Annotated in this window: 50 protein-coding genes; 23 read left to right on the top strand and 27 right to left on the bottom strand. The window is 68.7% G+C overall.

Annotated features, from left to right (window positions below; translation table 11 throughout):
• The 5 genes from PGN37_RS24815 to PGN37_RS24835 all read left to right on the top strand — a co-directional run.
• Positions 1–1,349 (top strand): DUF7847 domain-containing protein (locus tag PGN37_RS24815; protein WP_335333639.1); only part of this gene is annotated, 1,349 nt, incomplete at its 5' end.
• Between the two features lies 1 nt (position 1,350).
• Positions 1,351–2,004 (top strand): DUF4129 domain-containing protein, encoded by a 654-nt coding sequence (locus PGN37_RS24820; protein WP_335333640.1) that lies wholly within the window; start codon positions 1,351–1,353, stop codon positions 2,002–2,004.
• Positions 2,001–3,140, top strand: coding sequence for a DUF4350 domain-containing protein (locus tag PGN37_RS24825; protein ID WP_335333641.1), 1,140 nt, complete (start codon positions 2,001–2,003; stop codon positions 3,138–3,140). Before PGN37_RS24820 ends, PGN37_RS24825 begins: the two co-directional genes overlap by 4 nt.
• Before the next feature lie 50 nt (positions 3,141–3,190).
• Complete coding sequence (locus PGN37_RS24830; RefSeq protein WP_335333682.1) at positions 3,191–4,114, top strand: AAA family ATPase; 924 nt, start codon at positions 3,191–3,193, stop codon at positions 4,112–4,114.
• Positions 4,111–5,433 carry a DUF58 domain-containing protein gene (locus PGN37_RS24835; RefSeq protein WP_335333642.1) on the top strand — a complete coding sequence of 441 codons (1,323 nt, stop codon included), beginning with the start codon at positions 4,111–4,113 and terminating at the stop codon, positions 5,431–5,433. Before PGN37_RS24830 ends, PGN37_RS24835 begins: the two co-directional genes overlap by 4 nt.
• 4 nt (positions 5,434–5,437) lie before the next feature.
• On the opposite strand, the gene PGN37_RS24840 is transcribed toward PGN37_RS24835, so the two are convergent.
• Positions 5,438–6,430: a stage II sporulation protein M gene (locus PGN37_RS24840; protein WP_335333643.1), complete on the bottom strand. Its 993-nt coding sequence runs from the start codon at positions 6,428–6,430 to the stop codon at positions 5,438–5,440.
• Between the two features lie 26 nt (positions 6,431–6,456).
• Here PGN37_RS24840 and PGN37_RS24845 point away from each other — a divergent pair, with 26 nt between their 5' ends.
• Entirely contained in the window at positions 6,457–7,218 is a 762-nt protein-coding gene (locus PGN37_RS24845; protein WP_335333644.1) for an RDD family protein, read from the top strand.
• Here PGN37_RS24845 and PGN37_RS24850 read toward each other — a convergent pair.
• Positions 7,212–7,682, bottom strand: coding sequence for an anthrone oxygenase family protein (locus PGN37_RS24850; protein ID WP_335333645.1), 471 nt, complete (start codon positions 7,680–7,682; stop codon positions 7,212–7,214). The genes PGN37_RS24845 and PGN37_RS24850 overlap by 7 nt on opposite strands.
• An 80-nt stretch (positions 7,683–7,762) precedes the next feature.
• Here PGN37_RS24850 and PGN37_RS24855 point away from each other — a divergent pair, with 80 nt between their 5' ends.
• Positions 7,763–8,683, top strand: coding sequence for an AraC family transcriptional regulator (locus PGN37_RS24855; protein ID WP_335333646.1), 921 nt, complete (start codon positions 7,763–7,765; stop codon positions 8,681–8,683).
• Here the strand turns inward: PGN37_RS24855 and PGN37_RS24860 are convergent, their stop codons facing one another.
• Complete coding sequence (locus tag PGN37_RS24860) at positions 8,684–10,009, bottom strand: carotenoid oxygenase family protein (protein ID WP_335333647.1); 1,326 nt, start codon at positions 10,007–10,009, stop codon at positions 8,684–8,686.
• Positions 10,010–10,126: 117 nt separating this feature from the next.
• Here PGN37_RS24860 and PGN37_RS24865 point away from each other — a divergent pair, with 117 nt between their 5' ends.
• The 3 genes from PGN37_RS24865 (at position 10,127) to PGN37_RS24875 (ending at position 13,476) form a co-directional block, all read left to right on the top strand.
• Positions 10,127–10,855 carry a PadR family transcriptional regulator gene (locus PGN37_RS24865; RefSeq protein WP_335333648.1) on the top strand — a complete coding sequence of 243 codons (729 nt, stop codon included), beginning with the start codon at positions 10,127–10,129 and terminating at the stop codon, positions 10,853–10,855.
• Between the two features lie 71 nt (positions 10,856–10,926).
• Positions 10,927–11,799 (top strand): oxidoreductase, encoded by an 873-nt coding sequence (locus PGN37_RS24870; RefSeq protein ID WP_335333649.1) that lies wholly within the window; start codon positions 10,927–10,929, stop codon positions 11,797–11,799.
• Positions 11,800–11,853: 54 nt separating this feature from the next.
• A complete protein-coding gene (locus tag PGN37_RS24875) occupies positions 11,854–13,476 on the top strand; it encodes a peptide chain release factor 3 (protein ID WP_335333650.1) in 1,623 nt (540 codons plus the stop codon).
• A 7-nt stretch (positions 13,477–13,483) separates the two neighbouring features.
• Here the strand turns inward: PGN37_RS24875 and glpK are convergent, their stop codons facing one another.
• Positions 13,484–15,016 (bottom strand): glycerol kinase GlpK, encoded by a 1,533-nt coding sequence (glpK, locus tag PGN37_RS24880; RefSeq protein ID WP_335333651.1) that lies wholly within the window; start codon positions 15,014–15,016, stop codon positions 13,484–13,486.
• An 84-nt stretch (positions 15,017–15,100) separates the two neighbouring features.
• On the opposite strand from glpK, the gene PGN37_RS24885 reads away from it, so the two are divergent.
• From PGN37_RS24885 to PGN37_RS24900, 4 genes are read left to right on the top strand one after another with little or no spacing between them, the layout of a single operon-like run.
• Positions 15,101–15,463, top strand: a complete 363-nt coding sequence (locus PGN37_RS24885) for a hypothetical protein (RefSeq protein ID WP_335333652.1) — start codon at positions 15,101–15,103, stop codon at positions 15,461–15,463.
• A gap of 32 nt (positions 15,464–15,495) precedes the next feature.
• On the top strand, positions 15,496–16,227 hold the full coding sequence (locus PGN37_RS24890; RefSeq protein WP_335333653.1) for a class I SAM-dependent methyltransferase: 732 nt from the start codon (positions 15,496–15,498) through the stop codon (positions 16,225–16,227).
• A 48-nt stretch (positions 16,228–16,275) separates the two neighbouring features.
• A complete protein-coding gene (locus tag PGN37_RS24895; RefSeq protein WP_442933017.1) occupies positions 16,276–17,763 on the top strand; it encodes a glutamate--cysteine ligase in 1,488 nt (495 codons plus the stop codon).
• Positions 17,760–18,164, top strand: coding sequence for a hypothetical protein (locus PGN37_RS24900; RefSeq protein WP_335333655.1), 405 nt, complete (start codon positions 17,760–17,762; stop codon positions 18,162–18,164). Before PGN37_RS24895 ends, PGN37_RS24900 begins: the two co-directional genes overlap by 4 nt.
• 6 nt (positions 18,165–18,170) lie before the next feature.
• On the opposite strand, the gene PGN37_RS24905 is transcribed toward PGN37_RS24900, so the two are convergent.
• On the bottom strand, positions 18,171–19,103 hold the full coding sequence (locus PGN37_RS24905; RefSeq protein WP_335333656.1) for an alpha/beta hydrolase: 933 nt from the start codon (positions 19,101–19,103) through the stop codon (positions 18,171–18,173).
• A gap of 87 nt (positions 19,104–19,190) precedes the next feature.
• Between PGN37_RS24905 and PGN37_RS24910 the strand changes: the two genes are divergently transcribed.
• Positions 19,191–19,862, top strand: coding sequence for a class I SAM-dependent methyltransferase (locus PGN37_RS24910; protein WP_335333657.1), 672 nt, complete (start codon positions 19,191–19,193; stop codon positions 19,860–19,862).
• Positions 19,863–19,881: 19 nt separating this feature from the next.
• Here PGN37_RS24910 and mftD read toward each other — a convergent pair whose 3' ends face one another.
• Positions 19,882–21,048, bottom strand: a complete 1,167-nt coding sequence (gene mftD / locus PGN37_RS24915) for a pre-mycofactocin synthase MftD (protein ID WP_335333658.1) — start codon at positions 21,046–21,048, stop codon at positions 19,882–19,884.
• 156 nt (positions 21,049–21,204) lie between these two features.
• On the opposite strand from mftD, the gene mftM reads away from it, so the two are divergent.
• Positions 21,205–22,077, top strand: coding sequence for a mycofactocin oligosaccharide methyltransferase MftM (gene mftM / locus PGN37_RS24920; RefSeq protein WP_335333659.1), 873 nt, complete (start codon positions 21,205–21,207; stop codon positions 22,075–22,077).
• Here mftM and PGN37_RS24925 read toward each other — a convergent pair.
• The 14 genes from PGN37_RS24925 to PGN37_RS24990 form a co-directional block, all read right to left on the bottom strand.
• Positions 22,074–22,712, bottom strand: a complete 639-nt coding sequence (locus PGN37_RS24925; RefSeq protein ID WP_335333660.1) for a MadR family response regulator transcription factor — start codon at positions 22,710–22,712, stop codon at positions 22,074–22,076. The two genes, mftM and PGN37_RS24925, sit on opposite strands and share 4 nt — an antisense overlap.
• Positions 22,709–24,058, bottom strand: a complete 1,350-nt coding sequence (locus PGN37_RS24930) for a MadS family sensor histidine kinase (protein ID WP_335333661.1) — start codon at positions 24,056–24,058, stop codon at positions 22,709–22,711. Before PGN37_RS24930 ends, PGN37_RS24925 begins: the two co-directional genes overlap by 4 nt.
• A gap of 1 nt (position 24,059) precedes the next feature.
• A complete protein-coding gene (locus PGN37_RS24935) occupies positions 24,060–25,271 on the bottom strand; it encodes an iron-containing alcohol dehydrogenase (RefSeq protein WP_442933018.1) in 1,212 nt (403 codons plus the stop codon).
• Between the two features lie 27 nt (positions 25,272–25,298).
• On the bottom strand, positions 25,299–26,822 hold the full coding sequence (locus PGN37_RS24940) for a VWA domain-containing protein (RefSeq protein ID WP_335333663.1): 1,524 nt from the start codon (positions 26,820–26,822) through the stop codon (positions 25,299–25,301).
• Positions 26,823–26,824: 2 nt separating this feature from the next.
• A complete protein-coding gene (locus tag PGN37_RS24945; RefSeq protein WP_335333664.1) occupies positions 26,825–27,949 on the bottom strand; it encodes an AAA family ATPase in 1,125 nt (374 codons plus the stop codon).
• A 1-nt stretch (position 27,950) separates the two neighbouring features.
• Positions 27,951–29,243, bottom strand: a complete 1,293-nt coding sequence (gene mdo, locus PGN37_RS24950; RefSeq protein ID WP_046364053.1) for an NDMA-dependent methanol dehydrogenase — start codon at positions 29,241–29,243, stop codon at positions 27,951–27,953.
• Between the two features lie 136 nt (positions 29,244–29,379).
• Positions 29,380–30,753, bottom strand: a complete 1,374-nt coding sequence (locus PGN37_RS24955) for a cation:dicarboxylate symporter family transporter (RefSeq protein WP_335333665.1) — start codon at positions 30,751–30,753, stop codon at positions 29,380–29,382.
• Between the two features lie 66 nt (positions 30,754–30,819).
• Positions 30,820–31,902 (bottom strand): ergothioneine biosynthesis PLP-dependent enzyme EgtE, encoded by a 1,083-nt coding sequence (egtE, locus tag PGN37_RS24960; protein WP_335333666.1) that lies wholly within the window; start codon positions 31,900–31,902, stop codon positions 30,820–30,822.
• Positions 31,899–32,864 carry an L-histidine N(alpha)-methyltransferase gene (egtD, locus tag PGN37_RS24965; protein WP_335333667.1) on the bottom strand — a complete coding sequence of 322 codons (966 nt, stop codon included), beginning with the start codon at positions 32,862–32,864 and terminating at the stop codon, positions 31,899–31,901. Before egtD ends, egtE begins: the two co-directional genes overlap by 4 nt.
• Positions 32,864–33,577 (bottom strand): ergothioneine biosynthesis protein EgtC, encoded by a 714-nt coding sequence (gene egtC, locus PGN37_RS24970; RefSeq protein ID WP_335333668.1) that lies wholly within the window; start codon positions 33,575–33,577, stop codon positions 32,864–32,866. The genes egtD and egtC overlap by 1 nt, the downstream gene beginning before the upstream one ends.
• 12 nt (positions 33,578–33,589) lie before the next feature.
• Positions 33,590–34,888 (bottom strand): ergothioneine biosynthesis protein EgtB, encoded by a 1,299-nt coding sequence (gene egtB, locus PGN37_RS24975; RefSeq protein WP_335333669.1) that lies wholly within the window; start codon positions 34,886–34,888, stop codon positions 33,590–33,592.
• Entirely contained in the window at positions 34,885–36,138 is a 1,254-nt protein-coding gene (egtA, locus tag PGN37_RS24980; protein ID WP_335333670.1) for an ergothioneine biosynthesis glutamate--cysteine ligase EgtA, read from the bottom strand. The genes egtB and egtA overlap by 4 nt, the downstream gene beginning before the upstream one ends.
• A 140-nt stretch (positions 36,139–36,278) precedes the next feature.
• Positions 36,279–36,920, bottom strand: a complete 642-nt coding sequence (locus PGN37_RS24985) for a sensor domain-containing protein (RefSeq protein WP_335333671.1) — start codon at positions 36,918–36,920, stop codon at positions 36,279–36,281.
• A gap of 8 nt (positions 36,921–36,928) precedes the next feature.
• Positions 36,929–37,876, bottom strand: a complete 948-nt coding sequence (locus PGN37_RS24990; RefSeq protein ID WP_442933019.1) for a helix-turn-helix transcriptional regulator — start codon at positions 37,874–37,876, stop codon at positions 36,929–36,931.
• On the opposite strand from PGN37_RS24990, the gene PGN37_RS24995 reads away from it, so the two are divergent.
• Positions 37,875–38,861 (top strand): aldo/keto reductase, encoded by a 987-nt coding sequence (locus PGN37_RS24995; protein ID WP_335333672.1) that lies wholly within the window; start codon positions 37,875–37,877, stop codon positions 38,859–38,861. The genes PGN37_RS24990 and PGN37_RS24995 overlap by 2 nt on opposite strands.
• A gap of 8 nt (positions 38,862–38,869) precedes the next feature.
• Here the strand turns inward: PGN37_RS24995 and mrf are convergent, their stop codons facing one another.
• On the bottom strand, positions 38,870–40,024 hold the full coding sequence (mrf, locus tag PGN37_RS25000; protein WP_335333673.1) for a ribosome hibernation factor-recruiting GTPase MRF: 1,155 nt from the start codon (positions 40,022–40,024) through the stop codon (positions 38,870–38,872).
• 98 nt (positions 40,025–40,122) lie between these two features.
• Here mrf and rpmB point away from each other — a divergent pair, with 98 nt between their 5' ends.
• Genes rpmB through rpsR form a run of 4 tightly spaced genes read left to right on the top strand, consistent with a single transcriptional unit; the run spans position 40,123 to position 41,061 of the window.
• Positions 40,123–40,359 carry a 50S ribosomal protein L28 gene (gene rpmB, locus PGN37_RS25005; protein WP_335333674.1) on the top strand — a complete coding sequence of 79 codons (237 nt, stop codon included), beginning with the start codon at positions 40,123–40,125 and terminating at the stop codon, positions 40,357–40,359.
• A complete protein-coding gene (gene rpmG / locus PGN37_RS25010) occupies positions 40,359–40,526 on the top strand; it encodes a 50S ribosomal protein L33 (RefSeq protein WP_335333675.1) in 168 nt (55 codons plus the stop codon). The genes rpmB and rpmG overlap by 1 nt, the downstream gene beginning before the upstream one ends.
• Positions 40,526–40,825 (top strand): 30S ribosomal protein S14, encoded by a 300-nt coding sequence (gene rpsN / locus PGN37_RS25015; protein ID WP_335333676.1) that lies wholly within the window; start codon positions 40,526–40,528, stop codon positions 40,823–40,825. Before rpmG ends, rpsN begins: the two co-directional genes overlap by 1 nt.
• Entirely contained in the window at positions 40,822–41,061 is a 240-nt protein-coding gene (rpsR, locus tag PGN37_RS25020; RefSeq protein ID WP_335329013.1) for a 30S ribosomal protein S18, read from the top strand. The genes rpsN and rpsR overlap by 4 nt, the downstream gene beginning before the upstream one ends.
• A gap of 62 nt (positions 41,062–41,123) precedes the next feature.
• On the opposite strand, the gene PGN37_RS25025 is transcribed toward rpsR, so the two are convergent.
• The 6 genes from PGN37_RS25025 to PGN37_RS25050 all read right to left on the bottom strand — a co-directional run bounded on the left by PGN37_RS25025 (position 41,124) and on the right by PGN37_RS25050 (position 47,314).
• Complete coding sequence (locus PGN37_RS25025; RefSeq protein WP_335333677.1) at positions 41,124–42,566, bottom strand: catalase; 1,443 nt, start codon at positions 42,564–42,566, stop codon at positions 41,124–41,126.
• A gap of 83 nt (positions 42,567–42,649) precedes the next feature.
• Complete coding sequence (locus PGN37_RS25030; protein ID WP_335329015.1) at positions 42,650–43,108, bottom strand: hypothetical protein; 459 nt, start codon at positions 43,106–43,108, stop codon at positions 42,650–42,652.
• Positions 43,109–43,163: 55 nt separating this feature from the next.
• Positions 43,164–43,850 (bottom strand): YoaK family protein, encoded by a 687-nt coding sequence (locus PGN37_RS25035; protein WP_442933020.1) that lies wholly within the window; start codon positions 43,848–43,850, stop codon positions 43,164–43,166.
• A complete protein-coding gene (locus PGN37_RS25040) occupies positions 43,850–44,917 on the bottom strand; it encodes a DUF4185 domain-containing protein (protein WP_335333684.1) in 1,068 nt (355 codons plus the stop codon). The genes PGN37_RS25035 and PGN37_RS25040 overlap by 1 nt, the downstream gene beginning before the upstream one ends.
• 65 nt (positions 44,918–44,982) lie before the next feature.
• The gene (locus PGN37_RS25045; RefSeq protein ID WP_442933021.1) at positions 44,983–46,017 is read right to left on the bottom strand and encodes an aspartate-semialdehyde dehydrogenase; all 1,035 of its coding nucleotides are present in this window, start codon (positions 46,015–46,017) and stop codon (positions 44,983–44,985) included.
• A 31-nt stretch (positions 46,018–46,048) separates the two neighbouring features.
• Positions 46,049–47,314: an aspartate kinase gene (locus PGN37_RS25050; RefSeq protein ID WP_335333679.1), complete on the bottom strand. Its 1,266-nt coding sequence runs from the start codon at positions 47,312–47,314 to the stop codon at positions 46,049–46,051.
• A gap of 98 nt (positions 47,315–47,412) precedes the next feature.
• Here PGN37_RS25050 and PGN37_RS25055 point away from each other — a divergent pair, with 98 nt between their 5' ends.
• Positions 47,413–47,994 carry a nitroreductase family protein gene (locus PGN37_RS25055; RefSeq protein WP_335333680.1) on the top strand — a complete coding sequence of 194 codons (582 nt, stop codon included), beginning with the start codon at positions 47,413–47,415 and terminating at the stop codon, positions 47,992–47,994.
• A gap of 210 nt (positions 47,995–48,204) precedes the next feature.
• Positions 48,205–49,458: an ammonium transporter gene (locus PGN37_RS25060; protein ID WP_335333681.1), complete on the top strand. Its 1,254-nt coding sequence runs from the start codon at positions 48,205–48,207 to the stop codon at positions 49,456–49,458.
• The last annotated feature ends 166 nt before the right edge of the window (positions 49,459–49,624 follow it).

The raw sequence follows: 49,624 nt of genomic DNA on the forward strand, positions 1-49,624 counted from the left end.
GGTCCACTCTGCTCAGTCATCAGGGTGTAGCCGAATCGGGTCATGCGGGCCGGATACCCGGGACGCCCCTGCCGAAACGGCCCGCCCCGGTGGGGGCCGCGTCGACAAGAGTCGACGCGCTCGACAAGATGGTGATCATGACCCACGACGCCGGTGGATACGGACCGGCCCCCGGCTGGGGCCCTCCCACCGGCCCGCCTCCTGGCTACGGACCACCCCCCGGGTTCGGTCCTCCCCCGGGCTACGGCCCACCTCCCGGCTACGGCCCACCCCCGGGATACGGGCCCCCACCTGGCTACGGACCGCCCCCCGGGTACGGCCCTCCCCCCGGTTTCGGGCCCCCGGGCTACGGTCACCCGCCGGTCCTGCGGCCTGGCATCGTGCCCCTGCGCCCGTTGTCGCTGTCGGACATGTTCAACGGCGCGTTCGCCTACATGAGGGCAAACCCCAAGGCCACCCTCGGGTTGACGACGATCGTCGTGGTCGCGGCGCAGGTGCTGGCCCTCATCCTGTCGCTGTGGCCGCTGGCGCTGAGCGGCGACGTGGACCAGGCGATCGACAGCGCCGCGACCGGCGCCACCATGTTCGAGACCGGCGCCGGCATCGCGTCGCTGCTGTCCAGCCTCACCGCGGGAATCGCCACCGCGCTGTCGACGATCCTGCTCAGCGGGCTGCTGACCGTCGTCATCGGACGCGCGATCTTCGGCGCCGGCATCACGATCGCCGAAGCATGGCAGCGGCTGAAGCCGCGCCTGTGGGCCTTGCTGGGCTTCACTGTCCTCGAAGCGATCGCCGCGATCGTGTTGATCGGTGTCGTCGTGGCGATCGTCGCCGTGGTCGCGGCACTGGGCAACGGATGGGCGGCCTTCGCGATCGCCGTACCGCTGGGACTGGGACTCATCGCCGCGCTGCTCTACGGCGCAACGGTGCTGGCCTTCACCCCGGCCGCGATCGTGCTGGAGCGCCGCGACATCGTGTCGTCCGTGCGCCGCTCCTTCCAACTGGTCCGCGGCGACTTCTGGCGCGTGCTGGGTATCCGGCTGCTCGCGATGCTCGTCGCCCAGCTGGTCGCCGGCGCCGTCGCGATCCCGTTCAGCTTCGGCGGACAGGTCCTACTGACCACCGGGGGCAGCGTGTCCGCCGCAATGGTCGCACTGGTCGTCATCGCCGTCGGCGGTGCGATCGGCCAGATCATCACAGGCCCGTTCAACGCGGGAATCGTGGTGCTGCAGTACACCGATCGCCGCATCCGTGCCGAAGCATTCGATCTGGTGCTGCAGACCGGCGCCGTGCAGACGCCGACCGCGCCGCACTCCACCGATGACCTGTGGCTGACCGGCCGGCGGTGACGTGGCGCCGATCGACATCGACCGCGACGCAGCCCGGGATGCGGCACAGAACGAACTGTCCAAGGCCATCTATCCGCGGCCGTCGCTGACCGACCAGTTCCTCGCCTGGCTCGACCGTCTCCTCTACCGCATCACCGCCGACGCGGCGTCGCTGCCGGGCGGCTGGGTCACCGTCACCGTGCTGGTGGTGCTCGCCATCGCGGTCGTCCTGATCGTCGTTCGGATCGCACGACGAGCCATGCGCAGCAGCAGAACTGGATCGGTCGACGAGCTGTTCGCCGGCCACCTCCTCAGCGCCGCCGAGCATCGGGCGGCCGCGCAACGCCATGCGGCGCAGGGGGACTGGACGCCGGCGATCCAGCACCGGCTGCGCGCCGTGGCCCGCCAACTCGAAGAAGACGAGGTGCTCGGCGCGGCGCCTGGCCGCACGGCGACCGAGCTGGCCGTTGACGCCGGCCGGACGATGCCCGAGCTCGCGTCTCACTTCGACTCTGCCGCAGCAGCGTTCAACGATGTCAGCTACGGCGGCGTGGACGGCACCGAAGAGCGGTACGAGATGGTGAGGGCCCTCGACGACGCCCTGGGCGGGCGAGCGCGGGCGGGTTCCGCCTCGGAAACCTCCTCGACTCAACTCCCGTGGGCCCCGGTGCGATGACCACCGCGATCGGCCCCACGTTGGGGCAGCGGTGGAAGACCTGGCGGTGGGTCCTGCTCGCGTTGGCCGCCATCGTCGCGATCGCGACGCTGAGCACCTGGCTCACCGCCCCCCGCCCCGGCGGGCCGCTGGAACCCGCGTCGACATCCCCCGACGGCACCCGCGCACTCGTCACCCTGTTGCGCGACAACGGAATCGACGTGGTTGTCGCCGACTCCGTCGCGGACGTCGAGCGCGCCGCCCGGCCGGACACCCTGCTGGTGGCCGGGCAGACCTTCTGGCTCTACGACGACGAGCAGCTACGACGGCTCGCGGCGCTGCCCGGCGACCGGTTGCTGCTCGCGCCGATCGGCAAGACGCGCGAGGCGCTGGCACCGGAACTGCGCAGCGGTGACGCCACCGAATTCGGCGGCCTGGCACCGGGATGCGATCTGCGGGAAGCGGAGCGGGCGGGGCCGGTGCAGTTCGGTGCCGCGGAAACATTCGAGGCGGCCGGCTCCGCCGCGGTGACCCGCTGTTACGGCGGTGTGCTGGCCCGCTACGACGACGGCGGCCGGACCGTCACCGTGGTGGGTGACTCCAGCTTCGTGACGAACTCCGCTCTGCCCGACGAGGGCAACGCCGCGTTGGCCATGAATCTGGCCGGCACCCGCAACACGGTGATCTGGTATGCGCCCCAACGCGGTGAGGGCGCCGGCGCGTCGGGCGACGCCAGCATCACGGACCTGATCCCCGACCAGGTCACCTGGGTGGTGATCCAGCTCGTGGTGGCCGTCGCAGTCGTGGCGCTGTGGCGGGGCCGACGGGTGGGGCCACTGGTCGCCGAGCCGTTGCCGGTGGTCGTGCGTGCCTCCGAGACGGTGGAGGGCCGCGGTCGGCTGTACCGGTCGCGGCGGGCACGTGATCGGGCCGCCGATGCGCTGCGCACCTCGGCACGTCAGCGTCTGATGCCCCGGCTGGGTCTGCGACCCGACGCCGCGCCGGCGACCGTCGTCGCAGCCGCCGCCCACCGCTGCGGCCAGGACCCGCACGCGGTCGCCCATATCCTGTACGGGCAGCCGCCGGAGAGCGACTCCGATCTCGTGGCCCTGGCCCGCGCACTCGACGACATCGAAAGGCAGGTCGCGCAGTCGTGACACAGCCCAGCACACCAGGTGACTCCGAGCAGGGGGCCCGCACCGCGCTGATGGCCCTGCGCGCCGAGATCGGCAAGGTCGTCGTCGGACAGGACGCGGTCGTCAGCGGCCTCGTCGTCGCGCTGCTGTGCCGCGGCCATGTCCTCCTCGAGGGCGTACCGGGCGTCGCGAAGACGCTGCTGGTGCGCACTCTCGCGGCGGCGTTGCAGCTGGAGTTCAAGCGGGTGCAGTTCACCCCGGACCTGATGCCCGGCGATGTCACCGGTTCGCTGGTGTATGACGCCCGCACCGCAGAGTTCACCTTCCGCGCCGGGCCGGTGTTCACGAATCTGCTTCTGGCCGATGAGATCAACCGCACGCCGCCCAAGACGCAGGCCGCTCTGCTGGAAGCCATGGAGGAGCGTCAGGTCAGCGTCGACGGCGATCCCCGGGCGCTGCCCGACCCGTTCATCGTCGCGGCCACCCAGAATCCGATCGAGTACGAGGGCACCTACCAACTGCCCGAGGCTCAGCTGGATCGCTTCTTGCTCAAGCTCGACATCCCGCTGCCACCACGCGATCAGGAGATCGCGATCCTCGACCGGCATGCTCGCGGTTTCGATCCGCGTGACCTGTCCGCGGTGCGGCCGGTGGCGGGGCCGGCCGAGCTGGCGGCCGGCCGCGAGGCGGTCCGGCGTGTGCTCGTCGCCGACGAAGTGCTCGGCTACATCGTCGACATCGTTGGCGCCACACGGCATTCCCCATCACTGAAGCTCGGGGTGTCTCCGCGTGGCGCGACGGCGCTGATGGCCACCTCGCGGTCCTGGGCGTGGCTCTCGGGCCGCAACTACGTCACCCCCGACGATGTGAAGGCGATGGCCCGGCCGACGCTGCGGCATCGGGTGGCGCTGCGCCCGGAGGCCGAGTTGGAGGGCGCGAGCACCGACGGCGTGCTCGACGGCATTCTCGCGGCCGTACCGGTGCCCCGCTGGTGATCCTGACCGGGCGCACGGGGCTGATCGCCGCGGTGTGCGCGGTACCGGTCGGGTTGTCCCCTGCTCCGGCAACGACATTCGTGGTCCTGCTGGCGCTGCTGGCCGTCGGAGTGCTCGTCGATGTGGTGCTGGCCGGCAGCCCGCGCGCGCTGGAGTTCACCCGCGGCGGGGCGCGATCGGCCCGGTTGGGCCAGCCGGTCGAGACGAGCCTGCACGTCGTCAATCGCGGTAGGTCGCGCTTCCGAGGGGTCGTCCGAGACGCCTGGGCGCCCAGCGCGGCTGCGACGCCGCGCACCCAGTCCGTCGATCTTGCTGTTGGGCAGCATGTTTCGGTGGTCACGACGCTGAATCCGATCCGGCGCGGTGATCAGGTGGCCGGCCCGGTGACCGCCCGGTCCGTCGGCCCGCTGGGTTTGGCGGGTCGGCAGGGTTCGCATCGCGTCGAGGGCGAGGTCCGCATCCTGCCGCCGTTCCTGTCGCGCAAGCATCTGCCGTCCCGGTTGGCGAGGCTTCGCGAACTCGACGGTGCGACACCGGCGTTGATTCGCGGTCAGGGCAGTGAGTTCGACTCGCTGCGGGAGTACGTGGTCGGCGACGACATCCGCTCGATCGACTGGCGGGCCACCGCTCGGCGCGCCGATGTGGTGGTGCGCACGTGGCGGCCCGAACGGGACCGGCGGGTGGTGATCGTGCTGGACACCGGGCGGACGTCGGCGGGACGGGTCGGCGTCGATCCCACGGCGGCCGAACCGGTCGGCTGGCCGCGGTTGGACTGGTCGATGGATGCCGCGCTGCTGCTGGCGGCGCTGGCAGCCCGTGCGGGCGATCATGTCGACTTCCTCGCACACGACCGAATCACCCGCGCGGCGGCGTTCAACGCGTCGCGCAGTGATCTACTGGCCCAGCTGGTCGAGGCGATGGCGCCGTTGGAGCCGGCACTGGTGGAGTCCGATGCGCGCGCGATGGTGGCGGCGGTGCTGCGGCGGGTGCGGCGCCGCGCGCTGGTGGTGCTGCTGACGGATCTGAACGCCACTGCGATCGACGAGGGCCTGATGGGTGTGCTCGGGCAGTTGACGGCCAAGCATCAGGTGCTGCTGGCCGCGGTGTCCGATCCGCGGGTCGACGCGCTCGCCGCCGGCCGGGCGGACGCGGTGCAGGTGTACGACGCCGCGGCGGCGGAGCGGGCCCGGGGTGAGCGGCGCGACATCGCATCGCGGTTGCGCAGCCGCGGCGTGGACGTCGTGGATGCCGCGCCGGAGGACCTGGCGCCGGAGCTGGCCGATCACTACCTGGCGATGAAGGCCACCGGCCGCCTGTAGGGGGTCAGCCCGTCGGGACGTAGTCGGGGGCGTCCTCGATGTCCCCGGTCTCGCCGTGGCGTACTGCGCGACGGCCGAAATACACCACGTAGCCGATGAAGCAGGCCTCGGCGGCCACGCCGATCGCGATCCTCACGAACGTCGGCAACCCCGACGGCGTCACGAAAGCCTCGATCAGCCCCGCGATCGCCAGCACGGCCACCAACCCCAGAGCCACCGAGATCACCGCCCGGCCCTGCTCGGCGAGCACCTGCCCCCGCGGCCGATCCCCCGGCGAGATCACCGACCAGCCCAGCCGCATTCCCGCGGCCGCCGCCAGGAACACCGCGGTCAACTCGATCAGCCCGTGCGGACTGATCAGCCCGAGGAAGATGTCGCCGCGGCCGGCGCCGAACATGACGCCCGCGAGCACCCCGAAGTTGAGCGCATTCTGGAACAGGATGTACGGAATCGGGATTCCGAGCAGGATCGCCGCCACCACGCACTGCGCGGCGATCCACGCGTTGTTCGTCCAGACGCTGAACGCGAAGGACGCCGCGGGGTGCTCGCTGTAGTAGGCGGCGAACTCCGTGTTGACCAGCTGGTCGATCTCACTCGGCGTGCCGATGGTCGCCTGCACCTCGGGGGTGCCGGCCACCCACACCGCCAACGCCACCGACACGACGAAGAACGCGACCGCGGTACCCGCCCACCACCGCCAGGTCCGGTACGCGACGACGGGGAAGGACACCGTCCAGAACCGGACGAACTCCCGCCACAGCGGGGCGTGCGCGCCGGTGACCACCGACCGTGCCCGCGCCACCAGGCTGGAGAGCTTGCCGACGAGAACCGCATCGGCCGACGACGACCGCACCATCGACAGGTGGGTCGACACCCGCTGGTAGAGCTCCACCAGTTCGTCGGCTTCGGCGCCGGTGAGCCGCCTGCGTCGCTTCACCAGATGGTCGAGACGATCCCACGCCGGCCGGTGCGCCAGCACGAACGCGTCGACATCCACGCGATCGACTTTAGTAGCGTGGCGTCATGGCCAGCCCGCAGCAACCGGTGGTGACCGGTGACGCGGTCGTTCTCGACATCCAGATCGCCCAGTTGCCGGTGCGCGTCGTGTCGACGGTGATCGACGTCGTGGTCGTGGTGATCGCCTACGTCCTGGGTGTGCTGCTGTGGGCACTGACGCTCTCGCAGTGGGATTCGGCCCTCTCGGATGCGGTGCTCATCGTGTTCACGGTGCTCGCCCTGGTCGGGTATCCGCTGATCTTCGAAACCGCCACCCGGGGTAGGTCGCTCGGCAAGATGGCAATGGGTCTTCGTGTGGTGTCCGATGACGGCAGTCCAGAACGGTTCCGGCAGGCCCTCTTTCGCGCGCTGTCTGGCGTGCTGGAGATCTGGATGCTGACCGGCGGGCCCGCCGTCATCTGCAGTCTGGTCTCACCACAGGGCAAACGGATCGGCGACATCTTCGCCGGCACGGTCGTGATCACCGAACGCGGGCCGCGGATGGCGCCGCCTCCGATGATGCCGCCGCAGCTCGCCCCCTGGGCGGCAGCGCTTGAGCTGTCAGCCCTGCGGCCCGACACCGTCGAGCTGGCACGGCAGTACCTGAGCCGGGCACACCAGCTCGATCCCCGGGTGCGCGACGAGATGGCAGGCCGCATCACCGGTGAGGTGGTCGCGCAGATCACTCCGCCTCCTCCGCCGGGCACTCCGGCCGGCCAGGTGCTCGCCGCGGTGCTCGCCGAGCGTCACCGCCGGGCCGTGCAGCGCTTGCAGCCGCCCGCTTACTGACCAACAACGCCGATCATCGTCAGCGCCGCGGCCACCAGGCTGGTGACCGTCCGCACGTGGTTCCACGAGGTCCAGCTCGCGAGGTAGGCCTGCCAGACGTCCGGCGTGGCGGCGGCTGCGTCGAGCCCGTCGTTCAACGGCACGTTGGCCACCACGGTGACAACCGCGCCCGCCACCCCGAGCACGGCGCCGGCGACGAGCCATCCCCGTCCGGGCGGCGAGGCGACCACCGCCATCACCCCCATCGCGACGGCCAGCAGCGCGGCGCCGAAATACGCGAGTAAGAAGACCCCGTTGGTTTGCGCCGTGGCATTGATTCCGCGCATCGCCGCGATGGCGGTCTGCGGGCCGGACCGGTCGAGGCCGGCCATCACGAAGGTCGAGAAGACGAACATCATGCCGCCCGCGGCGGCGCTGGCCACCGCGGAGGCGGACGAGACGACGGTCAGGGCGCTGCTGGTCATGGCCCCAGTCCACACGTCCGGTTGAAGACGATCCATAGCTGAAACACGCGCGGACATCATCGAGCGTCTACGCTGCGGCCATGGATGCTCTCGCCGGCCTGCTCGACGGCATCCGCGCCCGCGGTGCGTTCGTCCTTCGGATGCGGCTGGACCCGCCCTGGTCGATGCGCGTGTGCGACGAGGCGCCGTTGACCGTCATCTGCCAGACGCACGGGGCTGCCGTCATCGTCCCCGTCGACGGGCAGCCGATCGAGCTGGCGGCCGGCCAGCTCGCGCTCACCCGCGGCACTGAGCCCTACGTGTTCGCCGACGACGCCGGCACTCCGCCGATGATCGTGATCCATCCCGGTCAGCGCTGCACGACGGTGTCCGGGGACGATCTGCGTTTCGAGATGGCCCTGGGCGTGCGCACGTGGGGCAACAGCAGCACCGGCTCCTGCCGATCGGTGATCGGCGCCTACGAGGGGTACAGCACGGTCGGCGCCCGGCTGCTCGACGCGCTCCCCGCGGTGGCCGTGATGCCGGCCGACGCGTCGCTGGTCGCGTTGCTGTCCGAGGAGGCCGGGCGCGACGGTCCCGGCCAGGAGTCGTACCTGGACCGGCTGCTGGATCTGCTGCTGATCACCGCGATCCGCAGCTGGTTCGACACCGACGGTGCCGCCCCGACGTGGTGGCGCGCCGAGCACGACGGGCTGATCGGGCCCGCGCTGAAACTGATGTACCGCAACCCTTCTCATCCGTGGACGGTCGAGCTGCTGGCCGCCGCGGTCGGGTGTTCGCGGGCCGCGTTCGCCCGTCGGTTCACCGATCTGGTCGGCGAGCCGCCGATCGCCTTCCTGACCGGGTGGCGGCTCGCGCTGGCCGCCGATCTGCTGCGCTCCGGCGCCACGGTGGCGGCGGTGGCCCGCCAGGTGGGGTACGGCAGCCCGTTCGCGCTCAGCACGGCGTTCAAGCGGACGTACGGCATCAGCCCGCACGCGCACCGGAGCGCGACCGCGTGATCAGTCGGGAATCCAGTTGCCGTGGAATCCGTAGGGAACACGTTGCGGGAGAGCGATTCTGGCGACGGGTGGGCCGGTGAAGTCGGCTGCGTCGATGATCACGAGATCGCTGCCGTCGCGCGCAGGGTCGTAGACGTAGGCGAGGTACCAGCCGCTGCTCTCGTCGGCGGGACCGTCGGCGGGTACGAACACCGCTTCACCGGGGCCGCCGGGTGAGGTCGCCGTGCCGAAGCGGTGTTCCTGCGCGGCGCCGGAAACGAGGTCGTGACGGATCAGGCTCGAGCCGGCGACCGACACCGAGTACCGGGCCGGCAGCGTCGCCAGGCGATCGTCGATCCTCGGGAACTCCACCTCCCTGTCGTCGAGCTGCGCTTCGGTGACGGCCCCTCTCCGCATGTCGATCGTCCATGTCCACATCACGGCCTTCGGTCCGAAATCGCTGTCCTCGCGCCACAGTTCGGGATAGCGCACCGCCTGCAGGACCAAGCCGTCGTCGGTGTCGTGGGCGTTGACGACGTGGAACACGTAGCACGGGTCGATGTCGAACCATCGCACCTCGCCGAACGGATCCGCACGGCGCAGCACCCCCAACCGGGCTCCGTAGCCGTCGTCCCATCGGAACGGCATGCTGCCACGCATCGCGGCCTCGAGATTGAAGACCACGGGAAGGTCCATGAACACAACATGATTCGCGGTCAGCGCGAAGTCGTGCATCATCGTCATCGCGGGTACGTCGACGGGGCGGTTGATAACCAGCTCACCGGAGGCGTCGGCGCGGTGATAGGTCACGTTGGGGCCGAGCAGGTTTCCGTATCCGAAGAAGTGCAGTTCGCCGGTGGTCGGGCAGATCTTGGGGTGAGCGGTCATCGCGTCGACGAGCTTGCCGCCGAAGTCGTAGGCACCGATGGTCTCCAGCTCGGTGCTGATCTCGTACGGCAGTGAGGATTCCACGAGTGCCAGGGTTCTTCCGGCGTGGTTGACGATGTGGGTGTTCGCGACGCTGGAGCGCAGGTTGCGAGTGCCGTCATTGTTGTACACACCGAATGGCTCGTCGAAGCTGTCGGTGCGCACCCACCGGTTGCGGTACCACGCTGCCCGCCCGCCCTCGATGCGTACGCCGTGGACCATTCCGTCCCCGGTGAACCAGTGCCCGCCGTCTGTCCGAGGGTTGGGGCCGTTGCGCAGGTACCACCCCGACAGGACGGCGGGAATCGCGCCGTCGACGGGCAGGTCGAACGCGGTGAGTTCGTCGGGCACGGGCGCGTAGTTGCCGATGCGGAACGGGTCGACAGGTGGGGACGCGGGCTCGGCGTCGGTGTCGGTCATCACACCAGCCTGGCACCCCGCCCGGAAATTGAACGTTGCATCACGATAGTTTTCGATATATCGTCAATGCATCGGAGCGCACCACAGCGCTTCTTCCCACAACGTAAGGACATGACCATGAACACCCCATTCACCCCACCTGAGCACGGCTTCGGATTCGGCTTTCCCGGCCAACCTGGGCACCCCGGCCAGCACGGCCCTCAGGACCGGCGCGCCCTGCACGAGCAGCGGCGTCATGCACGACGTGAATTCCGCGATGACCTGCGCGAGCACCGCGGCCAGGCCGGTTTCGGATTTGGCCCGTTCGCACCGGGCGGACCCGGCATTCCCGGGTTCGGACCCGGGTTCGGCCCCGGTCCGTTCGGCTTCGGTGCCGGCGGACGCGGCGGCGGACGGCGTGGCGGAGGCCGCGGCCGACGCGGCGACGTGCGCGCGGCGATTCTCGCCCTGCTGGCAGAGCGGCCGATGCACGGCTACGAGATGATCCAGGAGATCGATGCCCGCAGCCAGCAGCTGTGGAAGCCGAGCCCCGGCTCGGTGTATCCCACGCTGCAGCTGCTCGTCGACGAGGGCCTGCTGGTGGCCACCGAATCCGAGGGCAGCAAGAAACTGTTCGAGCTGACCGACGAGGGCCGCGCCGCCGCGGAGAAGATCGAGACCCCGCCGTGGGACGAGATCACCTCGGGCGCCGATCCCGCCGCGATGGGCCTGCGCACCGCCGTGGGCCAGCTGATGGGGGCGATCGCGCAGTCCGCGCACGCCGCCACCAGTGAGCAGCAGCAACGCATCGTCGAGATCGTCAACACCGCGCGACGCGAGATCTATCAGGTCCTCGGCGAGGACTGAGTAGCCGACCCGGCGCGGTTTCTTCTCCGATTCGGGGATGAAACCGCGCCGGTTCTGCGTCACTAGTGACCATGCAGACTTTCAGCCTGGCCAACCACGTCGTCGGACGCGTCGGATTCGGCGCGATGCAGCTGCCCGGACCGGGCGTGATGGGTCCGCCCCGCGACCACGACCAGGCCATCGCAGTTCTGAAGAGGGCGCTCGAGCTGGGTATCAACCACATCGACACCGCCCAGTTCTACGGGCCGAACGTCGCCAACGAGCTGATTCGCGAGGCGCTTCACCCCTACCCAGAGAACCTGGCCCTGGTCAGCAAGGTCGGCGCGCGCCGCGACGAGCAGGGCAATTGGAATCCCGCCCAGCAGCCCGACGAGCTGCGTGCCGACATCGAGCAGAATCTCGAGACGCTGGGCACGGACCGCATCGCCGCGGTCAACCTGCGTATCCACTCGGGTGACCCCAACAGCGTCGGGCCCGTCGACGCCGAGCTGTTCCCCCGCCAACTCGACGCGATGATCGCCGCCCGCGACGAGGGGCTGATCGAAGGCATCGGGTTGAGCAGCGCATCGGAGGAGCATCTGCGCATCGCGCTGGACAAGACCGAGATCGTCACGGTGCAGAACGCCTACAACCTGGTCGACCGCAGGTCCCAGTCGGTTCTGGAGCTGTGCGACGAACACGGCATCTCGTTCGTGCCGTTCTTCCCGCTGGGATCGGCGTTCGCGGCGGACAACCCGGTTCTGGGGCATCCCGCGGTGCGGGCCGAGGCGGAGAAGCTCGGGCGCACACCGGCGCAGATCGCGCTGGCCTGGACGCTGACGGTGGCACCGAACGTGCTGCTGATCCCGGGCACGTCATCGGTGGCGCACCTGGAGGAGAACACCGCGGTCGCCGAGATTGAGCTCGACGAGGAGACCAAGCAGGCCCTCGACGCAGCCGCCTAGCCGCGACCAGCGATTCTTCGTTTCGCCGCCGGCGGCAATACCATTGACGTCATCATGACGACAAGTACCGCCGGGTCCCGGCCCGATCAGTTGTCGGCCGAGGCGCAGCGCAGACGGACCTTCGCCGTCATCAGTCATCCCGACGCCGGCAAGTCCACTCTCACCGAGGCGTTGGTGCTGCACGCCAAGGCCATCACCGAGGCCGGCGCCATCCACGGCAAGGCGGGTCGCCGTTCCACCGTCTCGGACTGGATGGAGATGGAGAAGGCGCGCGGCATCTCGATCACGTCGACGGCGCTGCAGTTCCCGTACGTCACGAAGGTCGGCAACACCTGTGTGATCAATCTTCTCGACACCCCGGGTCACGCCGACTTCTCCGAGGACACCTACCGCGTGCTGACCGCGGTCGACTCGGCGGTCATGCTGATCGACGCGGCGAAGGGTCTGGAACCGCAGACTCTCAAGCTGTTTCAGGTGTGCCGGCATCGCCGCATCCCGATCATCACGGTGATCAACAAGTGGGACCGTCCGGGCCGCTACGCACTGGAACTGATCGACGAGATCCAGACGCGTATCGGGCTCAAACCGACGCCGCTGACGTGGCCGGTCGGTATCGCCGGCGATTTCAAGGGTGTGCTGGATCGGCGGACCGGAAAATACATACGCTTCACCCGCACCGCCGGTGGCGCCACCGCGGCCCCCGAGGAGCACATCGACCCCGACAAGGCGCACGACGCCGCGGGCGTCGACTGGGACACCGCGGTCGAGGAATCGGAGTTGCTCAGCGCCGACGACGGCGATTTCGATCCGGAGACGTTCCGTGACTGCACGTCGAGCCCGGTGCTGTTCACCTCCGCGGCGCTCAACTTCGGGGTGAACCAGCTGCTCGACGTGCTCGCCGAGCTGGCTCCGCCTCCGTCGGGCGCAGTCGACGCCGACGGCAACCGGCGCGAGGCGACGGCACCGTTCAGCGCGTTCGTGTTCAAGGTGCAGGCCGGCATGGACTCGGCGCACCGCGACCGGATCGCTTATGCGCGAGTGTGTTCGGGCACCTTCGAGCGCGGTGACGTGCTGACCCATGCGGCGACGGGCAAGCCGTTCGTGACCAAGTACGCGCAGACCGTGTTCGGTCAGCAGCGCTCCACGCTGGACACCGCGTGGCCTGGTGACGTCATCGGGTTGGCGAACGCACAAGCGCTGCGCCCGGGTGACACGTTGTATTCCGATGTGCCCGTGACGTATCCGCCGATTCCGAGCTTCTCGCCCGAGTACTTCGCGGTGGCGCGGGGCAAGGATCCGAGTAAGCACAAGCAGTTCCGCAAAGGCATCGAGCAGCTGGACCAGGAAGGCGTGGTGCAGGTGCTGCGCTCCGATCGGCGCGGTGAGCAGGCGCCGGTGCTGGCGGCGGTCGGGCCCATGCAGTTCGAGGTGGCCAGCCACCGGATGGCCGGTGAGTTCGGCGCCGCGATCACCTTGGAATCGTTGCCCTACACCGTCGCCCGGATCACCGACGCCGACGGCGCCGAGGTGCTGTCGAAGCTGGCCTCGGTCGAGGTGTTGACCCGCACCGACGGCGTGCTGCTTGCGGTGTTCTCGACGAAGTGGCGGCTGGAGAACGTGGCGCGGGAGAACCCGACGGTGATGCTGCGGTCGCTGGTCGCCGCCGGCGACAACTAGGCCCGGCTCAGTCGACGTCGACCCAGTCCAGCGTGCGGGACACCGCTTTCTGCCAGCCCGCGTATCCCTCGGCGCGCTGTTCCTCGGACCAGTCCGGCGACCAACGTTTGTCTTCTTGCCAATTCGCGCGCAGGTCGTCGGCGCCGTCCCAGAATCCGACGCCCAGACCGGCGGCGTAGGCCGCGCCCAGCGCGGTGGTCTCGGCGACCACCGGCTTGACGACGTCGACGCCGAGCACATCGGCCTGGATCTGCATGCACAGGTCGTTGGCGGTGATGCCGCCGTCGACCTTGAGCACCTCGAGGTGCACGCCGGAATCGGCCTCCATCGCGTCGACGACGTCGCGGCTCTGGTAGCAGATCGCCTCGAGCGTCGCGCGGGCCACGTGGGCGTTGGTGTTGTAGCGGGAGAGCCCGACGATGGCGCCGCGGGCATCCGAACGCCAGTACGGCGCAAAGAGACCCGAGAAAGCCGGGACGAAGTACACGCCGCCGTTGTCGGAGACCTGACGCGCGAGCGACTCGCTCTGCGACGCGCCACTGATGATGCCGAGCTGGTCGCGCAGCCACTGCACGGCCGAGCCGGTGACCGCGATCGAACCCTCCAGTGCGTACACGGGTTTCGCTGGACTCCCGTCTTTGGATGCGAACTGGTAGCAGACCGTGGTCAGCAGGCCGTTGTCGGAGCGCACGATCTTCTCGCCGGTGTTGAGAAGCAGGAAATTGCCTGTGCCGTAGGTGTTCTTGGCCTCGCCTTCGGAGAGACAGACCTGACCGACCATCGCCGCCTGCTGGTCACCCAGGATTCCGGTGATCGGGATCTCGCCGTCGGCCGGGCCGGTGTCCAGTGTCGTACCGAACGGTTCGGTGACCGATGACGGTCGGATCTCGGGCAGCATCTGACGCGGAATGTCGAAGAACGACAGCAATTCGTCGTCCCAGTCCAGGGTTTCCAGGTTCATCAGCATGGTGCGGCTGGCGTTGGTCACGTCGGTGACGTGCACGCCGCCGCGGTGCCCTCCGGTGAGGTTCCACAGCACCCACGTGTCGGTGGTGCCGAAGATCGCGTCGCCCTTCTCGGCGTCGGCGCGCACCCCGTCGACGTTGTCGAGAATCCACTGCACCTTGCCGCCGGCGAAGTAGGTGGCAGGCGGCAGTCCGGCCTTGCGGCGGATGATGTCGCCGCGCTCGTCGCGGTCCAGCGCCGAGGCGATGCGGTCGGTGCGGGTGTCCTGCCACACGATCGCGTTGTGGTACGGGCGTCCTGTTTTGCGGTTCCACACCAGCGACGTCTCGCGCTGATTGGTGATGCCGAGCGCTGCGAGATCGCCTGCGGCCAGATTCGTTTTGTTCAGCGCGGTCGTCAGCACCGAGCCGGTGCGCTCCCAGATCTCGACGGGGTTGTGCTCGACCCAGCCGGCGCGGGGCAGGATCTGCTCGTGTTCGAGTTGGTGGCGGCCCACCTCGGCGCCGTCGTGGTCGAAGATCATGCACCGCGTGCTGGTGGTGCCCTGGTCGATTGCAGCGACGAAGTCGGCCATCGGTCCATCATGAACTACGAGACCAGCTGATCGGCCGACCGCCCGGCCGGGTCGCGCTAGAGTGCGCGAAGGCGCGACGGAAAGGTGCCGCTCATCAACACTCGACGCTGCAGGCTCGCGGTGGCCGCCGCGTTCGTGGCCGCACCGCTTCTTCTCAGCGGACCCGCGCTCGCCCAGCCCGCTCCCCCACCCGCGGACCCGCGGGCCGGATGCGAGTCTCCCGACTTCGGCGGCGTCTTCGTCCCCGTCTCCGCCACCCGCGCCGAATGCCAGTACATCGTCGAGGGCAGCTTCTACTACGACGATTACGACAACGGCGTCTACACAGGCACGCTCGTGTACCGCGACGGCGCCAAGGTTCCGACGGAGCGTCCGCAGATCCCCCAGCTGTTCACCATGCCCGGCGGTGGCCTGCCGCCGATCGTGCCGTTCCAGGTGGGGCCCTGAACACCGTCACCGATGCGGCACAGCTCGCGGACATGCCTCGCGGCGGTCCGAAGGCCTCCTGCCTGGACCGTCTGCTGGAGACCGAACGCCAGGAGTACCTGGACCGCGACGACGTCGACCCGAAGGTCAAGCGCAGTGTGATCCGCGCGCTGAACTGGACCGGTGACGTGTTCGGCAACCACGACCGGTTCGCCACGCTGGCGCTCGAGCAGGTCGCCGACGTTCCCGATCCGCGGATTCTCGAGCTGGGTGCCGGTCACGGCGCACTGTCACGCCGGCTTCTCGAGTGGCATCCGTCGGCCCGCGTCACCGTCACCGACGTCGAACCCGAATCCGTGGCGGCCATCGCCGCCGAACTAGGGGACCATCCCCGCGCCACCGTGGCGCAGATGGACGCCACCTCGCTCGACCCCGCCGACGGCGAGTTCGACCTCGCGGTGTTCGCGCTGTCGTTCCACCATCTGCCCCCGGCGGCCGCGGCCAGGGTCCTCGCCGAGGGCACCCGGGTGGCCACCACGCTGCTGATCATCGATCTGCCCCGCCCTCCTGCGCTGCTGCATCTGGCCCGGCTGGCCACGATGCTGCCGCTGGCGCCGTTCCTGCCGTTCGCCCACGACGGCGTCATCAGCTCGCTGCGTGCCTACAGCCCGTCGGCGCTGCGCGCGCTGGCCCGCCACGCCGACCCCGCGATGCGGGTCGAGTTGCGCGGCGGGTGCCTCAGCCCGCAGGTGATGCTGGCGACGCGGGGACCCTCGGCAGGCTGAGCCCCTTACCGGCCAACTGTCCCGCCCGATCGCCGGCGATGGCGTTGAATGGCTGTCGTGGGCGAGGAACTGACGCAGACCGAGTTCACTCGCGAGCACCGCCGCGAGTACCGGCGCAAGGTGCAGCTATGCCTCGATGTGTTCGAGACGATGCTGGCGCAGTCCAGCTTCGACTTCGAGAAGCCGCTGACCGGCATGGAAATCGAGTGCAATCTGGTCGACAGTGACTATCAGCCGGCGATGAACAACTCCGAGGTGCTCGCGGCGATCGCCGATCCCGCCTATCAGACCGAGCTCGGCGCCTACAACATCGAGTTCAACGTGCCACCGCGACGGCTCCCCGGGCGGGCCGCGCTCGACCTGGAGGGCGAGGTGCGGGCCAGCCTGAACGCCGCGGAGGCCAAGGCCAACAGCGACGGTTCGCACATCGTGATGGTCGGCATCCTGCCGACGCTGATGCCCCAGCATCTGTCCGGGCACTGGATGAGTGAGTCGACCCGCTATCAGGCGCTCAACGACTCGATCTTCACCGCCCGCGGTGAGGACATCGACATCGACATCCACGGTCCCGAACGGCTGAGCCTGCAGACCGCCTCGATCGCGCCCGAATCTGCCTGCACCAGCATGCAATTGCACCTGCAGGTGTCACCGGGTGACTTCGCGAACAACTGGAACGCCGCCCAGGTGCTGGCCGGGCCGCAGCTCGCGCTGGGCGCCAACTCGCCGTATTTCTTCGGCCACCGGTTGTGGGCCGAAACGCGCATCGAGCTGTTCACCCAGGCCACCGACACCCGCCCCGACGAGTTGAAGACGCAGGGGGTGCGGCCGCGGGTGTGGTTCGGGGAACGCTGGATCACGTCGATCTTCGATCTGTTCGAGGAGAACGTGCGGTACTTCCCGTCGCTGCTGCCCGAACTGTCCGACGAGGATCCGGTCGCAGAACTCGCCGCCGGCAGGACACCGACGCTGTCGGAGCTGCGGCTGCACAACGGCACCATCTACCGCTGGAACCGGCCGGTGTACGACGTGGTGGCCGGCCGGCCGCACCTGCGGGTGGAGAACCGCGTTCTGCCGGCGGGACCGACGGTGGTCGACATGATGGCCAACGCGGCGTTCTACTACGGCGCGCTGCGGGCGCTGTCCGAGGAGGACCGCCCGCTGTGGACCAAGCTGAGTTTCGCGACGGCGCAGGCGAATTTCGAGGCGGCCGCCCAATACGGCCTCGACGCCCGCCTGTACTGGCCGGGTGCAGGCGAGGTCACCCCCGACGAGTTGGTCCTGCGGCACCTGCTGCCGTTGGCCGACGAGGGGCTGCGCCGCTGGGAGGTGGCCGCCGAGGTGCGCGACCGCTACCTCGGGGTGATCGAGGGCCGCGCGAAGTCGGGCCGCAACGGCGCGGTGTGGCAGACCGCCGCGGTGGCGGCGCTGCAGGGGCGGGGCATGAGCCGGCCGGCGGCGCTGGCCGAGATGCTGCGCCTGTACTGCGAACGGATGCACTCCAACGATCCGGTGCACACCTGGGAGGTGCCGACGTGAGAGGGTGCGTGATTGTCTGCGCCGCAACCACTCTGGCGTTGGCCACGGGAGGCACTGCCGCAGCGGAGCCCGTGCTCGTGCTGGCCGGCGGGCAGCAGGCGAGTGTGGCGGGTTCGGCGGTGACCGTCCGCTTCGACCGAGTGCTCGAGGACTCCCGCTGCCCCGCGCTGGTCGACTGCGTCTGGGCGGGGCAGGCGCGCATCGCACTCGTCGTCGAATCCGACGGCACGCCTCCGCAGACCGTCGAGCTGAGCACCTACCCCGCCTCGGATGCGACGGGGCCGACAGCTCGGGTGGGCGCACACGCTGTCACGTTGCGTGCGCTCGATCCCTATCCGCAGTCGCCACAGGATTCCATTGCGCTGCAGGACTACCGGGCCACGGTCGCCATCGACACGTGACGGGGCCTACGTGCCGGAGAGGAACTTGCGGTAGAAGTCGGCCAGTCGATCGACGGCCTGGTCGACGTACTGCGGGACGTCGTACATCTCGTAGTGGCCGGCACCCTCGACCACCATCAGGTCGACCGGATTGGGCGCCAGCTCCCAGAGTTTCATGCCCGCCTCGTATGACATGGTCACGCCCCGACGCCCGGCGACGATCACCTGGAGTGGCTGGGTCATCAGCTGGTCCACGAGGTGGAACGCATCGTAGCCGATCAGCAGCGAATCCCCCCGAGCCAGCCGCCGGTTGGTCGAACGCGGATGCCCGCCCCGCTCGGTCCGGTAGTACTCGACGGCCTGGGTGTTGTCGATGTCGGTGATGCCCGCGGCGACGGCGTCCTCGGCGGTGTCGGGTAGCCAGTTGAGGCGGTCGAGCCGGCCGGTCTGGACCTCGCGGGTGCGCTCTGCCGCAAGACGGTCGAGCGCCGCCGCGGGACCGTCGGGAGCGAAAGCTGCCGATCGCCAGCTCTCACCCATGTTGCCGGCGACCACGGTGCCGACGGCGCGGATGCGGTGGTCGGTGCGTGCTGTGTGCACGGCGTATCCGCCGCCCGCGCAGATTCCGAGCACCCCGATGCGATCGGCAGCGATACCGGGCTCGCGCTGGAGGGCATCGATGGCGAAGGAGATGTCTTCTCCGCGACGGTAGGGATCCTCCAGATCCCTCGGGGTGCCGCCACTGTCCCCCTGATAGGCGGGATCGAATACCAATGCAGCGATGCCCCGGTCAGCCAACCGGCGCGCATAGTTGGCGCCGATCTGCTCCTTGACGCTGCTGCCCGGTGTGGACAGCACCACCGCGGCGACGGGATCTCGGTCATCGGCATCGTCGGGCAGATGGAGCAGGCCTGCGAGGTCGAACGAGCCGCGGGGAATGGTCAGGGGCCTGATCGTCATGGTGCGTCCCTCCGTCGTGACACCGGTTTCCCACTTCAAGGCGCGAGCACGGTCGAAACTTCCCGGAGGGCGCGTACCTTGGCGCCCATGGCAGACCATCTGCAGGACATGGACTGGGACGGCACCTATCGAGGTGACACCCCCTATGGTGCGGAACCACCCTGGAACATCGGTGAGCCGCAGCCCGAGCTCGCGGCCCTGATCGACGCCGGCAGGGTGCGCAGCGAGGTGCTCGACGCCGGCTGCGGGCACGCCGAGCTGTCGCTGACGCTCGCGGCGCAGGGCTACACGGTGACGGGGATCGACCTGTCACCGACCGCGATCGCGGCAGCGACAGCGGCGGCTCGCGATCGCGAACTTTCCGGAGTGGAGTTCGTGGCCGACGACATCACGACGTTCGAGGGGTTCGACGGCCGATTCTCGACGGTGATGGACTCCACGCTGTTCCATTCGCTGCCCATCGACGGCCGCGACGGGTACGTGCAGGCGGTACACCGCGCCGCGGCACCGGGTGCGAGCTATTTCATCCTGGTGTTCGCCAAGGGTGCTTTCCCGCCGGACCTCGAGCAGAAGCCGAACGAGGTCACCGAGGACGAGTTGCGCGACGTCGTCGGCCGGTACTGGGAGATCGACGAGGTACGACCGGCGTTCATCCATGCGAACATGCCTGCCGAGATGCCCCTTCCCTCAGACGCCCGCGACGACAAGGGGCGGGCGAAGATGAGCGGGTTGCTCCTCACCGCCCACAAGTCGGGCTAGGCCCCCCACTAGATCCCCACTAGACCCCTAGGTCGCGCCGAAAACCGTCGGGCACAATGACACTGGCCGGATCGAGTTCCTGGATCGACGACAACCCGAGGCCCAGCAGCGCGGAATCGATACCGCCGCGCAGGATGTCGAGCACGTTCTCGACACCGGCCTGCCCGCCGGCGGCGAGCCCCCACAGGTAGGCGCGGCCGATCATCACGGCACGGGCACCGAGCGCGACGGCCTTGACGACGTCGGATCCGCGCCGGATGCCGCCGTCGAGCACGATCTCGATCTGGTCGCCGACGGCCTCGGAGATGGCCGGCAGCGCACGGACCGGGGCCGGCGTGCCGTCGAGGTTGTTGCCGCCGTGGTTGGAGACCGAGATCGCGGTGACGCCGGCGTCGACGGCCCGCCGGGCATCGTCGACGCGCATCACGCCCTTGAGCATGAACGGCCCGCCCCACTGCTCGCGCAGCCACGCGATGTCCTCCCAGCTCGGCAGCGGCGTGTGCATCCATTCGCCGTAGGCGCCGAAGAACGTCGGCGGGTCGCCACCGTCGGCGAGGTTGGGTGCGGTCAGGTCCGGAACCCGTCCCGTCTTCGCGAACTCGAGAAGCCATCGCGGCCTGCGGATCCCTTCGGGCGCGAAGCGCAGCATCGCCTTGAGATCCATCCGCTCCGGGATGGCCGGGCTCCCCCAGTCCCTACCGTTGGAGAACGACCAGTCGGTGGTGATGATGAGGCCCACCGCCCCGGCGCGGCGCGCTCGTTCCATGCGGGCGAGCAGCTTGTCCCGGCCACCGGTCCAGTACATCTGGAAGAACGTGGCCGGGTTGGCGAGCGTGACCTCCTCGATGGGCTTGCTCGCGAACGAGGACAGACCGATCGCGGTGCCGCGGGCGGCGGCTGCGCGCGCTACCGCGACCTCGCCGTCCGGGTGGACGGCCTGTACGCCCGTCGGGGAGATCAGCACGGGCAGCGAGATCGCCTGGCCCATCACCGTCGTCGCCATGTCACGCTTGCCGGACAAGCCGGCGACGTGGGGCGCGAAGCCCAGCTCGGCGAACGCCGCCGTGTTGTCCGACACCGTGAGGCCCTTCTCGGAGCCGGCGACCAGAGCGCTGTACACGCTGGGCGGCAATCGCTTTCGGGCTCGTCGTTGCGCATCGGCGACTGTCTCGAACCAGGCGGCCATGGTAACTCCTCAGTGTCTCGGTGCCGTCCACGCTAGAAGCCGCGCCCGAGCAGCAGAACTCGCCGATCGGGCAGTCCCCACCCACCCGGGCGGGCTGCACATCGCACCCGATCGGGGCACGCGAACACCCGCCACAGTCTCCTAGCGTCAACGAATATGCAAGCAGCTCAACTCGATCCGCTCGCACGGTCGCCTCGCGGTCTGTGGAGCGGCCACGGCATCCGGGTCAGTCGTCGGCGGGGGCCGCACCGGCCACACCGTGGCGCGGCGACAGTGTGCGCCGGCAGGTTCTGCGTGCAGCGGCGCGACGACCTGCTCAGCGTCGAGCACGACCTGAACCCTGCCGAGCTGTCCGACGCGCTGACCTCGCTGCTCACCGAGCACCTGGTCGACACCGAGGTGCTGCGGGGACAAGCGGAGTTCGAGCTGGTGTTCACCGGCGTGGTCCGCTCGACAGTGGACGGCAGCCTGGCTTCCTGGCTACGGTTCTACCGAAACTCGCTGACCGCCCTCGAACGCGGCGCCACCGCATTCGGGCCCATCCATGCCGAAGCGGCGGCACGCGTGCACGGCAGCCGGTTGCTCGATCTGGGTTCGTGCTTCGGCTTCTTCCCTCTCCGGATGGCGCGCCACATCGAGGTCACGGCAACAGATCTCAGTGCCTCGACGATGCGATTGCTCGCTACGGTGAGTCCCCGGTTGCAGCGCCCACTGACCACACTGGCCTGCGATGCGACGTCCGTGCCGCTGCCGTCGGGCAGCGCCGACACCGTCACCGCGCTGCACCTGATCGAACATCTACCCGATGAGGTGATGACGGCCGTCTGCGACGAAGCGCTGCGGCTGGCGCGCCGCCGTGTGGTGATCGCGGTTCCGTTCGAAGACGAGCCGCGAGAGTGCTACGGACATGTGCAGCGATTCGACCCGGCACGGATGCGGCGTCTGGGCGACACACTGACTGCCCGCCATCCGGGAGTCTCCGCGCACACCTTCGATTTCCACGGTGGCTGGCTGATCCTCGACCGCTAGATCAGGCCCCGCTTGCTCGCCGCGTACACCGCTTCGGCTCGCCTGCTCACCTCGAGCTTGCGCATGATGTTGCTGACGTGGAACTTCGCGGTGGTCGCAGAGATGTAGAGCTTCTCGCCGATCTTGTTGTTGGACAATCCCGCAGCCAGCAGTCGCAGCACCTCCACCTCGCGGTCGGTGAGCTGCGCCCTGGGCTCCCCACGTCCCGACATCGATCGGACCACGGCCGCGGCGCTACGCGAGTCGAACGCACTGTCCCCCGCCGAGATCGCGCGGATCGCGCGGACCAGCTCGGTGGTGTCGACGTCCTTGACGACGTAGCCGCGGGCACCGGCGTGCACTGCCCGCACCACCAGGTCCTCGTCGAGGAACGTCGTGAGGATCAGCAGGCCCAGGTTCGGATACGCAGCAGAGAGCTTGCCGCACAACGTCAGTCCCTCGAACTCCGAGCCTGCCGACAGCTTGAGATCCAGCAGGACGACGTCGGGCGAGGTGGCACGCACCACGGCTTCGGCCTCGGCCTCCGATGCGGCCTCGCCGACGACGACGAGGTCATCGGCGCGTTCGAGGACCGAGCGCAGACCCTGGCGCAGGATCGCGTGATCGTCGACGAGGACCAGCCTGATGGGTGTCATGGTGACCGGCTTTCTGCGAGATCAGCTGCGCGGCAGGGAATGCGGGCGACCACGCGGACTCCGCCGAGGCGCGAGCGGTAGACGTCGAAGCTGCCGCCGTGTCCGGTGGCACGTGCCCGCATGTTGGCCAGACCGCGGTGGCGGCCGTCGACGTCGGCGGCTTCGGCCATGCGCAGCATGAGCCGCATCTTGTCCGGATCGCCGGTGCCGTCGTCGGCGATCGAGAGCGAGACCGCATCCGCTCGATAGGTCAACCGCACGATGGCCCGCGTGGCCTGACCGTGCATCGCCGTGTTGAACAGCGCTTCCCCGGCGATCCGCAGCAGGTCGTGCTCGACATCGCCGGGCAGTTCGCTCGCGTGCCCGTCGACCCGCAACGTCACCCGAAGATCCTCCGGCATGTGCACGGTGGCGAGTTGGCCGAGCATCGCAGCCAGACCGGACCTGCGTGCGTCGGCGGGCTGGTTCAGCGCATAGATCGCCGAGCGCAACTGTTCGGTGGCCGACCGGGTGAGCTCCTTGGCCAGGTCCAGTCGCCCGGTGAGTTCGCCGCCCTGCTGGGCGATTTCGCTGCGGCACACCTCGATCTGCATGCCGGCCGACAGCACCGTCTGTGCGACGCTGTCGTGCAGCTCGCGCGCGATCCGGTGCCGTTCGGAGTTGAGCACCTGGTGGCGTTGGACGGCTCCGAGTTCCCGTTGGGTGGCCAGCAGCTCGGCGTTGCGAGCCTCCGACTGTGCCAGCAGCGACACCGATTTGGTGAACAGAGCCGAGTTCTGCAGGGCCACCGCGGTCTGGCCGGCCAGTATGCGCATCACCATAGCGTCGGTGCCGTCGAGGGTGCGGTGCGGCGGCGTCCATGCCGCGAACGCCCCGATCACCGTTCCGTCGAGCTCGATCGGGACGTGGGCGTGCTGCTTCTCCATCACCGGCAGCCGAAAGCCGGCGAGCTGTCCGCGCAGGATGTCGTTGAGCCGGTTGAGCACCGCGTCGGGCAGCGCGGCGCCCGGGTCGGCGGCGTCGCGGAGCCCCTCGAAGGCGTAGGCCACGCCTGCGGAATCCAGGATCAGATGTCGCACACTGGCTTCGGGCAGCGCGCCGTCGGCCAGCGCGAGCAACACCCAGTCGGCGTCGAGGGTCGCGCGCGCCGCCTCGGCCACGGCGCGGACGAGTTTCTCGGGACCGTCGATCGTCTGCACCAGGGCACGGGAGATGGTGTCCAGCGCCGCGATCACCCGATCCAAACGCGCTGCGGTGAGCCGCAATTCGGAGTAGAAGCGACCCTTACCCGAACGTAACCCGGTGAGCCTGGCCAGGTCTGGCGGGCCGGCGTCGGCGGCGGTCATCTCACATCGCCGCCTGGAACAGGGCGTGCATCTGGGCCACGTCGGCGGGCCGCGGATTGGTGCTCATGCACGCGTCGGACAGCGCGGTCGTGGCCAGGCGGGGCAGGTCCTCGGGCCGCACCCCCAGTTCGGCGAGCCCGCGGGGCACGCCGACGTCGCGGGCGAGCGCGTCGATGCGGTCGGCCAGCGCCAGTGCTGCTTCGGCGGCCGGCGTTGCCGGGTCGGCCACCCCGAGGAACGTCGCGATGGACTTGTACGGCTCGGGGTCGGCTTCGGCGTTGAACCGGATCACGTGGGGCAACAGGACGCCGTTGACGACGCCGTGCGGCAGGTCGAGCAGACCGCCCACCTGATGGCTCATCGCGTGCGTGGCGCCCAGGATCGCGTTGGTGAACGCCAGCCCGGCTTCCAGCGCGGCCTGGGCCATCAGCACCCGCGCCGGCATCTCGTCGGGCCTTTCCAGGGTGTCGGCCAGGTTGTCGGTCACCATCTGCACGGCGCGCAGCGCGTGGTGGTCGGTGAGCTGGTTATGGCCCAGCGAGACGTACGCCTCGATGCCGTGGGTGAGGGCGTCCAGCCCGGTAGCGGCGTTGAGCCAGTCCGGCATCGTCGTGAGCAGCCGCGGATCGATCACCGTGATGTCGGGGACGAGCGCCCTGCCGAGGATCGTGATCTTGGTGTTGCGGGTGGTGTCGGTGACGATGCAGAACTGCGAGACGTCGGCGCCGGTGCCGGAGGTGGACGGCACGACCACCAGCGGCGGGATCGGCATCTCGGCTTTGTCGACGCCTTCGTAGTCGAGGATGTCGCCACCGTTGGCCGCCAGGATCGCCACGCCCTTGGCGGCGTCGATCACCGATCCGCCGCCGACGGCCACCAGCACGTCGCAGCCGTGCTCGGCGTAGCGCTCGAAGCCCGCGGCGATCTCGTGGTCTTTCGGGTTGGGCGTCAGGTCGTGCCACAGCCGGGTCGTGATGCCCTGGTCGGCCAGGTGGCCGACCATCTCGTCAGCCCAGCCGGCCTCGATCAGACCGGGGTCGGTGACGAGCATCGGCCGCATCGCGCCGAGGCGCATCGCCGCGTGCGCCGCCTCGACCATCGACGACACCCCGAACACGATCTCCGGGGCGTGGAACTTCAGCAGCCGTGACTCCACCGCTGTGTGCGTGTGTCCTGTCGTCACTGCCTCGCCTCGCCAACCCCGGGCCGACATTCCGGGTTCCAGACTACGACCCACACCTCACCTGCCCACGGCTTCCGCCGCGAAGTCATGGGCGGCACTTTCCAGGCCCGACATGTCGGCCACCACCCGCACGCGGTCGCAGAACTCGCCGTAGCGGGGCAGATCGCAGCTGCCCAGACCCCAGGAGTAGCGCGGCTCGGGGGTGAGCCACACCGTTTCGCGGGCGCGGCGGGTGATCTCCTCGAACGCGGCGAGGTTGGGGTCGCGGCCATTCGTCCGTCCGTCGCCGAGCACCAGCACGGTCGTGCGCCGCGTCACCGCCGACGAGTGCTCGGCCAGGAACTCGCCGAACACACTGCCGTAGTCGGAGTTCGCGGCGGTGTCGACGACATCACCGCCGAAGATCTGGCCCAGCGCCCGGTCTCCGGCGTGGTCGCGGAACAGTTCGGTGGTCTCGGCGATGTCGGCGACGAAGACGAAGGAGCGGACCTGGGTGAAGAGGTCCTGCAGGCCGTGCACGAGGCTCAGGGTGAACCGGGACGTCGCCCGCACCGACAGGCTCACGTCGGCCAGCACGACCAGCCTGGGCCGGTCTTCGGCACGCCGCACGGTCACCGGCATGAAGGGCACCCCGTCGAAGCGCATGTTGCGGCGCATCGTCTGGCCGGAGTCGACGCGTCCCGCGACCGCGACGCGGCGCCGGTGGGTCAACGCACCGTGCAGGGTGCGGGCGAGTCGGCGCAGTGAGTCCTCGAGATCGGCGCGTTCAGTCTCGCCGATCCTCTCCACCTGGGCTTCTCGCCGCTCCCGCGTCTCGACGATCGCGGTCTCCAGCGCCAGCAGCGCCTCCAGGTGGCGCTTGAGCGCCTGCGGCAGGTTTTCCAACACACCGGCCAGCCGTCTGCGCAGCGCCGCGGCATCCGCTTCGTCACCGTCCTGCGAGCCGAATTCGCCGTCCAGCCAACCGAGTAGGGCCTCCTGCTCGGCGATGGTCAGCTCCGCGTCGACGGGGGTGCCCGCCGACGTCGACAGGTTCCCGACAGTCGGCGCACCGCTGAGTCGGTCGGTGGACAGCTGCACCCGGTAGGCGTCGTCGGCGCCGGTGCGAGTCTGGTCGCTGAACGCGATCTCGTCGGTCAGCGCGGCCAGGTCGATCTTGTTCGCCTCCTGGTGCAGGTTGTACCGCTGCGCGAGATCCTCCTGTTTGAAGTAGTCGCGGATGCTCGATGGCTTGCCGTGTTCGTGGCCCTGCTCCGGGGTGTCGCTGGGTTGCTCTGAGAGCGTGAAGGATTCGAGCTCTCCGGTGTCGACGAGGTCGTCGTGCGCGTGGGAGTGCCCGTGGCCGGCGGCATCGTCACCGACCCGCACGAGGCGAAAGAACGCGTCGAAGATCTCGTCGAAGATCGGCCCGTCGCGCTCGTCCTTGACCAGCGCAACGCGCAATGCGGTGCGCAGGACAGCCCGGGACGTCAACACACCGGGCTGCCCGGCGCACCGCATCGCGTCCAGCGCCTCGGGGATCGAGACCCGCACACCGCCGAGGCGGAGAAGCCGGACGAAGCGGTGCAGCGTGGCTTCCATGGCTACAGGGCGCGGCGCCGGCCGAGGGTCGCCGTTTCCGATTGCTGTGTCTTCTTCGGGGTGCCGTAGTAGCCGTCGGTGAAGCGGCCAGGCTTGTCCTTGGCCAGTCGCGCAGTCCGCCCGTCGGCACCGTGATCGTGATCGTGATCGTGCGGGTGGTCGTGGCTGTGCCCATGTGGGTGGTCATGCGAATGATGTTTGCGCTCAGGCACTGTCGCATTCGGATCCACCAGACGCGGCAGCGCGTCGAGCGCCTTGCGAACGTCCTTGTCGTACTTGACGACGACCGACACGGTGTCCGAGAGCACCTGGGCCGACAGGTCGTCGACCCCGAGGACGGCCAGAGTGCGTGCCCAGTCGATGGTCTCGGAGATGCTGGGCGCCTTGCGCAGTTCGAGTTCACGAAGACCGCGCACGACGTCGACGAGCTGGGTGGCGAGCGCATCGGAGAGTCCGGTGTTCTTCGACTGCACGATCTGCAGCTCCCGCTCGGCCGCCGGGTAGTCGAGGAACAGGTGCAGGCAGCGTCGTTTCAGGGCCGCCGCGAGGTCGCGGGTGTTGTTCGACGTGAGGATCACGTACGGGGCGTGGTTGGCGGTGAAGGTTCCCAGCTCGGGTACCGAAACCTGGTATTCCCCAAGGAGTTCTAACAGAACTGCTTCCAGTGCCTCGTCGGCGCGGTCGATCTCGTCGATCAGTAGCACCACGGGTTCCTCGGACCGTACCGCCTCGAGCAGGGGGCGCGGTGCCAGGAAGCGGTCGGAGAAGAACACGCTCTCCTGGGTGCCGATGCGCTCTACAGCCTCGTCGAGGTCCGTCGCATCGGCCACCAGCTGACCGATCTTCTCCCGCAGGATCTGGGTGTAGAGCAGCTGCTTGCCGTAATCCCATTCGTAGAGCGCCTTGGTCTCGTCCTGACCTTCGTAGCACTGCAGGCGCAGTAGCCGGCGGCCGGTGGCTGCCGCCAGCACCTTGGCCAGTTCGGTCTTTCCGACACCGGCCGGTCCCTCGATCAGCAGCGGCTTGTCCAGGCGGGTCTGCAGGAACACCGTGGTGGCCAGGCGCTCGTCGGCGATGTATCCCTCACCGGCGAGCGCCTCGCGCACCTCCTCCACGGAAGAGAACATGTCAGGGCAGCAGCTCGTCGAGGCTGCCGTTCATGCAGTGCTCGACCACCGGACGCACGGTGTCGAACGTGCACTCCTTCGCGTTGCCGGGTGTGCAGGCATCGCCGAGGACGTGGTTGGTGATGCGGTCGACGTCGGCCTTGTCGCCCTTGATGACCGGGGCGTTCTCGTAGAACTTGGTGGGGCCCTTGCCCAATCGGTTCTTGGAGTAACTGTCCTGCTTGACGTCGACGAAGCGCTCGATGATGTTGACGTCGCGCAGCAGACGGATAGCCGCGGCCAGTGCTGCGTCGGCGGCCTGTACGTCGGTCATGCCGTAGGTGTCCACACCCATCGCCTGAGCGATGTCGGCGAATCGCTTGTAGGCCACCGGCATGTTGAACGCCCAGACGCGGGGAAGCGCGATCGCGTTGTTCAAGCCGTGGTGGGTGTCGTAGAACGCGCTGACGGCGTGGGAGATCGAGTGGATGATGCCGAGGCCGCCGGAGTTGAAGGCTTGGGCGGCGATGTACTGGGCGTACATCATGCCTTCGCGACCCTTGAGATCCGTTCCGTTCCAGGTGGCTTCGCGCAGGTTCTCCGCGGTCAGCTTGATCGCGCGGATCGCGTTGCCCAGCGACGGTTCGAAATTCAGCCGTGACACATACGGTTCCGAGGCATGGGCCAGCACGTCGAAGCCGCACTGCGCGGTGTAGTCGACGGGGCATTCGTAGTACAGCACCGGGTCGTCGACAGCCAGCGTCGCCACGGAGGCATCGTCGAACGCGACGTACTTGTGCGGGTTGTCCGGGTCGGTGGTGGTGTCGGTGATGACGTAGGCCCACGACGTCTCCGAGCCGGTGCCCGCGGTGGTCGAGATCGCGATGTGCGGCGGGTTCTTCGGGTTCTCGCTCTTGTTGAAGCCCTCGAAGTCGTTGACGTTGCGGCCGTCATGGGCGATCGAGATGCGGGCACCCTTGCAGGCGTCGTGGGTGGAGCCGCCGCCGATGGAGATGAAGCTGTCGCATTCGTTCTCCTGGTACAGCTTCACCGAGTCCATCACGTTGTAGTCCTTGGGATTGGACTCCACCTGGTCGTAGACCACGACCTCGAGGCCGTGCCACTTCAGCGACTCGGCCATGTTGTGCACGATGTCGGTGCCGCGCAGGCCCGAGCTCATCAACAGCACGCGCTTGAAGCCCATCTTCAGCGCTTCCGGGCCGACCATCTCGTGAGCGCCGGGCCCCATCATGGCACGGGGAAACGGGTGAAACTCCTTGATGGGGAAGGGCTTCAGAAGATCTTCGACCTTCATGGCGGGGTCCTCTCTGCGGTGCTCGGCGGTGGTATCGGGGACCACCATGGCACGGCAGATGTGAGCTGGAGAACAGCTCAGAGGGACAACCGAATCGTCGGGCAGCGTAAGTGCGGACGGGCGGGCAGGGCCCGACCTACCCGGTCGGAGAGGTCTCCTTGGGCCGGTCGCTGGTGTCGTGGTCGTCGACCATCGTGGATTCGTCGAACGGACGGTTGCCGTCGAGCACGTCGCGCAACCTCTCCTCGTCGACGCTGTGCGTCCAGTGCCCCACCAGCAGTGTGGCGACGGCGTTGCCGGAGAAGTTCGTCAGCGCCCGCGCCTCCGACATGAATCGGTCGATACCGACGATGATCCCGACACCGTCGAGCAGTTCCGGACGGTGGCTCTGCAATCCGGCGGCCAGCGTGGCGAGCCCGGCGCCGCTGACGCCGGCGGCCCCCTTGGACGCGACGATCATGAACGCGAGCAGGCCGAGCTGCTCCGGGATGGACAGCGGGTCACCCAGCGCGTCGGCGATGAAAAGAGAGGCCATCGTCAGGTAGATCGCGGTGCCGTCGAGGTTGAACGAGTATCCGGTCGGCACGACGATGCCGACCGTCGCGGGTTTCACCCCGGCGTGCTCCATCTTCGCGATGAGCCGCGGCAGCGCCGATTCCGACGACGAGGTCGCGACGATCAGCAAGTACTCCCGGGCCAGGTAGCGGGCGAGCTTGAACACCGACACTCGCGCCACCATCCACAGCAGCGCGCCCAGCACTCCGAACACGAAGATCACGCACGTCAGGTAGAAGGCCGCCATCAGCACGCCGAGCTGGATGACCGCCTCGAAGCCGGTGTCGCCGACCACCTCGGCGATGGCGCCGAAGGCACCGATCGGCGCGAGCCACAGGACGCCGATCAGGATCTTGAACACCAGTTTCTGCAGCGCCTCGATGCCGCGCAGCAGCGGCTCCCCGGTGGCACCGAGTGACTGGATACCGAATCCGACGAGCAGTGCCACGAACAGCGCCTGCAGCACGTTGCCCTCGGTGACCGACGAGAACAGCGTGGACGGGATGATGTTGGCGATGAAATCCATCGTGCCGCCGGCAGATTCGGCCTCACCGGCCAGCTCCGCACCCTTGCCAGGGTCGTTGGGCACGTTTAAGCCGGTGCCGGGGCTGATGATGTTGCCCACCACCAGGCCGATGGCCAGCGCCACCGTCGACATGACCAGGAAGTAGCCGATGGCCAGCCCGCCCACCTTGCCGACCGACGCGGCGGCCTTCACCTTGCCGATGCCGAGCACGACGGTGCAGAAGATGACCGGGACGATCATCATCTTGATCAGCTTGACGAACAACTCCCCCAGCACACCCAGCGAACCGGCGATCTCGGGTGCCACCAGACCGACGATGATGCCGGCGACGACCGCGACGATCACCATGATGTAGAGCCAGTGCGTCCGGTCGCGCTTTTTCTCCGGCTTGGACGGCTGGTCCGGTGTGTCAGCCTCGGCGGCGGTCATGCGGTGTGTCCCTCCGGTGTCCCCCTGCATTGATGGTGCAGCAGGGATAACCAGAAGTGCCCCGCGTCACACCCGCGTGACGGCCGCCAATGCGTCGGTGAGCGTGGCCAGGTCATCGTCGGTGACGTCGACGTGGGGTGAGACGCGCAGGGCGGGACGGGTCATCACCTGCGGTGCGCGCTCGACACCGATGAACGTGGTGAGAATGCCGTAGTCGACGATCAGGTCGGCGCGCACCGTCGCGGCGTCCACGCCGTCGGGCGGGGTCATCGTCGTGATCGCGCTCGGTTCGTCGATGTTCTCGCGCACCTGCCAGCCCGACAGGTCGGCCAGCGCGCTTCTGGTCCGCGCGCCCACCTCGCGGAGCCGGGCCTGCACGTTCGCCGGTCCCGCGGCGATGTGTTCGCCGATGGCCACCGAGAAGCCGACGTGCGAGGCGACGCTGGCTTCGGCGTGCGCGATCCGCATCTGCGTGCCCTCCGACAGCACCCCGGGCCGGGTGGCCAGCACGCCCACCCCGCGTGGCCCTGCCGACCACTTCCGCGACGACGAGTAGATCGCGTCAGCACCGATGTCCGTGCAATCGAGGTGCGAGAACGCCTGTGCCGCGTCGACGATCAACGGCAGGCCCTGGCTGCGGCATGCCCCGGCGAGCTCGCGAACCGGCTGGACGACCCCGCTGTGGCTGCCCAGCGTCGTCAGGTGCACCAGCGCGGGCGGATCGCTGGACAACGCTGCGCCGACGGCGTCGAGGTCCAGCCGACCGAAGCCATCGACGGGCAGTTCGCGGATCTCGAAGCCGTGGCGGGCCATGATCGCCAGATTCGGCCCGTATTCGCCGGTCAGACAGGCGATCACCCGGTCTCCCGCCCAATCGGCGAGCAGGACGTCGAGGGCGTGGTTGGACCCCGTGGTGAAGAAGACCTCGGCGTCGGCCATCCCGGTCAGCGCCTGCACGCCCGCGCGGCCCGCGTCGAGCACCGGGGCCGCTGCGACCGCGGCGACGTAGCCGCCGACCTCCGCTTCGTGTCGAGCGTGCTGGGCCGCGGCTTCGAGCGCGGCGAAGCCCTGCCGCGCGCATGCAGCGCTGTCCAGGTGCACGCCGGCGGCCGGGGGGCGCGCAGCCCGCCACGTCTCGGCGAGTGTCACTTGACCGCCAAGGACAGCCCGAAGTCGCCTGCCTCGTCGGTCCACCACTGCGTCCGGGTCAGGCCGGCTGCACGCAGTTCGGTGTCCACGCCCTCGGGCCGGAACTTGCACGACACTTCGGTGAGCATCTCCTCGCCGTCGGCGAAATCGACCGTGAGGTCGAGCGCCGGAATGTGGACGCGCTGCTCTCGAGCGGAGCGCAGCCACATCTCGATGCGTTCCTCGTCGGGATTCCACCGTGCGACGTGAGCGAAGGCGGCGGCGTCGAAGTCCGCGCCCAGTTCCCGGTTCACCACGGCCAGGACGTTCAGGTTGAATCGCGCCGTCACCCCGGCGCTGTCGTCGTAGGCGCGCACGAGTCGCTCGGTGTCCTTGACCAGGTCGGTGCCGAGCAGCAGGGTGTCGCCGGGCTGCATCATCGCCGCCACCGACGAGAGGAACTCCGCGCGCGGGCCCGCGGTGAGGTTGCCGATGGTCGAGCCGAGGAACGCCACCAGGCGCCGCCCGGTGGCCGGGATCTTGCCCAGGTGCTCCTCGAAATCGCCGCACACCGCCGCGATCTCGATGCCCGGGTACTCCTCGGAGATCGCTGCGCCCGCAGCCTCCAGAACCGTTGCGTCGACGTCGAATGGGATGAACCTGCGCAGTGCGCCACGCTCACGCATCGCGTCGAGCAGCCGTCGGGTCTTCTCCGAGGTCCCGCTGCCCAGTTCGACGAGCGTGTCCGCGCCCGACGCCACCGCGATCTCACCGGCGTGCGCCGCCAGGATCTGCGCCTCCGCGCGCGTCGGGTAGTACTCGGGCAACCGGGTGATCTGGTCGAACAGGTCGCTGCCAACGGAGTCGTAGAACCACTTGGGTGGCAACGACTTCGGCGTCGCTGTCAGCCCGTCGCGGACGTCGCGCCGCAGCGCGGCCTCGGCGGCGTCGGCGGCCAGGTAGTTCTCCAGGGAGAACGTCATCACGATCCTTTCAACGGTGTGAGATCGACTCGGACATCATTGGTGGCGCCGGCCTCGCCGATCCGAACGTCGACGAGATGGCGGTCGGGGATCTCCTCCCACGCCGGGTCGTCGTCATAGGGTTCGCTGGCCAGCACCACGCCGTCGGGCCTGCGCAGCACCGACAGGGTGTCACCCCACGTCGTGGCCAGAAGTCGAGAACCGTTGCCCGCCACGATGTTCAACCGCGCGTTCGGATCGTCGGCAGCCACACCGGCCACGGTGTCACCGAGCGCGTCAAGCCCGCGATCGAAGATGAGCGCGGCCAGCAGCGCGCTGTCGTTGGTCGATTCAGCATGCGGGGACAGCGGCAGTACCGCACGATCGACGAGCCCGTTGTGCGACAGCAGCCATGTCCCGTCGGTGAACGGCGCCGACGCCGAGGGCTCGATCGGCATCCCGACGCTGGCCGAGCGCACCGCGGCGACCACGCACGAGCTGCTCAGCGCAGGCGCCACCGAGGCGAACGACGCGTCACCCCACAGCGGCGCCGCACTGCGCCACCGCCGTGGTTGCACACCGTCGAAAAAGCCTGCGCCCCAACCGTCGGCGTTCATCAGGCCGTGCTTCTGCAGGCGCGGCGCATACGACTGCACCAGTAGGCCGGACGGCGGTTCCAGCATCAGCGATGCCAGCGACACCGGCGCGCCCAGCCAGGCCAGGTGCCTACACATGCCTAGACATCCCTACACATCCCGGGCCAATCGCACACCCGAGAAGATCTGCCTGCGGATCGGGTGGTCCCAGTTACGGAAGCTCGGTCGCAGAATGCCGGGCGCCACCGCCCACGAGCCGCCGCGCAGCACGCGGTACTCACCCGAGGTGATCCCGTCGAAGAAGGGGCTCGAGTACTGCTCGTACACCATCGGCGTGAAGCCCGGCCACGGCCGCAGCGTCGAGGTGGTCCACTCCCACACGTCGCCGAGCATCTGTTCGGCGCCATAGGCCGAGGCGCCGGACGGATAGGCGCCGACCGGCGCGGGCCGCAGCGCGGCGCCACCGAGGTTGGCTCGATCGGCCGTCGGCGCGTCCGAACCCCAGGGGTAGCGCCGGCGCCGCAGCGCGCCCGGGTCCCACGCGCACGCTTTCTCCCATTCGGCCTCGGTGGGCAGCCGGGCACCTGCCCAGGCCGCGTACGCCTGCGCTTCGTGGAAGTCGACGTGCTGGACGGGTTCGTCGGCCGGAATGTCCTCCACGTGGCCGAATCGGGTGCGAGTTCCGGCCAGCGCCCCGGTGTTCCAGAACTGAGGCGCGGTGATCCCGGCCTGCTGCCGATAGGCCCAGCCGGCGTCGGACCACCAGCGCCGCTGGTCGTATCCGCCGTCGTCGATGAACTGTTGCCATTCGCCGTTGGAGACGGGAACTCGACCGATGCGGAACGCCGGCACGTCGACGGTGTGTGCTGGTCGCTCGTTGTCCAGCGAAAAGGGTTCAGCGGCCGCGTCGACACCCATCACGAACTCGCCGGCCGGCACGTCGACCCACGTCCCGGCGAGCCCGGCGCGACCCGCAGGCAGCGCCGCGCCGCGGTCGAGCAGCGGCGCACCCGAGCGCAGGTTCAGTGCCTGCAGCATGGTCTCGTCGTGCTGGTTCTCGTGGCTGGCTACCATGCCGAACGTGAAGGCCTCGGGATGGTCGTCGGACATCGTGTCCAGCACGTCGAGGACCTTGTTTCGCACCGTGGTGCAGTACGCGCGCGCGTCGGCGGGCGGCAGCAGGGGCAGGTTCACGCGGCTGGCTCGCGAATGCACGAACGCGTCGTAGAGCTGGTCGACCTCACGCGACAGCATGCCGGGCCGGTCGGGGTTGCCGCCCCGCAGCAGCCACAGCTCCTCCTGCTGGCCGATGTGCGCGAGATCCCAGATCAGCGGGCTCATCAGGGGGTCGTATTGCCGACGCACCTCCGCGTCGTCGAAGTCGACCAGCCGCAGGGTGCGGTCGCGGGCGACGGTCAGTTCCTCGGCCAGTACCTCGCGCGTCGTCACTGTTCCCCTTCTGCCAGGTGGGTGACCGCGGCAGCGATGCCGGAGGCCACCACGCGGTCGGCGAAGTCGTCGGCGGCGCAGCGACCCCGCTCGACCGAACGCACCAACACCTCCATCGATTCCGTCAGTTCCGCCGGTGCCCGCTCGGCCGCGGCGATAACGCACGTCAGCGCGGCCGCGTGCAGGTGCCGATCAGCCAGACCGACCCGGGCCGCGCGATCCCACTCCATCGCGACCTCCTCGGTGGCGTCGGCCGCGATGTCGGCGGCGGCCGGGTCGTCGAGCAGTGTCGCCAGCGTCCACGCCACCGCCGGCCACAACGCGTCGGGCACGCTGTCCAGGTAGCGGATCTCCAGGAAGCCGCGCGGACGCACCGGCGGGAACAGCGTGGTCAGGTGGTAGTCGAGATCGGCCTTGGTGGGCCGCCGACCGCCGAGAAGAACCCGACCGTCGGCCCAGTCCGCGAACGGCACCCATTCGGTGACCGGCTCCGGGTCGGGGGTGTGCACCAGCATCACCGGCGCCCGCAGCGCGTAACGCGCCCAGTCGCTGGCCGGGTCGTCTCCGCTGACGCCGAGCACGGGCCCACATCGCGCGGAGTCGAGCTGCCCCCACACCCGCTGCCGACTGGACTGCCACCCGGTGAAGGCGCCGGCGAGCACCGGCGAGTTCGCCGCGACCGCGATCATCACCGGGCCCAGCGCGTGTGCCAGCCGCACCCGCTCGGCCCACTGCTGCCGCAGGCCGGCCTCGAGATTGACCTGGATCGAGGCCGTGGACGTCATCATCGCCGCCCCGGCCTCCCCGGTGCCGCTGGTCGAGAAGAAACGCTCCATGGCCTGATAGCGGCCACCGGGGTTGACCCGACCCGGGGGTCGCAACGGATCGGCGCCGAGCAGCACCAGCCCCAGGCCCGCCTGTAGGAACGCCGCGCGCAGCGCTGCTCGATCGGACCGCATCGCCGCGATCGCCGTAGCGGGATCGGCCGCTGGCGGCCCCGACAGCTCGACCGCGCCGCCGGGCTCGACAGTGACCACGCTGCCGCCGGGAAGCGGAGGCAGGGTCGCGATGGTCGCGGTCAGCTCGTCCCAGCTGGGACGGCGCCCCGGATCGGCCAAGACGAAGCAGTGCGCCTCGACCTCGAGGCCGACCCCGCCGACCGGCCCGTCGACGAGGCAGCTGGCGGCGAGGCGCTCGGCAGCAGCTTCGGCGCTGGCCAGAGTATCGCCGGGCGAAACGTCGCACGGCATGGTGCGGGCCATATCAGCCGCCCTCTTTCCATCGTTGGCGATCTGCGTCAGAAGTCTTCCCTTTTATCTTCCAGACCGCACCGACAATTCCCCGTCCGCGCCGTGACACACCTATGACGTGCCCTGTCGAGCGCGCAGCGTTACTGGCCGAGCGTGTTCTGCATCGCGCCGGCGAGCACGTTGACCGCGGGTCCGCCGTTGCCCGACTGGCACACCTTGGCCTGCAGCAGCACGTTCTCCCGCAACCGGGTGGTGACGAAGCACCGCCGGTCGGTGCCTGCCTCCTGCTTGACCCAGTCCGCCTGCGCGGCGCCCGCGGGCCCGCCCGTGAAACTCCACACCTGGGTGCTGCCGTCGTCCAGGTGCATCGCGGTGGTCTGCCCGCTGCAACCGACGGTCCGATCGACGACTCGGTGGTAGGCGCGCCCGGCCGCGTCCGCGGTGGCGAAGACGCCGACCGCCTGTTTGACGAAGTGGGTCATGTCCGACGGGGATTCCTGCGCCGTCGCGCCGCTGAACGCGGCGAGGTCGGGATCCAGGTACACCTCGGGCAACCCGATGTCGGCCCAGTTGTTGCACACCGGATTGTCCACCCAGTACGCCTGGAAGGGCGCGGTGAACGTCGTCTCGGCGCCCAGCCGAGCGCCCACGATGTTGCCGACCGAACCCTTGTTCAGTACGGCGTAGTTCACCACTCCGGGATCAGAGGGCCGGGCGGCGGCAGGGGCGGCCAGGGCGAGACCTGCGGCTGCGGCGGCGGCGATCGCTTTCGCGATGGTCATTCACCCGATCATGCCAGCTGCGACGGGGCGGGTCCGACGACGCTCAACAGCCGTAGGTTCTGCAGCGCCGCGGACCCGGGCGGGGGTGTGAGCACCACCAGCTTCTGCCCGTGGGTCGCCGCCAGGACCTCGCAATCCAGGGTGAGTGGGCCGACGGTGGTGAGAAATGTCTTGCGCTGCATCCGACGGACGGCCACCTCGTGGAGCTCCCACAGTTCGGCGAACTCCGAACTCTGCTTCCGGAGAGCGTCGACGAGTTCCCTGACGTCCGGGTCGGTACGCCGACGCGCCCACACCGCGCGAAGGTCGGCCACCATGATCCGACTGTGCTCGTGGCGCTCGTGCGGTGGGACCCGCTCACGCATCTGCGGCTCGGTGAACCACCGGTAGCTCATGCTGGCCGAGAGGCCAGTGAGGGCGTGCGCGTCGACGAGATCACCCATCAGCACCGTCGCGAGATCGTTCTGCGCCAGCACCACGTAGGTGTCCGAGGTGACGAATGCGGCTGCGTCGCGAAGTTGGTCGAGCACGAACATCAACGCGGGACCGACGTGCATCGACCGGCTCCCGCGATCGGGTGCGGCGTGACCTGCGAGGTGGTGGAGATGGTCGGTCTCGTCGTCGGAGAGTCGGAGCGCCCGCGCCATTGCCCGAATCATCTGGGTGGACGGTTGGGTGCTCCTGCCCTGCTCCAGCCGGCCGTAGTAGTCCGCCGACATTCCCGCCAGCTGGGCCACCTCCTCGCGCCGCAGTCCTGCGGTGCGACGACGCACTCCGTCGGGCAGGCCGACCTCGGCCGGCGTGATGGCCTCTCGACGGCGGCGCAGGAAGCCGGCGAGAGCGTCGCGATCCATGGGGAAATTGTCGTCGCGACGTCGCCGTTCTGCCAGGGACTCCGAGTCCCCGGCAGAACGTGCCGTGGTTGTCCCGCCGAGTTCCGTCGACAGTGAGGTCATGCGAACCACCACACTTGGCACACTGACCACGTCGGCGCTCGGGCTCGGGTGCATGGGTATGTCGGGGGCCTACGGCCACGCCGACCGGGCGGAGAGCGTGGCGACCGTCCGGGCGGCCCTCGACGCCGGAATCACGCTGCTGGACACCGGAGATTTTTACGGGATGGGCCACAACGAGCTGCTGCTGTCCGAGGCGCTGCGGACCGTGCCGCGCGACGCGTGTCAGCTGAGCGTCAAGTTCGGGGGACAACTCGGGCCCGACGGCTCCTGGGTCGGATTCGATGCTCGCCCAGCATCGGTGAAAGCCGCCGCGGCATATTCCCTGCAGCGGCTGGGCGTCGACCACATCGACATCTACCGGCCTGCGCGTCTGGACCCGGCCGTGCCGATCGAGGACACCGTGGGTGCCATCGGCGAACTCGTCGACGGCGGCTACGTTCGGCACATCGGACTCTCGGAAGTCGGGGCGGACACCCTCCGCCGGGCCGCAGCGGTGCGGCCGATCTCCGATCTGCAGATCGAGTACTCGCTGGCCTCCCGCGGTGTCGAACGCGACATCCTCGCGACCTGTCGGGAACTCGGTATCGGCGTCACTGCCTACGGCGTTCTGGCCCGAGGGCTTCTCGGCGGGCACTGGACGGCGGCCGGGAGCGGCGCCGGCGACATGCGGACACTCAGTCCGAGGTTCTCCGGCGAAAACCTCACGCACAACCTGAATTTGGTCGATGCGCTGCGTACGGTGGCTGACGAGCTCGGCATCTCGGTGGCGCAGGCCGCTATCGCCTGGGTGATCGCCCGGGGCACCGACGTCGTCGCGTTGGTCGGTGCGCGCACACGCATCCGGCTGCAGGAGGCCCTCGGTGCTGCCGATGTGGCATTGACCGAGGCCCAGCTGGCCCGTATCGAGTCCGCGGTGCCGGCGGACCAGGTGGCCGGTGACCGCTACCCCGCCGCGCACATGGCGTCGCTCGACTCGGAACGCTGAACGCCGGCTCAGCCGTCAGCGCGGCCTTCGCGCTCGGTCGGTGCCGCGGACACGGCGTCCCCGCAGGGGTCGGCGTGCCAGTCCCCGAAAGGATCTGCGTAGCTGGACCATTCGTGCGCGCGGTCCATCTCGGCGTCGGTGAGCACCGCGTCGCGAAGTGATCGCGTGACGTCCGCGGCCTGCGCACCGCAGATCAGCACCGCCAACGAGGTGTGCCGGTCGCCGTGGCGCGGATGCCACATCAGGTCCGCCATCGCCCGTCGTTCCGGATTGACGTAAGCAACCTCACGAGATGTCATCGCAGCCAACCACTTTCCTCCGTTGCTCACCCGAAGTCCGCCGCCGGCAGACTCCAACCACATCACCCGGTCGGGCCGGTTGGCCAACCAGAGCCGCCCGCGGGTGCGGATCACGCCGTCGAGCAGGACGTCGACTGCGTCGTGCAGGCGTTCGGGATGGAATGGACGTCGCGTGGTGAACTCGACCAGCCCGACTCGACCGTCGGTGTCCAACGGCGGTTGCCCACCCAGCAGCGACGCGTGCGGATCGTCGCTGCGCCCGCGCCGCGCGTCGGCTTCCAGGTGGGCGAGTGAGAGATCGAGCCGGTCGGTGCCGACGGTGACGCGGGCTCGCGGCGCGAGTCTGCGCACCACAGCGAGCATTTCGGGCTCCGGAGCGCTCGCGACGACGACGTCGGCGAATTCGACCTGCCCGACGACCACCTGCGCCACGGTGCGACCGTCGGCCAATTCGTCCTCGCCGAGCGCCTCCCGCAGCCAGGTGTGGGTGTCGACAGCGGTGATCACCGCTGCCAGAGACACTTCGCGGGCCGCGGCCGAATGATGGATCGCGAAGCACACGGGTTCGGGTTCCAGCCACGGGGCGAGGCGCACCACGATGCGCTCGACACCGCCCCGGCGGTGCAGGTGACACAGATGGGCCAACAGATCCTCGCGCACGGTGCACGCGAGGCAGCAGTTCCTCAATTCCAGGACGGCGTCGGCCTTCACCGTCACCCCACGCTGCATCGAGGCGGTCGTGCGGTGCACCACGTGCCCGTCGAAGTAGTGCTCGACCACCACGGTCCGCGGCCGGTCGAGCAGGACTCGAGCGATGTCGTCGGTGCCGTGTTGACCGGCCACGACGATGACGGGGGTGCGCATCGGCAGACTCCTTATCGGGAATGATTTTCAATAACGACGCGTTCACGCTACAGTCCGCTGTGCATCTTGTCGAAAACGATTTTCATTAAGGAGGCGTCGTGTCCGCTCACTGTCAGGTCACCGGTCGCGCTCCCGGCTTCGGCAACGCGGTGTCGCATTCACACCGCCGCACGCGCCGGCGCTGGGACCCCAACATCCAACGCAAGACCTATTACCTGCCGTCAGAAGGTCGCCGAATCACGCTGCACGTCAGCGTAAAGGGCATCAAGACCATCGACCGCGACGGCATCGAATCGGTGGTGGCCCGCCTCCGCCGGGAAGGGAAGAAGATCTGATGGCACGCAGCACCGACATCCGACCGGTCGTCAAGCTCCGCTCGACGGCAGGCACGGGCTACACCTATGTCACGAGCAAGAACCGGCGCAACGATCCGGACCGGATCGTCCTGCGCAAGTACGACCCCGTCGCGCGCCGGCACGTCGATTTCCGCGAAGAGCGCTGATGGCGAAGAAATCCAAGATCGTGGCCGATGCCCGGCGCCGTGAGGTGGTGGCCCGCTACGCCGAGCGCCGCGCCGAACTCAAAGCGGTCATCCGCACCGGATCACCCGAGGCGCGCGCGGCGGCACAGGTCGAGCTCAACCGGCAACCCCGCGACGCGAGCCCTGTGCGGCTGCGCAACCGGGACGCCGTCGACGGCCGGCCCCGTGGTCACCTCCGCAAGTTCGGGCTGTCGCGCGTGCGGATGCGCGAACTGGCGCACCGTGGCGAGCTGCCCGGCGTCCGGAAGTCGAGCTGGTGAAGCGGACGAGGCGGGTGCTCGAGCCCGCGAAGAAGCGCCGAAACCTGTTGTCTTCCCTGGGGATCGAGGCTGTCGACTACAAAGACACCGCGACGCTGCGGCAGTTCCTCTCCGAGCGCGGAAAGATCCGCTCACGAACGGTCACCGGTGTCACGGTCCAGCAACAGCGCCAGGTCGCCACGGCGATCAAGAATGCTCGGGAGATGGCGCTTCTGCCCTACCCGGGCCAGCGCTGAGTGCACGGTTTCTGACAGACCCTCTCGGGGTTCTCGTCAGAAACCGTGCGCTCGCGACGGAACTACGCGCCTCGCACGCCTTCTTCGACCTTCTTGCCGAGATCGGGATCGACGTTGCGCCAGTATTCGAAGACCCGGGACAGCACAGGCTCTTTCACTCCGTCGGAGACGTGCCCGACGATGTTCTGCACCAGGCGATCTCGCGCGTCGTCATCGAGCACCTCCCGCACCAGAGTGCCTGCCTGACCCCAGTCGTCGTCCTCTGCGCGCAACGCATACGCGGCCCGGACCATGTCCCCGTCCGACGCCCAGTGCACTTCCGACGCCCGCCGCGGATCGGCCTCGGGGCCGCCCATGGAGTTGGGTGCGTACACCGGATCGGTGACGTTGCGGATGCGCATCGGCCCGTCCTTGGAGTAGGCGCGCACCTCGACCTTGGGTTCGTTGACCGGAATCTGCTTGTAGTTGACGCCGAGCCGGTGCCGGTGGGCGTCGGCGTAGGAGAAGCCGCGCGCGAGCAACATCTTGTCGGGTGACAACCCCGTGCCGGGCACGACGTTGTTCGGCTCGAACGCGGCCTGCTCCATCTGAGCGTGATAGTCGACGACGTTGCGGTTCAGCGTCATCTTCCCGACCTGCTGCAGCGGGTAGTCGCTGTGCGGCCACACCTTCGTGAGGTCGAAGGGGTTGAAGCGGTAGGTCTTCGCGTCCTCGAACGGCATGACCTGCACGTGCAACGTCCAGGTCGGGAAGTTGCCGTCCTCTATCGCGGTGAACAGGTCCCGCTGGTGGTAGTCGGCGTCCTCACCGGCCAGCCTGTCGGCGTCCTCCTGGGTCAGGTAGTCGATGCCCTGGTCGGTCTTGAAGTGGTACTTCACCCAGAACAGTTCGTCGCTGGCATTGACCCAGCTGTAGGTGTGGCTGGAGTAGCCGTTCATGTGCCGCCACGTCTTCGGGATGCCGCGGTCACCCATCAGCCACGTGACCTGATGGGCCGACTCCGGCGAGAGGGTCCAGAAATCCCACTGCATGTGGTGGTCGCGCAAGTTGGACGCCTGCATCCGCTTCTGGCTGCGGATGAAGTTCTGGAACTTCATCGGGTCGCGCAGGAAGAACACCGGGGTGTTGTTGCCGACCATGTCGAAGTTGCCCTCCGACGTGTAGAACTTCAACGAGAACCCACGCGGGTCACGCCAGGTGTCTGGGCTGCCTCGCTCGCCGGCCACCGTCGAAAACCGGGCCACCATCTCGGTTTTGACGCCCGGCTGCAGGAACGCGGCTTTGGTGAACGCGCTGATGTCGTGGGTGACCTCGAACTCGCCGAAGGCGCCGCCGCCTTTGGCATGGGGCTGGCGCTCGGGGATGCGCTCCCGGTTGAAGTTGGCCATCTGCTCGAGCAGGTAGTGATCCTGCAGCAGGATGGGCCCGTCCGGGCCGACGGTCAGCGAGTGCTCGAGGCTGGGGACCGGCGCCCCGCCGTCGGTTGTCGCGTACTTGTCAGACATCTACTCTCCTCAGGCTGAGCGGCTGCCGGGCTGCGCCGCAATCCACCGCCGCATACCCCCAAAGCCGCGCGGAAAATCCGCCCTCAGCGCGGCGGCGTCGGCGTATCGGGAGAGTCGGGAGCCCCGCCGGGAGGCCGCGGGATCTCGATGATCTGTCCCGGACCGAAGGGACCCGAGAAGGACGGCCCGCGCTGGAACCCTCCCGGCGGTCCCATCGGGAACATGGCCGACCCCGGGCGCATCATCATCTCGTGCCCGCGGTTGTCGCCACGGTGATCGCCGACGGCCTTTCCGGTGAAGAAGCCGGCGCCGAAGATCACGACCACGATGAACAACGACCCGGCGACGATGCCGACCCATGCCGCCACCTTGGTCAGACGGCTGGACCGCTCGACGTAGACGGTCTGCGGCTGCATCGGAGGCGGCTCGGAGTAGGACGGCGGCGGTGCGAAGACGGGAGCGGTGACGGGCTCGTTCTGGTCGGGCGGCCCTGATGACGACGGAGATGACGGGGGCGTCGACGGCGGGGGTGTCTCGGTCATGCGGCGATCCTGCTCCCCGTTGCGCAGTACCGGTTAAGCATCGCCTGTGAATTGACTATGAGCCTGGGTGCGTGCGCCGCCGTTGATCGAGCGCGAACACCACGACGGTGACGGCCAGCAGGCCCGCTGCGATCCAGATCGCGCGGGCGGACCATCGGTCCGTCGCCAGCGCACCGATCAGAGCGCCAGTGACGAATGCCGCGATCAGGGCGCCGTACACACCGGCGGCTCTGCGTTGCGCAGGCTGTCGATCGACGAAGCCGTCGTAGGCGGCCTCCATGAACCGCATCAGGTTGCCTGTCGTCGCCACCGGCAGATAGGCGAGGTCGCCGACTCTGCGGAACAGCCCCATCTGCATGGCTGCGAGGAACGAGATCGGAATCGTCACGTAGTTGTGCGGCGCCGAGACCGGCACCAGGCCGATCACGGCCAGGGCGCTGCTCTGTACGGCCATGGTCCACAGCAGCGGCCGCCGAACGTGGCGCTCGGCGCGTCCGGTCCTGATGTGCGAGGCGAGCAGCATGCCGGCGACGAAGGCCAGCAGGGGCCACACGTGGGCGAGGGCCGCGGACGTCTTGCCCTCTGAGGCGTCGATGGCGAACAGGATCACGTTGGCGGTCTGGACGTTGGCGAACACGCCGCCGCGCGCGAGATAGGTGTAAGCGTCGATGGAGCCGTTGGCCAAGGTCAGCAACAGCGCGAACCAGAGTGCCGCGGTGTGGTCGGCGTCCGTGTCGCTCATCATGACGGCTTGAACGGGTTGACGGCGAACTGGATGACCCGATAGGGGCTACCTCCGCGCGGGGTCGTGTTCCACTGGCTGACGAACACGCGCACGGCATCGGGCGTCGACGCGGGCGAGAGATAACCGCCGTAGGGCTGGGCGAGCCGATTGTCCTGTGGCGCAGGAAGATCGTCGGCCTGCTCCGGCCAGGGCGCCGCGACGACGACGGTGGTGACCGGTGCGGTTCCGAGCTGGGTCGGATCGTCGGCGACGCGGATCTCCATGTTGCCGGTGCTGGCGTTGAAATAGGACAGCACGGTCTGCCCGTCGATCTGGCGCACGCTCATCTCGCCGATCCGATCGCCCCACAGCGGCACCGGCCGCGTGCCCCATCCGACGGGAGACCACGCCTGCCATGCCGCGCGATCCGTGAACGTCTGCGGCGGCGTCCGGTAAAGGGTCAGCGGACCGGTGCGATCGAAGTTGTTCGCGACGATGTACACCCAGCCCCGGGGCGAGTCAGGAGTAGGAATCGGATCGTAGTAACCGCTGATCTGGGACTGCCCGCCGCCGACATAGGCGGCGTCACGCACAGAGCCAGGCACTGTCGCCCAACGTCCCTGTCCTGCGTCGGCTTTCACGAGACGTGACGTTTGGGGGCGCAGGTCCTTGGTTGTGGTGACGAGCATGTAGTTCTCGCGGTTGATCTCGACGATGCCCGCGGGCAACTGTGACGTTCCCGGCGGAGTCGGGTCGGCGAGCAACGGAGCCCCGATTCCCGTCACCCCGTCGTAGCGCACTCCGCCGGGGTCATCCAGCGACCCGTCGACGACGTGCAGTGCGATCGGTGAGTACCACCCGCCGAAGCCGACGCCCTGACCGGCGAAGCTGTCCCCGCACACCTGCAGCATGCCGGAAGGGAACTCCATGAACTCGCACAGATCCGTCGCGCCGATTCCGTAATCGGCTGTCGGCGTTCCGGTTCCGGCCACCGGGCCGACGCGGAGCACCTGCCCGGGCTGCAGTAACGGCAGTTCGACCGGCGTGGCCGACGCTCCGGGAGCGAGGGCGAGGGCGAGCACCAGCGCCGAGATCGACGAAATGGCGCCCCTCTCTCGCACTTACCCGCCCAAACGTCGGTTTCGGCGCACTAGAGCTGGGCGGCCAGCAGCTCGGCGATCTGAATGGTGTTCAGCGCCGCGCCTTTTCGCAGGTTGTCCCCGGAGACGAACAGCGCCAACCCGCGGCCGTCCGGCACACCCGGGTCCTGCCTGATGCGGCCGACCAGCGAGTCGTCGGTACCCGCGGCCGCCAGCGGCGTCGGGACGTCGACCAGCGTCACCCCGGGCGCTCCGGACAGGATCTCGGTGGCTTCCGCAGCCGACAACGGCTGTGCGAACTCGACATTCAGCGACAGCGAGTGCCCGGTGTAGACCGGCACGCGCACACACGTGCCCGACACCGCGAGGTCCGGAATACCGAGGATCTTGCGGCTCTCGTTGCGCAGCTTCTGATCCTCGTCGGTCTCGCCCGAGCCGTCGTCGACCAGCGACCCGGCCAGCGGAACCACGTTGAACGCGATCGGCGCCACGTACTTGTTCGGCGCCGGGAACTGCAGTGCGCTGCCGTCGTGCACCAGCGCCTGACTCTCGGACACCACGGCGCTGGCCTGACCGAAGAGTTCCTCCACCCCGGCGAGCCCACTTCCCGACACCGCCTGGTAGGTCGAGGCGATCATGCGGACAAGGCCGGCCTTCTCGTGCAGCGGCTTGAGCACCGGCATCGCGGCCATCGTCGTGCAGTTCGGGTTGGCGATGATCCCCTTGGGCCGAGTCCCGGCGTCGCGCGCGAAGTTCACCTCCGAGACCACCAGCGGCACATCGGGATCCTTGCGCCACGCCGACGAGTTGTCGATCACGACCGCGCCCGCCGCGGCGAATCGCGGCGCCTGTACCCGCGACATCGTCGCGCCGGCGGAGAAGAGCGCAATGTCCAGACCGGACGGGTCCGCCGTCTCGGAATCCTCGACCTCGATCTGCTGTCCGCGGAACTCCAGCTTCTTGCCCGCCGAGCGGGACGAAGCGAAGAACCGGACCTCGGTGGCCGGAAAGTCGCGCTCGGCCAACAGGGTTCGCATGACCTGACCGACCTGGCCGGTCGCGCCCACTACTCCAATCCGCACCATTATTTTTCCCGTCGCTTCGCTCGGCCGGCCATCAGCGCCCCGTTCCCGCGTAGACGACCGCTTCCTCGTCGCCGCCGAGCCCGAAGGCCTCGTGCAGTGCGGCGACGGCGCGGTCGAGTTCGGTGTCCTTGATCAGCACCGAGATCCGGATCTCCGAGGTGGAGATCAGGTCGATGTTGATGCCGGCTTTGGCCAGTGCCTCGCAGAACGTCGCCGTGACGCCGGGGTGGCTGCGCATGCCGGCACCGATGAGCGAGACCTTGCCGATGTGGTCGTCGTAGAGCACTCGGGTGAAGCCGATCTCGTCCTGAAGGGAGGTCAGTTTCTCCACCGCGCCCGGCCCGCTCTCCCGCGAGCACGTGAACGTGATGTCGGTCTTGCCGTCTTCGACCTTGGAGATGTTCTGCAACACCATGTCGATGTTGACGTCGGTGTCGGCGATCGCGCGGAACACCTGGGCGGCGTAACCGGGGACGTCGGGCAGGCCGACGACGGTCACCTTCGCCTCCCCGCGGTCGTGGGCTACTCCGGTGAGGATGGCGTCTTCCATGGGGATGTCCTCGATCGATCCTTTGACGATGGTGCCCGGCCGGTCGGAGTACGACGAGCGGACGTGGATGGGCAAATCGAACCGGCGGGCGTACTCGACGCAGCGCAGCATCAGCACCTTCGCGCCCGCGGCGGCCATCTCGAGCATCTCCTCGAAGGAGACGGTGTCCAGGCGCCGGGCGTTGGGCACGATGCGGGGGTCAGCGGTGAAGATGCCGTCGACGTCGGTGTAGATCTCGCAGACGTCGGCGTTGAGGGCCGCTGCGACGGCGACAGCAGTGGTGTCGGAGCCGCCGCGGCCCAGGGTGGTGACGTCCTTGGTGTCCTGGCTGACACCCTGGAAGCCGGCGACGAGCACGATCTGGCCCTCGTCGAGCGCGGAGCGCAGCCGGGTGGGGGTGACGTCGATGATCTTGGCGTTGCCGTGGGTACCGGTGGTGACGACGCCGGCCTGGGAGCCGGTGAAGGAGCGGGCCTGGGCGCCGAGCGACTCGATCGCCATCGCGACCAGCGCGTTCGAGATCCTCTCTCCCGCGGTCAGGAGCATGTCGAGTTCACGAGCGGGCGGCGCCGGGCACACCTGTTTGGCCAGGTCGAGCAGCTCGTCGGTGGTGTCGCCCATTGCCGAGACCACGACGACGACGTCGTTGCCTGCCTTCTTGGTCTCGACGATGCGCTCGGCCACACGACGGATGCGCTCGGCGTCGGACACCGAGGATCCGCCGTACTTCTGTACGACGAGCGCCACTGCAGAACCTTTCATCACTGTTGAGACAGCCGGGGAGATCCCGAACAAGGATAAAGGCTGCGCGCACCTGATTTATTCGCCCCAGTAGCGTCGCCGGTGTGACGTCCCCTGATCGGTTGGCCCAGACCTCGGTCCCCGTACACCCGCCCATCGCTGCTCGTTGGAGTCCACGCGCATTCGATCCGACGGCGCAACTCTCCGACGACGAGCTGATCGCGCTCCTCGAGGCCGCCCGGTGGGCGCCGACGTGGGGGCGACGCCAGCCCGTGCGGTTCGTGGTGGGCCGCCGCGGTGACGAGACGTTCGGCACGTTGGCCGGCCTGCTCAGCAGAGGAAACAGCTACGCCAAGGTGGCCTCCGCCCTGATCCTGTTGAGTGCCGATCAGGGACCTGACGAGAACACCGCGCTGTACTCGAGCGTCGACGCGGGGTCGGCCCTGGGGATGCTGTCGGTCGAGGCGGTCGCGCGGGGCCTCGTGGTGCACCCGATGGCCGGCTTCTCTGCCGAGGGTGCCGTCGAGGCGTTCGATCTGGCCGACGAGCTGCGCCCGTTGATGGTGATCGCGGTCGGCCGCCTCGGCGACCACGCCGACGTCGACCCCGAGATCGCCGAGCGCGACCGCGCGCCCCGCGAACGGCGCCCGCTCAACGAGATCGTGCTGAACTGGCCGCTGAGCTGAGCCTCATCCACCCGTCGATGAGGCGAATGTGCGTCCTGATACGCCTCTTGCGGCGTGTTGCGAATGAATCCACACACTCGCTGCCATCAAACCGCAGTCGAACGAATCCGTTACGTGGCCGAAACCTGAGGAAACAGTCCACGTAACAGAGACGTCGGTAACTGTCGGTGAACGGCTCCGCAGCGGAGCCGGTAATCGCAGGAGAAGTCTATGGATACAGGGACGACCGCGTTCATGCTGTGTTGCATCATCGGCCTCACGCTGATGATCCCCGGTCTCGCGTTGTTCTACGGCGGCATGGTGTCCGTCAAGAGCTCGACCAACATGATGATGATGACGTTCGGCGCGGTCGCCGTGGTCGGCGTGCTGTGGGTGCTGTTCGGATTCTCGATGGTCTTCGGCACCTCCTACGGCGGCTTCCTCGGCAACCTGACCGAATTCGCAGGCATGAAAGACCTTCTCGAGACGCAGACCACGATCTCCGGCCTGCCGGTCAGTTTGTTCTCGATCTTCCAGGCGTTGTTCGCCGCCATCACGGTGGCACTGATCTCCGGTGCGGTCGCCGACCGGATGAAGTTCGGCGCGTGGATGGGTTTCGCGACGCTGTGGGCGGTGCTGGTGTACTTCCCCGTCGCCCATTGGGTGTTCGCGTTCGACGGAGTGGTCACCGAGGACTCCGTCGGTGGCTGGATCGCCAACAAGCTCAAGGCGATCGACTTCGCCGGTGGCACGGCGGTGCACATCAACGCCGGTGCGGCCGCGCTGGCCGTCGCCATCGTGCTGGGCAAGTCGGCGAGCTGGGGTCAGCTGCGCAAGCCCCACAACGTGCCTCTGACGCTGCTCGGTGCCGGCCTGCTGTGGGCCGGCTGGTACGCCTTCAACGGTGGTTCGGCTCTGGCCGCGGGCAATTCGGCCGCGATCGTCATGGTGACCACCTTCGTCGCGACCTGCGCGGCGACGCTGGCGTGGATCGCCGTGGAGAAGATCAAGGACGGTCACGTGACCGGCGTCGGCGCGGCCTCGGGCGCGATCACCGGCCTGGTCGCGATCACCCCGGCCTGTGGCGCGGTGACCCCGGTCGGCGCCATCATCCTCGGTGCGATCGCCGGCGCGGTGTGCGTGTACGCCGTGGGCCTCAAGGAGCGCTTCGGCTATGACGACTCCCTCGACGTGGTCGGGGTGCACCTCGTCGGCGGTGTCATCGGCACGCTGCTGATCGGCCTGCTGGCCAGCGACTCGATGCCCAATGCCACCAACGGCCTGTTCTACGGCGGTGGCTTCGACCAGCTGTGGCGCCAAGCCGTGGCAGCGGGCGCGGTCATGGTCTACTCGTTCGTCGTCGCCGGCATCATCGCGTATGCGCTGAAAAAGACTGTCGGTATTCGCATTTCGCCAGACGACGAGGAGAAGGGCATCGACGCGGCGTTCCACCGCGAGGCGTCGTACGAACTCGCCTCCGTCTAAGCAATCACTCGACCGGCCGGTGCGAACAGCCACAACGTTCGCACCGGCCGTTCGATGTGCGGGGTGTTTCCGCTACTGATACATTGATTCCTAACAAGAGACACAAGGTGGACGCCATGACCCAGGACCCTCGCGATCGCAGCCGAGAAGACCGGTACCAAATATC

It is taken from the genome of Mycobacterium kyogaense (assembly GCF_036946525.1).
Taxonomy (GTDB): domain Bacteria; phylum Actinomycetota; class Actinomycetes; order Mycobacteriales; family Mycobacteriaceae; genus Mycobacterium; species Mycobacterium kyogaense_A.

Bases quoted from the DNA above. Each gene is read 5' to 3' on its own strand.
- PGN37_RS24825 (WP_335333641.1), top strand. From the start codon at position 2,001: ATGACCACCGCGATCGGCCCCACGTTGGGGCAGCGGTGGAAGACCTGG.
- PGN37_RS24830 (WP_335333682.1), top strand. From the start codon at position 3,191: ATGGCCCTGCGCGCCGAGATCGGCAAGGTCGTCGTCGGACAGGACGCG.
- PGN37_RS24845 (WP_335333644.1), top strand. From the start codon at position 6,457: ATGGCCAGCCCGCAGCAACCGGTGGTGACCGGTGACGCGGTCGTTCTC.
- PGN37_RS24850 (WP_335333645.1), bottom strand. From the start codon at position 7,682: ATGACCAGCAGCGCCCTGACCGTCGTCTCGTCCGCCTCCGCGGTGGCC.
- PGN37_RS24855 (WP_335333646.1), top strand. From the start codon at position 7,763: ATGGATGCTCTCGCCGGCCTGCTCGACGGCATCCGCGCCCGCGGTGCG.
- PGN37_RS24860 (WP_335333647.1), bottom strand. From the start codon at position 10,009: ATGACCGACACCGACGCCGAGCCCGCGTCCCCACCTGTCGACCCGTTC.
- PGN37_RS24865 (WP_335333648.1), top strand. From the start codon at position 10,127: ATGAACACCCCATTCACCCCACCTGAGCACGGCTTCGGATTCGGCTTT.
- PGN37_RS24870 (WP_335333649.1), top strand. From the start codon at position 10,927: ATGCAGACTTTCAGCCTGGCCAACCACGTCGTCGGACGCGTCGGATTC.
- PGN37_RS24875 (WP_335333650.1), top strand. From the start codon at position 11,854: ATGACGACAAGTACCGCCGGGTCCCGGCCCGATCAGTTGTCGGCCGAG.
- glpK (WP_335333651.1), bottom strand. From the start codon at position 15,016: ATGGCCGACTTCGTCGCTGCAATCGACCAGGGCACCACCAGCACGCGG.
- PGN37_RS24890 (WP_335333653.1), top strand. From the start codon at position 15,496: ATGCCTCGCGGCGGTCCGAAGGCCTCCTGCCTGGACCGTCTGCTGGAG.
- PGN37_RS24895 (WP_442933017.1), top strand. From the start codon at position 16,276: ATGGCTGTCGTGGGCGAGGAACTGACGCAGACCGAGTTCACTCGCGAG.
- PGN37_RS24905 (WP_335333656.1), bottom strand. From the start codon at position 19,103: ATGACGATCAGGCCCCTGACCATTCCCCGCGGCTCGTTCGACCTCGCA.
- PGN37_RS24910 (WP_335333657.1), top strand. From the start codon at position 19,191: ATGGCAGACCATCTGCAGGACATGGACTGGGACGGCACCTATCGAGGT.
- mftD (WP_335333658.1), bottom strand. From the start codon at position 21,048: ATGGCCGCCTGGTTCGAGACAGTCGCCGATGCGCAACGACGAGCCCGA.
- mftM (WP_335333659.1), top strand. From the start codon at position 21,205: ATGCAAGCAGCTCAACTCGATCCGCTCGCACGGTCGCCTCGCGGTCTG.
- PGN37_RS24925 (WP_335333660.1), bottom strand. From the start codon at position 22,712: ATGACACCCATCAGGCTGGTCCTCGTCGACGATCACGCGATCCTGCGC.
- PGN37_RS24930 (WP_335333661.1), bottom strand. From the start codon at position 24,058: ATGACCGCCGCCGACGCCGGCCCGCCAGACCTGGCCAGGCTCACCGGG.
- PGN37_RS24935 (WP_442933018.1), bottom strand. From the start codon at position 25,271: ATGTCGGCCCGGGGTTGGCGAGGCGAGGCAGTGACGACAGGACACACG.
- PGN37_RS24940 (WP_335333663.1), bottom strand. From the start codon at position 26,822: ATGGAAGCCACGCTGCACCGCTTCGTCCGGCTTCTCCGCCTCGGCGGT.
- PGN37_RS24945 (WP_335333664.1), bottom strand. From the start codon at position 27,949: ATGTTCTCTTCCGTGGAGGAGGTGCGCGAGGCGCTCGCCGGTGAGGGA.
- mdo (WP_046364053.1), bottom strand. From the start codon at position 29,243: ATGAAGGTCGAAGATCTTCTGAAGCCCTTCCCCATCAAGGAGTTTCAC.
- PGN37_RS24955 (WP_335333665.1), bottom strand. From the start codon at position 30,753: ATGACCGCCGCCGAGGCTGACACACCGGACCAGCCGTCCAAGCCGGAG.
- egtD (WP_335333667.1), bottom strand. From the start codon at position 32,864: ATGACGTTCTCCCTGGAGAACTACCTGGCCGCCGACGCCGCCGAGGCC.
- egtC (WP_335333668.1), bottom strand. From the start codon at position 33,577: ATGTGTAGGCACCTGGCCTGGCTGGGCGCGCCGGTGTCGCTGGCATCG.
- egtA (WP_335333670.1), bottom strand. From the start codon at position 36,138: ATGCCGTGCGACGTTTCGCCCGGCGATACTCTGGCCAGCGCCGAAGCT.
- PGN37_RS24985 (WP_335333671.1), bottom strand. From the start codon at position 36,920: ATGACCATCGCGAAAGCGATCGCCGCCGCCGCAGCCGCAGGTCTCGCC.
- PGN37_RS24995 (WP_335333672.1), top strand. From the start codon at position 37,875: ATGCGAACCACCACACTTGGCACACTGACCACGTCGGCGCTCGGGCTC.
- PGN37_RS24990 (WP_442933019.1), bottom strand. From the start codon at position 37,876: ATGACCTCACTGTCGACGGAACTCGGCGGGACAACCACGGCACGTTCT.
- mrf (WP_335333673.1), bottom strand. From the start codon at position 40,024: ATGCGCACCCCCGTCATCGTCGTGGCCGGTCAACACGGCACCGACGAC.
- rpmG (WP_335333675.1), top strand. From the start codon at position 40,359: ATGGCACGCAGCACCGACATCCGACCGGTCGTCAAGCTCCGCTCGACG.
- rpsN (WP_335333676.1), top strand. From the start codon at position 40,526: ATGGCGAAGAAATCCAAGATCGTGGCCGATGCCCGGCGCCGTGAGGTG.
- PGN37_RS25025 (WP_335333677.1), bottom strand. From the start codon at position 42,566: ATGTCTGACAAGTACGCGACAACCGACGGCGGGGCGCCGGTCCCCAGC.
- PGN37_RS25030 (WP_335329015.1), bottom strand. From the start codon at position 43,108: ATGACCGAGACACCCCCGCCGTCGACGCCCCCGTCATCTCCGTCGTCA.
- PGN37_RS25035 (WP_442933020.1), bottom strand. From the start codon at position 43,850: ATGAGCGACACGGACGCCGACCACACCGCGGCACTCTGGTTCGCGCTG.
- PGN37_RS25045 (WP_442933021.1), bottom strand. From the start codon at position 46,017: ATGGTGCGGATTGGAGTAGTGGGCGCGACCGGCCAGGTCGGTCAGGTC.
- PGN37_RS25060 (WP_335333681.1), top strand. From the start codon at position 48,205: ATGGATACAGGGACGACCGCGTTCATGCTGTGTTGCATCATCGGCCTC.